Origin of the sequence: Glaciimonas soli, from assembly GCF_009497155.1 — a bacterium.
In the GTDB taxonomy this organism is placed as follows: domain Bacteria; phylum Pseudomonadota; class Gammaproteobacteria; order Burkholderiales; family Burkholderiaceae_D; genus Glaciimonas; species Glaciimonas soli.
The window spans coordinates 352,511-410,181 of sequence record NZ_WINI01000007.1 but is presented as its reverse complement, the minus strand read 5'-3'; the positions used below and the strand labels follow the sequence as shown (position 1 = coordinate 410,181).

General features: G+C 48.3%; 49 protein-coding genes and 1 tRNA gene (2 of these 50 running past the window's edge). 27 read left to right on the top strand and 23 right to left on the bottom strand.

The window, feature by feature from the left end:
- The 3 genes from GEV47_RS14080 to argA form a co-directional block, all read right to left on the bottom strand.
- Window positions 1-681: the beginning of a M16 family metallopeptidase gene (locus GEV47_RS14080; RefSeq protein WP_153235383.1), read on the bottom strand. The gene continues 2,118 nt to the left of window position 1, outside the view; 681 of the gene's 2,799 nt are visible here — the first part of the coding sequence; the start codon lies at window positions 679-681; the stop codon falls past the left edge of the window.
- A 157-nt stretch (window positions 682-838) separates the two neighbouring features.
- Complete coding sequence (locus GEV47_RS14075; protein WP_153235382.1) at window positions 839-1,111, bottom strand: oxidative damage protection protein; 273 nt, start codon at window positions 1,109-1,111, stop codon at window positions 839-841.
- Between the two features lie 146 nt (window positions 1,112-1,257).
- Window positions 1,258-2,571 (bottom strand): amino-acid N-acetyltransferase, encoded by a 1,314-nt coding sequence (gene argA, locus GEV47_RS14070; RefSeq protein WP_153235381.1) that lies wholly within the window; start codon window positions 2,569-2,571, stop codon window positions 1,258-1,260.
- Between the two features lie 756 nt (window positions 2,572-3,327).
- Here argA and GEV47_RS14065 point away from each other — a divergent pair.
- The 5 genes from GEV47_RS14065 to GEV47_RS14045 all read left to right on the top strand — a co-directional run bounded on the left by GEV47_RS14065 (window position 3,328) and on the right by GEV47_RS14045 (window position 9,968).
- Window positions 3,328-6,162: a xanthine dehydrogenase family protein molybdopterin-binding subunit gene (locus GEV47_RS14065; RefSeq protein WP_153235380.1), complete on the top strand. Its 2,835-nt coding sequence runs from the start codon at window positions 3,328-3,330 to the stop codon at window positions 6,160-6,162.
- 2 nt (window positions 6,163-6,164) lie between these two features.
- Window positions 6,165-6,716: a (2Fe-2S)-binding protein gene (locus GEV47_RS14060; RefSeq protein WP_153235379.1), complete on the top strand. Its 552-nt coding sequence runs from the start codon at window positions 6,165-6,167 to the stop codon at window positions 6,714-6,716.
- On the top strand, window positions 6,716-8,011 hold the full coding sequence (locus GEV47_RS14055) for a c-type cytochrome (protein ID WP_153235378.1): 1,296 nt from the start codon (window positions 6,716-6,718) through the stop codon (window positions 8,009-8,011). Before GEV47_RS14060 ends, GEV47_RS14055 begins: the two co-directional genes overlap by 1 nt.
- Before the next feature lie 323 nt (window positions 8,012-8,334).
- The gene (locus GEV47_RS14050) at window positions 8,335-8,967 is read left to right on the top strand and encodes a LysE family translocator (protein WP_153235377.1); all 633 of its coding nucleotides are present in this window, start codon (window positions 8,335-8,337) and stop codon (window positions 8,965-8,967) included.
- The gene (locus GEV47_RS14045; protein WP_153235376.1) at window positions 8,964-9,968 is read left to right on the top strand and encodes an XdhC family protein; all 1,005 of its coding nucleotides are present in this window, start codon (window positions 8,964-8,966) and stop codon (window positions 9,966-9,968) included. Before GEV47_RS14050 ends, GEV47_RS14045 begins: the two co-directional genes overlap by 4 nt.
- Here the strand turns inward: GEV47_RS14045 and GEV47_RS14040 are convergent.
- On the bottom strand, window positions 9,965-10,483 hold the full coding sequence (locus GEV47_RS14040; RefSeq protein WP_153235375.1) for a GNAT family N-acetyltransferase: 519 nt from the start codon (window positions 10,481-10,483) through the stop codon (window positions 9,965-9,967). The genes GEV47_RS14045 and GEV47_RS14040 overlap by 4 nt on opposite strands.
- A 269-nt stretch (window positions 10,484-10,752) precedes the next feature.
- Window positions 10,753-11,217: an RrF2 family transcriptional regulator gene (locus GEV47_RS14035; protein WP_153235374.1), complete on the bottom strand. Its 465-nt coding sequence runs from the start codon at window positions 11,215-11,217 to the stop codon at window positions 10,753-10,755.
- A gap of 160 nt (window positions 11,218-11,377) precedes the next feature.
- On the opposite strand from GEV47_RS14035, the gene GEV47_RS14030 reads away from it, so the two are divergent.
- Window positions 11,378-13,051 (top strand): SulP family inorganic anion transporter, encoded by a 1,674-nt coding sequence (locus GEV47_RS14030; RefSeq protein ID WP_153235373.1) that lies wholly within the window; start codon window positions 11,378-11,380, stop codon window positions 13,049-13,051.
- Between the two features lie 88 nt (window positions 13,052-13,139).
- Here the strand turns inward: GEV47_RS14030 and GEV47_RS14025 are convergent, their stop codons facing one another.
- Together GEV47_RS14025 and GEV47_RS14020 are read right to left on the bottom strand one after the other, a co-directional pair.
- Window positions 13,140-13,916: a hypothetical protein gene (locus GEV47_RS14025; protein WP_153235372.1), complete on the bottom strand. Its 777-nt coding sequence runs from the start codon at window positions 13,914-13,916 to the stop codon at window positions 13,140-13,142.
- A gap of 77 nt (window positions 13,917-13,993) precedes the next feature.
- On the bottom strand, window positions 13,994-14,422 hold the full coding sequence (locus GEV47_RS14020; protein WP_153235371.1) for a hypothetical protein: 429 nt from the start codon (window positions 14,420-14,422) through the stop codon (window positions 13,994-13,996).
- 916 nt (window positions 14,423-15,338) lie between these two features.
- On the opposite strand from GEV47_RS14020, the gene GEV47_RS14015 reads away from it, so the two are divergent.
- Window positions 15,339-15,518, top strand: coding sequence for a transposase (locus GEV47_RS14015; protein WP_153235370.1), 180 nt, complete (start codon window positions 15,339-15,341; stop codon window positions 15,516-15,518).
- A gap of 55 nt (window positions 15,519-15,573) precedes the next feature.
- Here the strand turns inward: GEV47_RS14015 and GEV47_RS14010 are convergent, their stop codons facing one another.
- The gene (locus tag GEV47_RS14010; RefSeq protein WP_153235369.1) at window positions 15,574-16,485 is read right to left on the bottom strand and encodes a hypothetical protein; all 912 of its coding nucleotides are present in this window, start codon (window positions 16,483-16,485) and stop codon (window positions 15,574-15,576) included.
- Window positions 16,486-17,217: 732 nt separating this feature from the next.
- Here GEV47_RS14010 and hrpA point away from each other — a divergent pair.
- From hrpA to GEV47_RS13985, 5 genes are all read left to right on the top strand, one after another.
- Complete coding sequence (hrpA, locus tag GEV47_RS14005; protein WP_153235368.1) at window positions 17,218-21,222, top strand: ATP-dependent RNA helicase HrpA; 4,005 nt, start codon at window positions 17,218-17,220, stop codon at window positions 21,220-21,222.
- 82 nt (window positions 21,223-21,304) lie between these two features.
- Entirely contained in the window at window positions 21,305-21,871 is a 567-nt protein-coding gene (dcd, locus tag GEV47_RS14000; RefSeq protein WP_153235367.1) for a dCTP deaminase, read from the top strand.
- A 96-nt stretch (window positions 21,872-21,967) separates the two neighbouring features.
- Window positions 21,968-22,543: a DUF2059 domain-containing protein gene (locus GEV47_RS13995; RefSeq protein ID WP_153235366.1), complete on the top strand. Its 576-nt coding sequence runs from the start codon at window positions 21,968-21,970 to the stop codon at window positions 22,541-22,543.
- A gap of 34 nt (window positions 22,544-22,577) precedes the next feature.
- A complete protein-coding gene (locus GEV47_RS13990; RefSeq protein ID WP_153235365.1) occupies window positions 22,578-23,159 on the top strand; it encodes a chromate transporter in 582 nt (193 codons plus the stop codon).
- Window positions 23,156-23,686 (top strand): chromate transporter, encoded by a 531-nt coding sequence (locus GEV47_RS13985; protein WP_153235364.1) that lies wholly within the window; start codon window positions 23,156-23,158, stop codon window positions 23,684-23,686. The genes GEV47_RS13990 and GEV47_RS13985 overlap by 4 nt, the downstream gene beginning before the upstream one ends.
- Before the next feature lie 87 nt (window positions 23,687-23,773).
- On the opposite strand, the gene GEV47_RS13980 is transcribed toward GEV47_RS13985, so the two are convergent.
- The 3 genes from GEV47_RS13980 to GEV47_RS13970 form a co-directional block, all read right to left on the bottom strand.
- On the bottom strand, window positions 23,774-24,112 hold the full coding sequence (locus GEV47_RS13980) for a zinc ribbon domain-containing protein YjdM (protein WP_153235363.1): 339 nt from the start codon (window positions 24,110-24,112) through the stop codon (window positions 23,774-23,776).
- A gap of 118 nt (window positions 24,113-24,230) precedes the next feature.
- Window positions 24,231-26,495 (bottom strand): arginine/lysine/ornithine decarboxylase, encoded by a 2,265-nt coding sequence (locus tag GEV47_RS13975; protein WP_153235362.1) that lies wholly within the window; start codon window positions 26,493-26,495, stop codon window positions 24,231-24,233.
- Between the two features lie 283 nt (window positions 26,496-26,778).
- Entirely contained in the window at window positions 26,779-27,288 is a 510-nt protein-coding gene (locus GEV47_RS13970; protein ID WP_153235663.1) for a dihydrofolate reductase, read from the bottom strand.
- A 416-nt stretch (window positions 27,289-27,704) separates the two neighbouring features.
- Between GEV47_RS13970 and GEV47_RS13965 the strand changes: the two genes are divergently transcribed.
- The 5 genes from GEV47_RS13965 (at window position 27,705) to GEV47_RS13945 (ending at window position 36,546) form a co-directional block, all read left to right on the top strand.
- Complete coding sequence (locus GEV47_RS13965; protein ID WP_153235361.1) at window positions 27,705-29,297, top strand: glucan biosynthesis protein G; 1,593 nt, start codon at window positions 27,705-27,707, stop codon at window positions 29,295-29,297.
- 11 nt (window positions 29,298-29,308) lie between these two features.
- Window positions 29,309-31,816: a glucans biosynthesis glucosyltransferase MdoH gene (gene mdoH, locus GEV47_RS13960; RefSeq protein WP_407646259.1), complete on the top strand. Its 2,508-nt coding sequence runs from the start codon at window positions 29,309-29,311 to the stop codon at window positions 31,814-31,816.
- Between the two features lie 201 nt (window positions 31,817-32,017).
- Window positions 32,018-33,613 carry a glucan biosynthesis protein gene (locus tag GEV47_RS13955; protein ID WP_153235359.1) on the top strand — a complete coding sequence of 532 codons (1,596 nt, stop codon included), beginning with the start codon at window positions 32,018-32,020 and terminating at the stop codon, window positions 33,611-33,613.
- A gap of 98 nt (window positions 33,614-33,711) precedes the next feature.
- Complete coding sequence (locus tag GEV47_RS13950; protein ID WP_153235358.1) at window positions 33,712-35,061, top strand: efflux RND transporter periplasmic adaptor subunit; 1,350 nt, start codon at window positions 33,712-33,714, stop codon at window positions 35,059-35,061.
- A gap of 9 nt (window positions 35,062-35,070) precedes the next feature.
- Window positions 35,071-36,546, top strand: a complete 1,476-nt coding sequence (locus tag GEV47_RS13945; protein WP_153235357.1) for an efflux transporter outer membrane subunit — start codon at window positions 35,071-35,073, stop codon at window positions 36,544-36,546.
- Window positions 36,547-36,587: 41 nt separating this feature from the next.
- Here GEV47_RS13945 and GEV47_RS13940 read toward each other — a convergent pair whose 3' ends face one another.
- Both GEV47_RS13940 and GEV47_RS13935 read right to left on the bottom strand, forming a co-directional pair.
- Window positions 36,588-37,325, bottom strand: a complete 738-nt coding sequence (locus tag GEV47_RS13940; protein WP_228124709.1) for a tyrosine-protein phosphatase — start codon at window positions 37,323-37,325, stop codon at window positions 36,588-36,590.
- Window positions 37,326-37,345: 20 nt separating this feature from the next.
- The gene (locus GEV47_RS13935; RefSeq protein WP_153235356.1) at window positions 37,346-38,140 is read right to left on the bottom strand and encodes a thymidylate synthase; all 795 of its coding nucleotides are present in this window, start codon (window positions 38,138-38,140) and stop codon (window positions 37,346-37,348) included.
- 229 nt (window positions 38,141-38,369) lie between these two features.
- On the opposite strand from GEV47_RS13935, the gene GEV47_RS13930 reads away from it, so the two are divergent.
- Both GEV47_RS13930 and lolD read left to right on the top strand, forming a co-directional pair.
- Window positions 38,370-39,635, top strand: a complete 1,266-nt coding sequence (locus tag GEV47_RS13930) for a lipoprotein-releasing ABC transporter permease subunit (RefSeq protein ID WP_153235355.1) — start codon at window positions 38,370-38,372, stop codon at window positions 39,633-39,635.
- A gap of 34 nt (window positions 39,636-39,669) precedes the next feature.
- Window positions 39,670-40,365: a lipoprotein-releasing ABC transporter ATP-binding protein LolD gene (gene lolD / locus GEV47_RS13925; RefSeq protein ID WP_153235661.1), complete on the top strand. Its 696-nt coding sequence runs from the start codon at window positions 39,670-39,672 to the stop codon at window positions 40,363-40,365.
- Here the strand turns inward: lolD and bamE are convergent.
- Window positions 40,362-40,859, bottom strand: a complete 498-nt coding sequence (gene bamE, locus GEV47_RS13920) for an outer membrane protein assembly factor BamE domain-containing protein (protein ID WP_153235354.1) — start codon at window positions 40,857-40,859, stop codon at window positions 40,362-40,364. The two genes, lolD and bamE, sit on opposite strands and share 4 nt — an antisense overlap.
- 206 nt (window positions 40,860-41,065) lie before the next feature.
- Between bamE and rpsO the strand changes: the two genes are divergently transcribed.
- The 3 genes from rpsO to GEV47_RS13905 all read left to right on the top strand — a co-directional run bounded on the left by rpsO (window position 41,066) and on the right by GEV47_RS13905 (window position 44,398).
- The gene (gene rpsO / locus GEV47_RS13915) at window positions 41,066-41,335 is read left to right on the top strand and encodes a 30S ribosomal protein S15 (RefSeq protein WP_153235353.1); all 270 of its coding nucleotides are present in this window, start codon (window positions 41,066-41,068) and stop codon (window positions 41,333-41,335) included.
- Between the two features lie 216 nt (window positions 41,336-41,551).
- Complete coding sequence (gene pnp / locus GEV47_RS13910) at window positions 41,552-43,699, top strand: polyribonucleotide nucleotidyltransferase (RefSeq protein ID WP_153235352.1); 2,148 nt, start codon at window positions 41,552-41,554, stop codon at window positions 43,697-43,699.
- A gap of 207 nt (window positions 43,700-43,906) precedes the next feature.
- The gene (locus tag GEV47_RS13905; protein ID WP_153235351.1) at window positions 43,907-44,398 is read left to right on the top strand and encodes a surface-adhesin E family protein; all 492 of its coding nucleotides are present in this window, start codon (window positions 43,907-43,909) and stop codon (window positions 44,396-44,398) included.
- Window positions 44,399-44,520: 122 nt separating this feature from the next.
- Here the strand turns inward: GEV47_RS13905 and GEV47_RS13900 are convergent.
- A tRNA-Arg gene (locus GEV47_RS13900) sits at window positions 44,521-44,595 on the bottom strand.
- A 278-nt stretch (window positions 44,596-44,873) separates the two neighbouring features.
- On the opposite strand from GEV47_RS13900, the gene GEV47_RS13895 reads away from it, so the two are divergent.
- A complete protein-coding gene (locus GEV47_RS13895; RefSeq protein ID WP_153235350.1) occupies window positions 44,874-46,766 on the top strand; it encodes an ATP-binding cassette domain-containing protein in 1,893 nt (630 codons plus the stop codon).
- A 78-nt stretch (window positions 46,767-46,844) separates the two neighbouring features.
- Here GEV47_RS13895 and murJ read toward each other — a convergent pair whose 3' ends face one another.
- On the bottom strand, window positions 46,845-48,404 hold the full coding sequence (murJ, locus tag GEV47_RS13890) for a murein biosynthesis integral membrane protein MurJ (protein WP_153235349.1): 1,560 nt from the start codon (window positions 48,402-48,404) through the stop codon (window positions 46,845-46,847).
- 339 nt (window positions 48,405-48,743) lie between these two features.
- Between murJ and rpsT the strand changes: the two genes are divergently transcribed.
- The gene (rpsT, locus tag GEV47_RS13885) at window positions 48,744-49,016 is read left to right on the top strand and encodes a 30S ribosomal protein S20 (RefSeq protein ID WP_153235348.1); all 273 of its coding nucleotides are present in this window, start codon (window positions 48,744-48,746) and stop codon (window positions 49,014-49,016) included.
- 129 nt (window positions 49,017-49,145) lie between these two features.
- Here rpsT and GEV47_RS13880 read toward each other — a convergent pair whose 3' ends face one another.
- The 3 genes from GEV47_RS13880 to GEV47_RS13870 all read right to left on the bottom strand — a co-directional run bounded on the left by GEV47_RS13880 (window position 49,146) and on the right by GEV47_RS13870 (window position 50,745).
- The gene (locus tag GEV47_RS13880) at window positions 49,146-49,616 is read right to left on the bottom strand and encodes a DUF192 domain-containing protein (RefSeq protein WP_153235347.1); all 471 of its coding nucleotides are present in this window, start codon (window positions 49,614-49,616) and stop codon (window positions 49,146-49,148) included.
- A gap of 149 nt (window positions 49,617-49,765) precedes the next feature.
- Entirely contained in the window at window positions 49,766-50,038 is a 273-nt protein-coding gene (locus GEV47_RS13875) for a hypothetical protein (RefSeq protein WP_153235346.1), read from the bottom strand.
- 143 nt (window positions 50,039-50,181) lie between these two features.
- Window positions 50,182-50,745 carry a pseudouridine synthase gene (locus GEV47_RS13870; RefSeq protein ID WP_153235345.1) on the bottom strand — a complete coding sequence of 188 codons (564 nt, stop codon included), beginning with the start codon at window positions 50,743-50,745 and terminating at the stop codon, window positions 50,182-50,184.
- Between the two features lie 295 nt (window positions 50,746-51,040).
- On the opposite strand from GEV47_RS13870, the gene icd reads away from it, so the two are divergent.
- Window positions 51,041-52,294, top strand: a complete 1,254-nt coding sequence (gene icd / locus GEV47_RS13865) for an NADP-dependent isocitrate dehydrogenase (protein WP_153235344.1) — start codon at window positions 51,041-51,043, stop codon at window positions 52,292-52,294.
- A gap of 132 nt (window positions 52,295-52,426) precedes the next feature.
- Here the strand turns inward: icd and GEV47_RS13860 are convergent, their stop codons facing one another.
- Window positions 52,427-52,630 (bottom strand): cold-shock protein, encoded by a 204-nt coding sequence (locus GEV47_RS13860; RefSeq protein WP_153235343.1) that lies wholly within the window; start codon window positions 52,628-52,630, stop codon window positions 52,427-52,429.
- A 559-nt stretch (window positions 52,631-53,189) separates the two neighbouring features.
- Between GEV47_RS13860 and clpS the strand changes: the two genes are divergently transcribed.
- Together clpS and clpA are read left to right on the top strand one after the other, a co-directional pair.
- Complete coding sequence (clpS, locus tag GEV47_RS13855) at window positions 53,190-53,498, top strand: ATP-dependent Clp protease adapter ClpS (RefSeq protein ID WP_153235342.1); 309 nt, start codon at window positions 53,190-53,192, stop codon at window positions 53,496-53,498.
- Window positions 53,495-55,795, top strand: coding sequence for an ATP-dependent Clp protease ATP-binding subunit ClpA (clpA, locus tag GEV47_RS13850; RefSeq protein ID WP_153235341.1), 2,301 nt, complete (start codon window positions 53,495-53,497; stop codon window positions 55,793-55,795). Before clpS ends, clpA begins: the two co-directional genes overlap by 4 nt.
- Window positions 55,796-55,912: 117 nt before the next feature.
- Here the strand turns inward: clpA and GEV47_RS13845 are convergent, their stop codons facing one another.
- The 3 genes in view from GEV47_RS13845 to coaBC are tightly spaced (at most 11 nt apart) and all read right to left on the bottom strand, a layout consistent with a single transcriptional unit that may run on beyond the window.
- The gene (locus tag GEV47_RS13845; RefSeq protein ID WP_153235340.1) at window positions 55,913-56,992 is read right to left on the bottom strand and encodes a M48 family metallopeptidase; all 1,080 of its coding nucleotides are present in this window, start codon (window positions 56,990-56,992) and stop codon (window positions 55,913-55,915) included.
- 11 nt (window positions 56,993-57,003) lie between these two features.
- Window positions 57,004-57,453, bottom strand: coding sequence for a dUTP diphosphatase (gene dut, locus GEV47_RS13840; RefSeq protein WP_153235339.1), 450 nt, complete (start codon window positions 57,451-57,453; stop codon window positions 57,004-57,006).
- An 11-nt stretch (window positions 57,454-57,464) separates the two neighbouring features.
- Window positions 57,465-57,671 carry the final stretch of a bifunctional phosphopantothenoylcysteine decarboxylase/phosphopantothenate--cysteine ligase CoaBC gene (gene coaBC / locus GEV47_RS13835; RefSeq protein ID WP_153235338.1) on the bottom strand. 1,011 nt of this gene lie beyond the right edge of the window, so only the last 207 of its 1,218 coding nucleotides appear in the window; the start codon falls outside the window, past its right edge — the gene reads right to left on this strand; its stop codon occupies window positions 57,465-57,467.

Here is a 57,671-nt window from a genome sequence, read left to right as displayed (position 1 = left end):
GACGTTTTCGATGTCGCTGCGATTGCCGATGGTTGGCTTGCCATAATTATGCCAATCATAGGCCACCCCTTGCATCCGCTTGATCAGAACACTGGTTGGCGAATTTTCGCCTTTTTCAAACTCATTACGCACCACTGTCATTTCGCTGTCCAGATCTTTTCTGGCGATATGCGAATTCAACATGCGATCGGCTTCCATGTCGATTGCCCATTTCAGATTCTCATCGGATGCTTGCGAGATTTCGTAGTAGTTGGTGCGATCAAGCGAAGTCGTGCCGTTGAAATCCATCCCGCGTTGACTGAAGTCTTGGGGAATCGATGGATGTTTGTCGCTGCCTTTAAACATCAAATGTTCCAGCAAATGCGCCATTCCGGTTTCGCCGTAATTCTCCATCCGCGATCCCACCAGATACGTGATGTTGACAGTGATGGTGGGCTTGGAATCATCCGGCAGCAGCAAGACTTTAAAGCCATTGGCAAAATTGTATTCAGTGATCCCTTCGGCTGATGGGCCTTGTGTAACACCCGGGGGAAGTGCAGTTCTGGCGGCAGTATCTGGCGCTTTTGCATCAGCAGTGTAGGGAACGAAAGCGAGGAAGCCGGCAAGACTGCTGGTCAGCACGCCTGAAATCAGCGTGGCAATCAACGAGGTGGAATGAGGATTTTTGCGAAACAGGTGCATGAATTTTCCGATCAGATGAAGATGTTGATGGAACCACTGTTACGAGGATAGCTGTCAGTTTTGGTGATCGGAAAACGTAACGCCTTCCGACATTGGCATCTCAATTGAAGCCGCTGTCAGAAGGCGCTACGTTTTTCTGATCTGCGCGATGAATGAATTATTCAGTCGGTGGTACGTAACCGGTAGCGGCGTCAGCACCGCTGCCGAAGAAATGATTTTCCATTTGCTGCGCCAGATATTTGCGCGCACGGACATCGGCCAAGTTCAAGCGATTTTCGTTGACCAGCATAGTTTGATGTTTCAACCAGGCAGCCCAGGCTTCTTTTGAAACTTCGTTATAAATACGTTGACCCAGCTCGCCCGGATACGGTGCGAAATCTAGTCCTTCAGCTTCTTTATTGAGTTTGATGCAATGAACCATGCGTGCCATAAATACTTTCGGAAATAGTGTAAGTAAGGTCAACCTATCATTTTGAAAATATCCTCGTCATTCCCGCGTTCGCGAGGATGGCGGAGGCATTTCTTTAATCGATTGCTTGATAATACTTATTGGTGAATTAAAAAATTAAAGCTGCTTTATAGTTGCTTAATAAGCACCAGCGACTTGCGCTGCCAGTTATACATATGCTGGCGATTCTTTGGTAAATCATCCACGGTCGCGTTGACAAAACCGCGCCGCAAAAACCAATGCGAAGTGCGCGTGGTAAGAACAAATAATTTAGTCAGCCCGGCAGCCCGCGCCCGTGCTTCCATATGTTTTAGAATTTTCTCACCATCGCCTTGTCCTTGCACATCAGGATTCACCGTCAGGCAAGCCATCTCTCCCATTTTTTCATCGGGGAACGGATACAGCGCAGCGCAGCCGAACAAGACGCCATCATGGTCGATGACAGAGAAATAATGGATTTCGCGTTCGATCAATTCGCGGCCACGCTTGACTAAGGTACCGTCGGCTTCCAATGGTTCAATCAATTTCAGAATGCCACCGACGTCTTCGATCGTTGCTTCGCGCAGGCTTTCCAGATTTTCGTAGGTGATCATGGTACCGACGCCATCATGCGTAAACACTTCCAGCAAGGCGGAGCCATCTTCTGAAAAAGGAACGATATGCGCGCGAGGCACACCAGCGTTGCAGGATTTGATCGCGTGTTGCAGGTAAAAAGCAGAATCTTGTGGCAGGCAACCACTGTCTAAAACAGCTTGCGCCTGATGTGACGACAGTTCACGGATTTCCGTGTCGCCAGCGTCTTTCATCAATGGTGTTTCGCTGATAAAGATCAGTTTTTCTGCTCGTAACGAAACGGCTGCAGAAACGGCGACATCTTCCATGGTCAGATTAAACGCTTCACCGGTTGGCGAAAATCCCAGAGGCGACAGCAATACCAGACTACCTGCATTCAAAATCGCGTGTATCGTTTCATAGGCAATCTTACGTACCACACCAGTCCATTTGAGATCCGCGCCATCAATCACACCTAACGGTCGCGCGGTGACGAAGTTTCCGGAAATAATACGGATGGCAGCATGTGCCATCGGCGTGTTGGGTAAGCCTTGACTGAACGCAGCTTCAATATCCAGACGAATTTCACCGGCAGCTTCTTTGGCGCATTCAATCGCAGCAGCATCTGTAATGCGTAAGCCGTTGGTGGTAAATCTCGCCTCGACATTACGCAGTGCCAGTTGTTCTTCTACTTGCGGTCGTGAACCATGCACGATGACCACTTTGATGCCAAGTGCATGTAATAGTGACAAATCTTGCGCCAGTACCGGCAGGGCACCGGCCATGACCAGTTCGCCCGGGAAGGCAATCACAAAAGTTTTGCCGCGGTAGGCGTGAATATAGGGCGCGACGGAACGCAGCCATTGGACGAATTCGGTAGGGTTTTCCATGCTGTGCATTATAACCATGACATGGCGACAGGAGTTAGCGACAAGCCGAATGGAAATGGATTTTATGTTTAATTTTTTGTAACTAACTATCTTCTGTCGCAATCAAGAGACGACGCCTTCAGCTACCTGCAGTCGTCAGACTTGATAACTTCTAACAGTACGCGCAACGCGCAGTGAGTAGCGATGATTTTGAGCGTGTGGGAAGCTTCGAAGTAATGGTGTTTCATATTATGTGTCTTTGAGCAATAATAAGAAATCCTTCAGCCCATTTCTCCGTTACGGATGGAATTCAGGGGCGCATGAGTAGGCCCCCAATAAGCAATAGCATTTTCATTATTTTAGTTGGTTTTAATGTAATAAAGTGATGGCGAAACCTATTTCTAGCCATTATTGCCATCGATACGCACGATTGTTTAAAATGGTGATTATATTAAAAATGGAATAATTATTATTTGAGGTCGGATATAGAATGCCGCCTTCAAGCGGCGCTTATTCCATTTCCATAGCTATCGTGCACTGTATTAACTGTTCAAGCTTTTACATTAATAAAGCCCGAGTCGACTCTGGCACATTCACGAATGATCTGAGAGGACTTACGCAAAAACGCCCCAGTGTCGCCCTGTCTATTTGCCTTACTATCGCACCGTCTGCGTACGGCAGGGTTTGCAAACGCTATGCTGAGGCAATTTTGTGTAAGCCCTAAAAAAAAATAGAATGACGTCCATCTAGTGAAAAAGCAGTCTTTGAGGAGAAATCATGGAGAAGCTGGGCCTTACCCGACGCAGTTTTTTGAAAGCGAGTGTCATAGCCGGCGTTTCGGTATATATAGCGCCTCTCGGTAGCAAAGCGTATGCCGCTTTGTTTGAGGAAAAAATACTGACGCCGATTCAATGGGATAGCGCAACTGGAAAGGTCAAGTTCCGGATTGATGGCATGGCCAAAGTGACGGGCGAAAAAGTATTTGCGCGTGACATTCGCGCCAAAGACATGCCGCATTGGCCGCAACAACAATCACACGCTTTTATTCTGCGTACTACGCAAGCCGATCGCACCTATGCCGGGTTTGATCTGACCTTATTGGGTGATGATCTGAAACCGGATCGCATCGTTACTGCAGAAGATTTGCAGCGCGATAATATTAAATTTCCGGCGTTTTATGGCGACGATATGTTGCTGCCGGTCGGTAAAACTCCCGCTTATCTCGGCCACGCTGTGGCGATTCTGATTTATCACGATTTTGCCAAGTATCGCTATGCCAAAGATAAATTGAAATTCCAAAAAGAAGTGATACGTTATGGCGCAGTGACTGGGCCGTTAGAGCGTGATCCTTGGGGAACTTTCCGTTTCGTCCGCGTCGGTGGCGCAACTGCATTTGACGATGATGTTTATTCCAGTTTGAAAGATGCTCCCATCTTTCCTAGCATGATGCGTAAGCATCAACCGGTATGGCCAGATGGAAAAGAGCACGGCAAGCTGGATCAGCAAGGAATGTTTTATGCCGAGGCGATCGCCCAGGACCTGAATAAACCATCCGCTGACTGGCTGGTGCTGGACCGCGAGTACAACACGCAATCGATCGACACTTCCGCGATGGAGCCGGACAATTCAAATTGCTGGTACGACGCTACCAATAAAACCATGCACATGGTGGTGCCGACGCAAGCACCGCAAGAAGTGGCGGAGAGCGCGGCAGAGATGGTCAAGAACGCGCATATCGAAGTTAAAACCATCGTTATGCATCCTTGCTACACCGTCGGCTATGGCTCCAAAGATCATTACAATTTCCCGTTTTACTCTCTGCTGACCGCTTTGTATGCAGACAGCAAACCGGTACGTTTGGCAAATGACAGATTTGAACAATTTCAAACCTCACTCAAACGCCATGCTTTCAAAATGCATTACCAAATTGCGGTCGATAAAAAGACCGGATTGCTGCAATCATTTAAAGGTGACTTTGAGGCCAACGGCGGCGGCCGTTGCAATTTCTCTCCGTCGGTAGCGATGGTTGGTGCAACCGCAGCACAGTCAATTTATTATTTCCCCAAGAATGATTTGGCGACGGTAGCGATTGCGACGCGCGCGATTGATGCCGGTTCGGCGCGTGGTTACGGCACTTTGCAAAGCATGCCGGCAACCGAAATGATCATGGATGAATTTGCCGAAAAATTAGGTCTGGATCCGATTGATTTCCGCCTGAAAAATGCGCTCAGATCTGGTATGAAAAATACCCAGGGTGCGATACCGGCTGGTGCGATTCGGGTAGATGAAGTACTGGAAAAAGCCAAAGTACATCCGTTGTGGACGAATCGTGCCGCAGCGAAAATCGAATTTGAAGCAAAGCATCCTGGCCAGCGTTATGGCGTCGGTTTTGCTTGCGTGCAAAAAGATTTTGGTACAGGTGCGGAGGCTTCATTCGCCAAGGTGGAAATCAGTGCTGACGGTCGTATCAGTTTGCATCACACCGGCGCAGAAATTGGCACCGGTATGTCAACATCACAGGCCATCGCTTGCGCTAAATGGCTAGGCAAGCCCGCTGATGAAGTACGCACTTCGATTACCGACTGGAGTGATTTACCGGTGGTAGTTAGCGGCGACCCCTACATCATGAGTCAGGCTGATCAAGATAAATTATCGAAAAATCCGCGCTGGTCACCCAGTTATGCTTCACCAGCCAGCGCGACTAATTCTGCCTATTACTTCACGCACAGCACACGTGAAGCCGCGCAGATTATTTTCCATCATGGCTTATGGCCGGCAGCGATGGCGATCTGGAGTAAAGGTTTGGGAGGCGGTCAGGCGGCACCATACGTGTTACGCGTTGAGGACGCTCGCTGGATCGATGGCAAGCTGACGGCGAATGGCATGGAAGCGCTACCGTTTGCGCAGTTGGTAAAGAAAGCACATGAACTCGGCTTAGTCACGGGCGCAACGGTGCACGTGTTTAACCGCTGGCAATGGACGGAAGCGGATTTCGAAGTCAACGGCAATGCGACGCGTGTAGCGATAGACGGTTTGTCCGTGCACTACGGCGATGGCGCTGATAAAGCGACGCAAGCCAAGATGACTACACCCGGCAAGTATCACGTGCTGGATCGCAAAAAAGTCTATATCCCGCCAACGCAACGTAATAACGCGGCTGTGACGTACTACAGTGCGGTAGGTACTTTGGTCGAATTGGCCGTGTATGAAGCCAGCGGAAAAGTTGAATTGTTGCGCCACCATACGATTATGGAATGCGGCAATATGTTGTCGCCAGAATTGGTATCCGGGCAGTTGCAAGGCGGTTTGGCGATGGGTATTGGTCATGCGTTGCACGAATATTTACCGCTATATGAAGATGGACCGGGCGACGGCACCTGGAACTTCAATCGTTATGCTGTGCCACGTGCCAAAGACGTCGCGGTATGGACGCAGACCGGCGAGGTGTTGCCACCATTAAGTGAAACTGATCCACCAAAAGGGATTGCCGAAGTGACGATGATTCCTGTCGTCGCCGCCATCGTCAACGGGATCGCTCATGCGACGGGACATCGTTTCACTGACTTGCCAATCACACCTGAAAAAATACAAGAGAAGATGGGGAGCATCTAATCATGACTATCACGACACAACCAATCACGCTACACATTAACGGGAAAACGACCGGCCCGACAGACGTGCCAGACAATTTGATGATGATCGATTTTCTGCATGAATATCTGGATCTGACCGGCTCACGCCTGGGCTGCGGTCAAGGACTCTGCCGCGCTTGCGTGGTGATTCTGGATAATCCTGATGGCAGCAGCGAAGAAGTGCGCTCTTGCATCACCGGCGCCCACTTTTTTAACGAAAAAAAAATCCGCACCATTGAAGGTCATGCCAAGCGCAATGACAAAGGCGAAGTGGTGGAACTGGCTCCAATTCAACAGAAATTCCTGGAGCATTTCAGTTTTCAGTGCGGCTATTGCACACCGGGTTTCGTCAATGCTTCCATCGTGTTGCTAGAAAAACTCAAGCGTCAACCTATCACCAAAGATCAAGTGGAAGCCACTATTACCGAAGGTCTGAATGATCATATATGTCGTTGTACCGGTTATGTCCGTTACTTCGAGGCCGTCAAAGAAGTGGTATTGACTACGCCAGGTTTGGTGAAGGATGCCAAATAATGAATACTAAAATCCTTCGTGTCGCTGCTCTGGGTTTGGGAGTGTCGGTATTAGCTGCCGGTTTATTCTTTATGCAAGGTGACAAGGCCGTCGCTGCCGATACCGCCGCAACTACACCTGTTACAACGCCGACTAAACAGCCGACCGATCAGATTGCTTTGGGGCGCTATTTGACCAAAGCTGCTGATTGCGCCGCTTGTCATACTGCCAAAGATGGTGCGCCGTTTGCCGGCGGCGTCAAACTTGCTTCGCCGTTCGGTAATTTCTATGGTTCCAACATCACGCCAGATAAAGACCATGGCATAGGCAAATGGAGTGCTGACGAATTTTACAAAGCACTACATGATGGCGTTGCACCGGACAAGCATCTGTATCCGTCTATGCCATATACCTCTTATCGCGGTATGACGCGTGCTGATAGTGATGCGATTTTTGCCTATTTGAAATCGATACCACCAGCGGCGGTTGAGAATCAAAAGAATGAACTGAAATTTCCCTACAACCTGCGCTTTGGCATGGTGTTCTGGAATATGTTGTTTTTGAAAGATAAGCTGCCTGATGCATCTGTCGGTCAGTCTGCTCAATGGTTGCGTGGCCAATATCTTGTCAACTCGCTGGGGCATTGCGCAGAATGTCATTCGCCGCGCAGCGCTTTGGGTCAGATGGATTTTTCTAAACCGCTCAGTGGCGGGGAGCTTGGTCGTGTGATTCCACCGAATATCACGCCGGCTGGTTTGGCTGCAGTGGGCTGGACCGCCACTGATTTGCAAACATTCTTCACTACCGGCATTGCACCTCAAGGTTCAGCCTACGGTGAAATGTTCCCCGTCGTGCATTTGAGTAGTCAGCATTTGACGAAAGAAGATGTGATTGCAGTGACGACCTATTTGATGGGCGATAAACCATTGCCAGCGCAACCGATGAAGAACATCTCGGAGATCAAGGTCGATGCGACCGAACTGAAGGCGGGTCAGAAGCTGTACATCGCAGTCTGCGCCGGATGCCACGGTGCAGAAGGTAAAGGTAAGCCTAACGTCACTGTGGCGATGGACGGCAACTCAACCGTGCGTAACAGCAACCCACACAATCTGATTGTTGCGATGCTCGATGGGATAGAAGCACAGAAATTCCCGGGCTTTGGTAGCATGCAAGACATGCCTGGTTTCGCTGGCAAGCTGGATGACAAACAGTTGGCGCAATTGTCTAATTATTTGCGCGCTAGTTGGGGCGGGCAAGCTGCGGATGTGACGCCAGATAATGTGAAAGCTTTGCGAGATGGCGCTGCAGCACATTAAATAGTTGTTTATAATTTCTTCACCAAGTGCTAACCCTCTCCGCTTCTGCAAGTGGAGAGGGTTTTGCATTATTAACGAATGTTGCGCACACTCATTCTAACCACCGTCATTCCCGCGAACGCGGGAATCCATTTTACGAAATACAAAGCACCGTTGATATCATGTCGAACAATACGCGAGACACGTTACGTACTTTATATAGCGGCGTCACTTCGATTGAGCTAAGTAACATGGATTCCCGCGTTCGCGGGAATGACGCTGGTTTGTGTAATATCAGTTATTAAGCGTTGAACTTTTAATAGAAAATCACGTAGGAAAAATATATGCCTAACCTTCATTTACTTGCTGGATTCGCTTTAGTCGCATTGGGTATGGCGCTGACCCCCGGTCCCAACATGATTTACCTGATTTCCAGATCGATTTGTCAGGGGCCAAAAGCCGGATTTGTTTCTCTCGCCGGTGTGGTGTTGGGCTTTGTTTTTTACATGCTATGCGCCGCATTTGGTATTACAGCATTGTTGTTCGCCGTGCCTTTTGCCTATGATGTGCTGCGTTTTGGCGGTGCGTTTTATCTGGCTTATCTGGCATGGCAAGCCATCAAACCGGGTGGGAGTTCACCGTTTGCCATCAGAGATTTACCTGAAGACAGCAATCGGAAATTATTCACGATGGGTTTTTTTACCAATCTGTTAAACCCTAAAATCGCCTTATTGTATTTGGCGTTATTGCCACAGTTTATTGATCCAAATGGTGCCAGCATATTGACCCAGTCATTGAGTTTGGGCGTGGTGCAAATTTGCATCAGCATCACTACCAATTCCCTGGTGACACTGGCTGCTGGTTCTATTGCCGGTTTTCTGGGATCGCGGCCAACCTGGTTGTTGTTGCAACGCTGGCTGATGGGGACAGTGTTGGCAGGATTGGCAGTGCGGATTGCATTGGAAGCGCGAAAATGAATGCAGTTGATTATCAAGTTTTAAAAAGCACGATTAATTGGTTGCAACAAGGAAAACGCGTTGCGCTGGTGACGGTGGTACGTAATTGGGGTTCCGCACCACGTCCTTTGGGTTCTTTATTTGCGATTTCCAGTGCAGGTGATTTCACTGGCTCGGTATCCGGCGGCTGCATAGAAGACGACTTATTGCAGCGCTTTTCTAGCGCTTTCCCTGACAAAATCGAAGTCGTCCGTTACGGCATTAGTGCCGAAGAGATGCTGCGTTTTGGTTTGCCTTGTGGTGGTACTTTGGAACTGGTGGTGGAGCCATTCACTGATGCCAGTACATTGACACCATTGTTAACCGCTGTCGCTGGACATCGTTTAGTCCAGCGGCACTTGAATTTGAAAACGGCCGAAGTGCAAATCACCGCAGCCAAGGCCGATTTCACACTCCGTTTTAATCATGATGAGCAGAAATCGGAGCTGATACAAGTATTCGGCCCGCACTGGCGTTTGTTGATTATCGGCGCTGGTCAAGTCTCAGAATATCTGGCGCAAATGGCACCGGCATTGGATTTCTCAGTTTATCTGAATGACCCACGCGAAGAGCAACGGCGTAATTGGCAAGGCGATGAAGTCGAATGGCTGGAAGGCATGCCAGACGATGCCGTCCTGGCGTTTGAGCCGGACCAGCGCACTGTGATCGTCGCTCTCAGCCATGATCCCAAAGTAGATGACATGGCGTTGATGGAAGCGCTTAAAACCGACGCTTTTTACGTCGGCGCGATTGGTTCTATCGCCAGTACCGAAGCGCGCAAAACGCGCTTGTTAATGCTGGATGTAACGCGGGAACAGGTTGATCGTCTGCATGCACCAATAGGTTTGCCGATTTTTAGCCGATCACCGGCGGAGATTGCCGTATCGGTGTTGGCTGAATTGGTGGCGTTGCGGAATCGGGATGTGGCGAAAAGTGCCGGAAATGCATTTGCATCAAGCTGTGTTTTAACGCCAAGAACTTAACGCAAACGCAGTATCATAAGTTGCTCGTCAAAGAACTGATCACCAACCCGAATTGCCCGCGGCACGACGAACATTCCTTCGAATCCGAACGACAGATAGAGTTGCAATGCCGCGGTGTTTTGCACATTCACATACAGTTGCAATTGCAGAATTTCCTGACGCGTGTGCGCATAGTCGAGAGCCGCATTGAGCAACTTGCGCGCAATACGTTTTCCCCGCCATTCAGGATCAACAAAGACACCCATGATGCTGGCTTTGTGCCAGACTTTTTCTCTGGGCTCACGCATTAATTTTGTAATGCCAATCAATTGATTGTTGATGAATGCACCGAATACAATTTGGAACTCCGTTGCGTCAATTTCTTGCGCGATTTGTTCCAACGATACGTTTGATTGCTCTTCAGGTGTCCAGGTAATGGCGGATGGTGCATCTGTGGCTGCACCTACGCGTAGTGCTCGGAAAGCAGCTGCATCAGCAACGGTGAGGTGGCGAATAAGTACGGCGTCAGAAGTCATAAATACGTTGAGTCGACCTGCGATTAAAGGGGCAGCAACGCGCATAAGCTAATCACATTTGCTGAGAGATATAGGTGTCGATCCAGGTACAGCGGAATCGGGATATGAGTGGTTCTTTTCCGGTTGTGTAGCTCACTAGGTAAACTCCTCTAAAAATCCCTTCTCACGCAAGCGGGAGAAGGGGAGGAAGCCCCAAGTCAACTAATGCGACAACTCTGGACTGAATACGTCACTGTAAAAAAGGCGTAATGACGAATTGCCAAAGCGAATTACGAGTCAGAAAGTTCAGGCTGGCCAAGAAAATCTCGATGCATACGCACTATTTGTTCACCGGTTGAGCCGGCGGAAACATCATGAAGGGTATAGGCATCCATCGCATTGTAAAAAGCCCGTAGTCCCAGTTTTAAAGCATAACGTAGCTGACAATCCTGACGTAGCGAGCAAGGTTGGCCATCGCAATCAGCGAGCTCTGCATCACCTTCCAATTCACGCAAGACGGTGCCAATTTTCAGAGTCGAAGCATCAACACAAAGACGCACACCACCATTGCGCCCTCGCGTCGCTAGTATCCATCCACTGCGTGCCAGATGGCCGACCACTTTGACCAAATGATTGACAGGGATGTCAAACTGCGCAGCGATTTCCGCCACTGTTACGGGTACAGGTCTTTCACCCGCACGAGAGAGATACATCAAAACACGGAGTCCAATATCTGAGAAACGAGTTAAGCGCATAGTTAGATCTCTTTAAGAGGGGGGCAAGCTCAGGGTATGAATTGTGTATATAAAATACACTTTTAAATTAAATTCTAATATTCCTTTGTTTAGTAGCGTAAAGTTGCTCTATGGATTCTACTGTTATTTTCTTTAAATCTCACATTTTTACTTTATTTTTATGGCAAGTCTTCCTGCTCGGAAACAGAACATCAATATCAGCTGGCCGGATCTGATCGCGGGCTTATCTATCGCTGGCTTGTTACTCCCCGAGGCTGTCGCTTATTCCAGTATCGCCAATCTGCCACCGCAAACCGGCGTTATCGCCTTGTTTGCCGGCTTGCTTTGCTATGGTCTGTTTGGCAGCAGCCGCTTTGCGATTGTATCGGCAACCTCATCGTCGGCGGCTGTCATGGCGGCGGCGATTACCGCCATGACAGCCGCCATGGCCAATGGCGATCCGCAATTGCGTATGACTTTGGCGATTGGTCTGGTGATGGTGACCGGTTTGTTTTTCTTACTGGCGGGATTATTACGTTTAGGCGGCATCACTGCATTCATTGCTAAACCGGTGTTACGCGGTTTTGCTTTTGGGCTGGCACTGGTGATCATCGTCAAACAGTTCGCCAGCATGGTCAACGTCCATCCTGTACACAATGACATGCTGCGTTATGTCGGTGCTTTGCTAGAGCAGAGTGAACACTGGAACTGGATCGCCGTAGCAGTCGGAGCATTGGCTTTAGCATTGCTATTTCTATTTTCACGCATCAGCTATTGTCGTTATCTGCCCGGTGGTCTGATCGTCATTGTGCTGGGCGTAGCGGCAGAAAAATGGCTGAATTTATCGCAGCATGGCGTTCAATTGGTTGGCACCATTCCCCTGCAATTGGTGATGCCATCGCTACCATTATTGTCGTATTCAGACTGGATGAATCTGGGAGAATTGGCGATTGCAATGGTGATGATTTTGTATGCCGAATCCTACGGATCTATCCGCAGTTTTGCGATGAAACATGGCGATACGGTCGATCCCGATCGGGATCTGCTAGCCATAGGTGCGGCCAATCTGCTATCGGGAATGTTTCATGGCATGCCGGTGGGCGCAGGGTATTCTGCCACTTCCGCGAATGAAGCCGCAGGCGCCACCTCGCGCTTAGCCGGCTGGGTCGCGGCGCTGGTGGTGTTGCTCATCGTATTGACGCTGTTGCCCTTCATCGCGCTGACACCGCAACCGGTACTCGCTGCAGTGGTGATTCATGCGGTTAGCCATACGTTAAATCCGGCGATATTTCGCCCTTACTTCACATGGCGTCGTGATCGCTTGTTAGTTGTGACCGCAGTGATTGCCGTATTAGCGTTGGGCGTGCTGAATGGCTTGCTGGTCGCCATCGGAATGAGCTTGCTATTGATGTTGCGCCAACTCTCAGCATCATCCATCATGATCTTGGGACGACTGGGAGATAGTCACGATTTCGTCAATCTTAAAACACATCCCACTGCTAAAGCGCTACCGGGAATTCTTATACTACGCCCTAATGAGCCGCTATTCTTTGCCAACGCCGAGCGTATTTTGAGTCAGGCGCGGCAAGAAATTAATGCCGCCGTGCCGCCGGTACAAAATATTATTATCAGCCTGGAAGAATCTCCTGATCTTGATAGTTCCAGCATTGAAGCTTTAACGGATTTTTGCCATGCGATAGGCAGCAATAAGCGCATCGTATTAACGCGCTTAAAAGACCCGGTTCTGGAAATATTGCAAAAGGTAGATCCCCCCATTTTGCCGCAGGAGAGCTTAAGTGGGTTGAGTGTGGATGAGGCGGTGAGGGTGATGTTGCGCGGCCAAAGCGTTTGTTAGTCCGTTCAGGAAAAAATGAGACGCAACATTTTCTATAATATTTGCTATGCATGTGGCGCATTACGCCAGTCGAATGCACCTTGCCGCGTTATTGACACACTGGATTGCCGATACTTGTCTTACAAAATAACGAGGTAAGTCGCCGATCAATTTTAGGTTCTGGAGTAGGTGAATCAGGATTGCACGCGGACAGCGCCGGATATTTTTTACAATAATTTTTATATTGATTTCCTAATCCGCTTTTGACAGCGCAGCGGGCAGCCAGAGCAAACTCATTGTCACTTAAATCAACCCGCTGGCTTGGAACCTTATCTGTTACTTTGTCTTTAAAGCCGTATGAAACATAGCCACGACCAGCATACGGTGTTGCAAATCCACATTCCAGTAATTTTTTTTGCTGCGTAATCTCATCATGAGGTGAGTCACTATCTTCTTTATCCTCCTGGTCTATCAGGCAAACACGGGAAAAAGGAAAATTTGAGCAAAATTGACTATCTAATCTCGTTTGAATATTTCGTAACCGATGCGGTGCGTCACTTTGGCAAGCAGCGAGTGTCTTATTCGTTTGACATAGTTCGCGCCAGTACGCGTCTTTTTTCGAAAAGCCATCGCTCTCCATGCATTTTTCTTTCGCAACAATTTCATTGTCTGTTGCACGCACATGAGTACTTCCATAGCCCAACGTATCTTGATAACCACATTCTAGTAAAGCAATTTGCACATCAACTGGCGTAACTCCTTGTTTTTTCCAGGCCTCAAATTCGTATGGGGCAGGTTGAAAGGGCTTGAAACCAAAACATCCAGACAGTAGTGTCATGACACACGAGATCACAAAAATGCATTTTAAAAAAGAAGGTTTAAGCATTTATTTTTCTTTGAAAATGGAGGCGTCCGATGGATGCGTTATGCGCCATCGGCTGAATTATTTCGAACAATTTTGAGCTACTTAGATTGTTGTTTCTCATTTTGCGGAATCCACCCGGATTTTTTTCTTTCTGCGACTAGCGCATTTGTCCGCTTCTCAAACTCCTGAACAGGGGAGATCGGGTAGTCTGTTACATCACATGATTTTTTTTTCGCCACGATCAGATTGTCTTGATAATCTTGTTCCGCGCCATTAATTTGTCGTGCGAAATCTCCCGGTGCTTTCCGCTGGATGACATGCAGTTGCACTATCGCTGGGGTTGGGTCTTCTAAATTGGCATAGTCTCCAACGAAAGCATGAGCCGAAAAAATATTTAAACTAAGGGCAATCACATCGTGCTGCTCACATGTCATATCCGCAAATTTCTTCTGATTTGAATTTGTTGCGCAACTTGATAACACTGCCATAACAAAGACAGAGAAAAATATTTTTTTGAGTATGCGCATTTTCTAACTCTTCATTTACAGTCAAAACGCACGTCTTTAACAACCTGATATTTTCGGCATGAGAAATTACAAATCCTTGCAATCTCTGCTTGATCTTCACTAACGGGTAACCATCTGCCGGTAATGCTTACCGTTTTTTCACCTTGCTTAGAAAGTGGAAACTCGATTGTAGGACTATTTGGAATCGTATGAACAAGAAATATGTTTTCGATAAAACCATCAGTTAAAGAAAAAATGCATACTTTGCCCGCTGTTAGCGTGTAAGCATCATGCTGGAAATTTACCTCTGGTGTTAAACACGTTTGGATTGCAGTGTGTTCAATTTTTGTTTGGCTTGAGGAAGGCTAGTTTCGTCATAATTTATTTGCGTTTTTTCTGCAACGAACATCATTGATATTTGCATTGCGAATAGTTGATGAAATCTTGGAAATCCAGGCCTATTTGATCGGCAAGAAGCGGCCGAGCACAGCCAAAATAAGGATTACCCCGCCTGCAAGAATAGTTATCCAATTCAAAGCACTAAAACGATCATTTTTTTCATGCCCCGGCGCGATGACGCTATTGATGTGATTCACTTGAATTTGTACCGGCACGAATAAAATTTATGCGAGGATTGAAATAGGCAATAATCAATTCTCAAACTTATATATATCGATGATCCAACAATCCAGGCGATGGTTAGCAAACCTGCGGAGAATTTACTTGGAATCGCATTTGGTACTTTGAAATCACGAACCTTTTTGACCATCTGATAGCAATAAAAAAAGGAAAAGAAAGCGCGTGCAAGACGCAAGATGTCGCTGTTTTCCCGTACTTTGACAATCTGCCAGTGTCGATAGAGTCAGTACATTGCGCTTGCCCTGAAATTTAGTCTCCCTTAGCTAACGTAAAATCGACGTTGAATAGGAAAGACAAAATGAAGATACCAAGACGTTCATACACAGAAGAATTCAAAGAACTGGCAGTCAAACGCGTAGCCGATGATCAATCGATTTCAACGGTGGCGAAAGAACTCGGTTTGGGCGATCAAACCTTACGTAATTGGATTGCAGCATCTCCTCAGGCAAGCTCCAAGACGCCAGTAGCAAAGCTGTGACGATTGAAGATATGGCGCTATCGAAACTACGCTCAGAGAATGCGCGGTTAAAACGTCAGGTGAATTTCCTGTGTCGAAACAAAAGCCATAGGCTTCCCATAAGGACGGGGATAGCGAGGACTGACATGGCCGCTTGAAATCCCAACGCCGCTGAGAGGGGAAATTCAGAAGAAAATCTCAGCAGGTCGGTAATACGGGCACTATAGAAGTGCGTGACGAGGTACCACGCTGAACGAGTTGCGCAGCAACTGAATGCGAGCGCGAAAACGCTGGCGAGAAGCAGCCGGAAATGACGTGGTCGCGTGATCAGCTTTGGCAGCGATACTCTGGCGGCCAGATAGGCCAACAAAGAAAATAGCCCCGATGTAGCCAACACACACCACGGTAATGCAACATTGTCCACCGAAACGACGCCTTTTGACGTCCAGGAAGGAACGGCTATTTGGGCGATCATGTTTAGGCAGAAAATGATCCATGCAAGCTCAAGGCTTGCAGTGCTATTCACGTTAGTAGCGTGAGCTTTGATCTCTCCGCGACCGAGAAAAAGAATGGCAGCGAACTTCCAGGATGCGGCGATGGAGATGGCTAAGACGGGATAGAAGACAATGACCTGAAATGCACTGATGACCTCGGGATAGGGTATGGCTGCGGAGCGAAGTTGTAGGAACGATAGCAGGTCTTTAACCAGAGATACGCATAGATTCATGGCGATCAGCGAAACTATTGCGCATGCCGCGAAAAAAGCCATTTGAAAGCGCAGCGGGCGATAATCTTTTACGCCGCTGGCAATCTGCTTTTGCGCCGCTATAAAGGCTATGCAGCTAAAGAGAGATGACTGGAAGATGCTGTCAACGATCTTCCAGTCTTGGTCGGCCCATCTGTCACGGAAGACTGCGGAAACCACCAGTCCGGCCGCGATCGCAGCAATCGCACTGTGCCAGGGTAAATTGCGAATATCTTTATTCATGAGTCCTCGTTCCTGATTTAGAGGTACCGCCTTCCGGCATCGTCGATGGCAGTGGGATTGGTATAAGAGGTGGTAGCAAAAGCCATAGGGCGAGTCCGATGGACATCCGTAATTGTGATTTTTCGTGCACAATTTCGCGTTCATAGAAAATTAACTTCGAAATGGGGAAGCAACCCTGAGCAAGGGCCACGCCCATTTGACCGATCGTATTCTATGCTCGCGCTCAACGCGTATATATGGGACAAATCTGAATTTGTACGCACCACTAAACAGCTCTGCCTTCTCACACTCGGCGCAGGCACAATGATAGTCAGGCTGAGGCATAGGGCTTCGTTGCATAAATCAAAAGCTATCCGCAATTGCGCTTCCCTCGCTTTTTAGTTCTCCATAGAGCGAGTTTTGCGCGACCATTTTCACCTGTTGCTGCTCACTAATCCCGTGTCCGAGAAGTTCGATTGGTGATTGATAACTGAGGCCAGAATTTTCAGTATGAAAATACTTATATTTTGAATAATAAAAGCAATAAAAACGACAAAAAATGATAAGAAAATCACCACTAATAATCTATTCACGGCTTTTAGGTGTCAATTCGGAAACATAAAAAATCTTTGGGCAAGAGTGATGACCGGAAAGTTAATTTTTGAGGAATGCACACTGAAAGTCCATGCTTCAGTCGAGGAAGTGCGAACCGTAGTAGTGTCGCCTTAGCGTGCTCTGTATAATTCCTCCCCTATGCCAGAATCAAAACTCAATAAACCGTCTAGTTCGGCCCAGCCACGGTCTGATCGTGCGCCGCAAACACCACGTGATAAACCGCCACGCGAAGCGCAAGCTCGTCCTGCGCCAGAGCGCAATCCGCTGCCAGTGATCGTCTTTCCAGAGGAACTGCCGGTTTCCGGTAAGCGTGCTGATATTTCTGCCGCGTTGCAGGCGCATCAGGTCATCATTGTTTGCGGTGAAACCGGCTCAGGTAAAACTACCCAGTTGCCGAAAATATGTCTGGAATTAGGACGTGGTAAAGCCGGTTTAATCGGTCATACCCAACCGCGCCGGATTGCGGCATCGTCTACCGCCAAGCGCATCGCGCAAGAACTGGGCTCGCCGCTAGGCGAGCATGTCGGTTTTAAAGTGCGGTTTAACGACACCCTGACCAAAGGCGCGTGGATTAAGTTGATGACGGACGGTATTTTGCTGGCTGAAACGCAGACCGATCCGCTGTTGCGACAATATGACACCATCATTATTGATGAAGCGCATGAACGCAGCCTGAATATTGATTTCTTGCTCGGTTATTTAAAGCAGTTATTACCGAAGCGCCCAGATCTGAAAGTGATTATTACTTCGGCAACGATTGATGCTGATCGCTTCGCGCGGCATTTTGGCTCGCCTGAGCAACCTGCGCCGGTGATTGAAGTATCCGGGCGTTTGTACGAAGTCGAAGTGCGTTATCGACCGATTGATAATGCTGATCGCAGTGGTGTAACGCCAGCCACCGCAAACAGCGCAGCCAAGCCCAATAACGCCCAGCGTGACCGCGATCAACGTGATTTGATGGATGCGGTGGTGGACGCGGTGGATGAGTTGGCGCGCATCGGTTCTGGTGATGTTTTAGTATTTTTGCCCGGTGAGCGCGAGATTCGTGACGCCGCCGAAGCGTTGCGCAAACATCATCCGCCACACGTAGAAATTTTGCCGTTGTTTGCGCGATTGTCAGCACAAGAGCAAGAACGTGTCTTCAAAGTGTCGAATGCACGCCGTATCGTGTTGGCGACCAACGTGGCTGAAACTTCACTGACAGTGCCGGGCATTCGATATGTGGTCGATGCGGGTTTGGCACGGGTTAAACGCTACAGCTATCGCAATAAGGTCGAACAGTTACAGGTAGAGTCGATTGCGCAATCGGCAGCCAATCAGAGGGCCGGTCGTTGCGGCCGGGTTGCGGCAGGTGTGTGTATCCGCTTGTATGAAGAGCAGGATTACTTACAGCGGCCGAAATTTACTGAACCAGAAATTCTGCGCTCATCATTGGCCTCCGTCATTTTGCGTATGAAATCGTTACATTTGACGGACGTTGAAACTTTCCCATTTATCGAGCCGCCTCCAGGACGCGCCATCGCCGACGGTTACCAATTGCTGCAAGAATTGGGAGCGGTTGACGACAGCAATCAATTGACCAAACTGGGACGTCAGTTGGCCAAATTGCCGTTGGATCCTCGCGTTGGCCGGATGATACTGGCGGGATTGGATAATGTCTGCTTGACCGAAATGTTAATCATCGCTGCAGCGGTATCGGTGCAAGATCCGCGTGACCGACCTATGGATGCGCAAGGTGCAGCAGATCTGGCGCATAAAAAATTCGGTGATGAAAAATCAGAATTTAATAGTTATCTGAAAATCTGGAAATGGTTTGAAGACGCTATTGAACACAAAAAAACCAATCGTCAATTGCAAGATAACTGTCGCGCCAATTTTCTTTCGCAATTGCGTTTGCGTGAATGGCGCGATGTCCATTCACAGTTGTTGACCATCGTACGCGAGCAGGGCTGGCGTTTGAATGAGGCACCAGCGACGTACGAAAATCTGCATATGGCGTTGCTGACGGGGCTGCTCGGTAATGTTGGCTTTAAAGCCGATGACGAGCCGCATTATCTGGGTGCGCGCGGGATCAAATTTTTTCTGTGGCCCGGTTCGCATTTATCGAAAAAAGCCGGTAAATGGGTGATGGCGGCAGAGCTGGTCGATACCACGCGTTTGTATGCACGCTGTATCGCTAATATTCAGCCGGAATGGTTGGAAAAAGTCGGTTCTCATTTACTCAAAAAATCGTATGGCGAACCGCGTTGGGAAAAGCGCACTGCGCAAGTTTCAGCATCTGAACGTGCCACCTTGTATGGTTTGGTCGTGTACAGCCAGCGCCGCATTAATTTTGGTTTGATCAATCCGGTCGAGGCACGCGAAATTTTTATCCGCGATGCATTGGTCGGAGGGGAATTCGATACCCGTGCACCGTTCTTCGCGCACAATCAAAAATTGATACGAGAGATCGAAAATCTGGAGCATAAATCACGTCGTCTGGATGTGTTGGTGGATGATGATTTGATTGCGGCGTTTTACGATAAGTTGATTCCGGCAGATATTTGCAACGGTATTACTTTCGAAAAATGGCACAAAGATACTGTCGTTAAAAATCCGAAATTGCTGTATTTGAATCGCGACGATTTAATGCGCCATGAAGCTGCTGGCGTGACGACCGAGCTTTTCCCCAAAGTGACGCGCGTGGCCGGTATCGAAATGAGCTTGAGCTATCACTTTGAACCTGGCACGCCGCGCGATGGCGTGACCTTGACGGTGCCGCTGTATGCGTTGAATCAAGTCAATGTTGATCGTTGTGATTGGCTGGTGGTCGGCATGCTGAAAGAAAAGGTGCATCTGCTGCTGAAATCACTGCCGCAAAAGATCCGTCGTCATTGCGTACCGATACCTGAGTATGCAGCTAAGTTTTGCGAGCGCATCGAGGAAAAGCATATTTTTGGTCATGGTAATCTGATCGATGCGTTGATCGCCGATATTCGCACCGAACTGACCATTGTCGTGCGTCATGCCGACTTCAAATTGGAGACGTTACCAGCGCATCACTTCATGAATTTCAAAGTGATAGATGAGCATGGCCGTCAGCTAGATATGGGACGTAATCTGGCTGCGTTGCAAACCGAGCTGGGTGGAAAAGCCAGAGAGCAATTTCAGAAGCTTGCAGAACAGACGGTGATCGGAGATGAGGGCAAACCGAAGTCGGCTGATCAACAGAAAAATGTACAAGCTGGAAAAATTGGTGGCAATGCGGCAGAAACGAAAACAACGAACACTAGCAATAGTGTTGCTGCTTACTCCAACCTCACTAGCTGGACTTTTGGTGAGTTACCCGAACTGCTCGAAATTGAGCGTGGCAAGCAAACCTTGATTGGCTTTCCGGCTTTGGTAGATAAAGCCTCACATTGCGATTTGGAAGTCTTTGACGATCCTAACGAAGCGGCGCGTATCCACCGTTTGGGCATGCAACGCTTATTTGCCTTGCAGCTCAAAGAGCAGTTGAAATTTTTAGAAAAAAATATTCCCGGTCTACAGCAAATGGGCATGCAGTTTATGACCTTGGGATCGCAAGAAGAATTACGCGATCAGATTATTTCGGCAGGTTTGGAGCGCGCTTGTTTGTCTGCGCCATTGCCAAAAAATGCTGAAGAATTTACCAAGCGCAAGGATGAGGGGAAGTCACGTCTGGGTTTGTTATGTAATGAAATCGCCAGACTGACAGCGCTGATACTGGCCGAGTACTATGTCTTGCCGAAGAAACTGCAAGGCATCAAAGCGCATGCCGCCGCAGTGGCCGATATACAGAGCCAGATGCAAGGCTTGGTCAGTAAACGCTTTGTGATAGAGAATGAGTACAGCAACTTAAGTCATTTTCCGCGTTATCTGAAAGCGATTAACGTCCGTTTGGACAAGCTGCGTACCGATCCTAGTCGTGACACGCGTTTAATGGCTGAGTGGGCATTAGTGGCAACACCGTGGCAGCGCGCATTAAAAGAGCGGCATGGTGGTAAAAACAGTGATCCGAAAATACTGGAATTTCGCTGGTTACTGGAAGAATTACGCGTGTCTTTGTTTGCGCAAGAGTTGAAAACGCCGATGCCAGTGTCGGTGAAGCGGTTGCAGAAAATTTGGGAAACGATGCAGCGTTGATGTCGGGATGATAGCGGAGTCCTGCTTACACCCGATTCGCGTAAAATGACAACAATCTGTTTTATAGAAAGAAGTAAACATTATGACTATTAAATCCGATAAGTGGATACGCCGGATGGCGCAAGAAACCGGCATGATCGAACCATTTTCACCGAATCAAGTGCGTGAAGAGAATGGTCATAAAATCGTTTCTTATGGCACTTCGTCGTATGGTTACGATATCCGTTGCGCTGATGAATTCAAGATTTTCACCAATATCAACTCAACCATCGTCGACCCTAAAAATTTCGACGAAAAATCGTTTGTTGATTTCAAAGGTGACGTTTGTATCATTCCACCGAATTCGTTTGCATTGGCACGCACCATGGAATATTTCCGTATTCCACGCAGCGTGTTGACCATCTGCCTTGGCAAATCCACGTATGCCCGCTGCGGCATTATCGTTAACGTGACGCCGTTTGAGCCTGAGTGGGAAGGTTACGTGACGTTGGAGTTTTCTAATACGACACCGTTGCCAGCCAAGATTTATGCGGGTGAAGGTTGTGCGCAAGTGTTGTTCTTCGAAAGCGATGAAATTTGTGAAACTTCGTACAAAGATCGTGGCGGCAAGTATCAAGGGCAGCATGGCGTGACTTTGCCCAAGGCTTAAAGTGTTTTAGCGCTTAGGGTCTATCGCGTACACCTTAAGGCAGTACTGACGCGACATGCAATTTGTATTCTCCATAAAAATTTTAATGAGATATCAATGAAAAAAATAGCAATAAGTATTGTCACTACCTTCGCCTTGATCCTAAGTGTCCCAGGCTTCGCGCAAACGCCTGCAACAACAAGCGTCACTTCAGCGGCCGCACCAATCGACCCGGCCACGGCACAAGCAGTAAGGAATTTGTTGGAGGTGATGAAGTTTAAGCAACTGATGGCTAACACCTTCAGCCAGGCGATCAAGACTATGCCGGAAACGATGCGTAAGATGTCGATTGAGCAGATCAATGGAAATGCCAAGTTAACGCTGACGCAAAAGCAGGCGGAGCTGGCTAAGGCGGAAAAAACCATTCCTGAGGTGACAGACAAATTGAACGCGTTATTCAACGATCCGGCAATGTATGATGAAATGGCGCAAGCGATGATTCCTTTATATGCGCGTCATTTCAGTGCAGACGAAATTGATCAAATCACCGCGTTTTACAAAACAGGTGTTGGCGCCAAGATGTTGACCATCATGCCGCAGTTGACGAGTGAGTCGATGCAAATAAGCCAGCAAATTATGATGCCTCGAATTAACAAACTAATCGCTTCATACGCGCAAAGTACCGGGAAGTAGTTGAAGGCAGTAGATAGCAAGCGGGAATGACGAAATGAGTGACAGCGCTGTCGATATACAAATAGAAGAGGCCGTGATCCCCACCTCGAAACAGTTGTTCATGGGGTTTTTCGGCCTCGGCATGACGGCTTTTGGTGGCGCATTGCCACTGGCACACCGCATGGTGGTGGACAAGCGACGCTGGCTGAGTGAGGCCGAGTTTGTCGAATTGCTTGGTCTATGTCAGTTTCTGCCTGGCGGTAATATCATCAATTTGTCGGTTGCGATCGGCATGCGTTTTCGCGGTGTCAAAGGGGCATTCGCCGCCATCATGGGGCTGATCGCCGTACCGTCTTTAGTGGTCATCATGCTGGGAGTGCTTTACGAGCATTTTCAGAATGATCCACAAATCAAACATTTGTTCGCTGGTCTGGCTGCAGCAGCGGCCGGATTGCTGGTCTCTATGGCGATTAAGATTGCCTTACCGTTACGAAAACATGTATCGCTGGCCTTGCTTGCTACCGTTTGTTTTGTAGCGATCGCATGGCTGCGTTATCCATTGATATGGGTGATGCTGGTGATGACACCGGTTAGCGTCCTCGTGACTATCTTCGTGAATTCGCGGGGTAAAAAATGACGCAGACGTTGATTGCTCTGGCGCTTATTTTTGCCGAATTGTCAGTGCTGGCATTCGGTGGTGGAAATACGATCTTGCCGGAGATGCAGCGTCAGGTCGTGGAGGTTCATCATTGGATGACGGCAGAAGAATTCAGCGCATTGTTTGCGCTGAGTCAGGCTGCGCCGGGGCCGAACCTGATGGTGGTCACGCTGGTAGGCTGGCATGTCGCCGGGTGGATGGGAATGCTGGTAACGTCAATTGCCAAGTTCGGGCCGTCGTCGGTGTTGACGGTGTTGGCCCTGCATGCGTGGGAGCGCTTCAAAGATCGACCTTGGCGACGTCATATTCAGATCGGCTTGCTACCGGTGACGGGCGGTTTGGTGGCTGCGTCCGCCGCGCTGATTGCACATGCTTCTGATACGAATTGGTTGCTGGGTGCGATTACGGCGTTTACCGCGCTGGTCGCCTGGAAAACCCGCATACATCCGCTGTGGTTGTTATTTGCTGGCGCGATGATTGGTTTGGTAGGGATGCGCTACGTTTAAGGATGACGAAGAAGGCGATAGAAAAACACAGAAAAGCAGGATGGTTATCGCTGCGCTTCCCATCCTACGATTTGCGCTGGTCTTAATTTATGCCTTTCGCAAATAGCAGGCTTTAAGCATAAAACTGCCGCTATCTATTTTGCAATCGACTTCATGATCGCCACCGACCAGACGGATACTCTTGATCTTGGTTCCCATTTTCAAGGTAATGGACGATCCTTTCACTTTCAGATCCTTGATCAGCACCACGGCATCGCCGTCGGCTAACACATTGCCATTGGCGTCTTTGACGACTGCATCGCTATCCTCGGCCGACGCCGCAGCGACCATAGGCCATTCATGACCGCAGTCAGCGCACACATAGTTAGCGCCGTCCGGATACGTGTTTTCCATGGCACATTGTGGGCAAATCGGGATGGTAGGCATAGTTCTCTCTCTTGAATGGTTAAGCCCTTCTCGCGCAAGCGGGAGAAGGGCTGGGATGAGGACGTTTAGCAGTGAACTTGATTAAGAAATGGCCAGGCATTTCCACGTTTTACATGGATTACTGGCGCACACAATCCACGAAATAATCGCGCTTGCCATCGACTTCACGTTTCACTAAACCATGGACGTCAGTTTCAAAACCCGGGAATTTCTCATTGAAATCACGCGCGAATTTCAGATAGTCCACGATGGTTTTATTGAAGCGTTCGCCCGGAATCAACAAAGGAATACCCGGTGGATACGGTGTCAACAATATCGATGTGACGCGGCCTTCCAATTCGTCGATAGGTACCCGATCAATTTCGCGATGCGCCATTTTGGCGAACGCATCTGATGGTTTCATCGCTGGTTGCATGCTGGACAAATACATTTCTGTAGTCAAGCGGGCGATGTCGTAAGCCTTGTACGTTTCATGAATTTGCTGACACAGATCACGTAAGCCCAGACGTTCATAGCGTGAATTCTTGCCGTTATTTGCTTTCGCGAATTCGGGCAGGATGCGCCAGATCGGTTGGTTTTTGTCATAGTCATCTTTGAATTGCTGCAAAGCTGTCAGCAAGGTATTCCAGCGGCCTTTGGTAATGCCGATGGTGAACATGATGAAGAACGAATACAGTCCGCATTTTTCGACAATAACACCGTGTTCCGCCAGATATTTGGTGACGATAGAGGCGGGAATGCCGCTGTCGCCGAACTGACCGTTCAGTGATAATCCGGGCGTGACGATGGTGGCTTTGATCGGGTCGAGCATGTTGAAGTTCGGCGCCAGATTGCCGAAACCATGCCAGTCGTCTTCTGCTTTAATGACCCAGTCTTCACGTGTACCAATACCGTCATCGGCAAAGGTGTCTGGTCCCCACACTTGAAACCACCAGTCTTGTCCCCACTCTTCGTCGATCTTGCGCATGGCGCGACGGAAATCGAGCGCTTCTACAATGCTTTCTTCTACCAATGCAGTACCACCCGGCGCCTCCATCATGGCCGCAGCCACATCGCACGAGGCGATGATGGAATATTGGGGCGAAGTTGACGTGTGCATCAGATACGCTTCATTAAACGCATCCCGATCCAGTTTGACGGTCTCTGATTCGCGTACCAGCACTTGCGATGCTTGTGACAAACCGGCGAGCAGTTTATGCGTCGATTGTGTCGAAAAAATCATCGATTTTTTGGCGCGTGGGCGATCTTTGCCGATGGCGTGCATGTCTTTGTAAAAGTCATGGAAGGTCGCGTGCGGTAACCATGCTTCGTCAAAATGCAGCGTCTCGATTTCGCCATCGAGCATTTTTTTCAGTGTTTCCACGTTGTACAGCACGCCATCGTAAGTCGATTGCGTAATGGTCAGAATCCGCGGTTTTTTGTTGAGCGCTTCGCGTGCGAACGGATTGGCCTCGATTTTTTTCTGAATACTTTCGAGCGTGAATTCTTCCAAAGGAATCGGGCCAATGATGCCGAGATGATTGCGAGTCGGCATCAGGAACACCGGAATCGCGCCAGTCATGATGATGGAGTGCAGAATCGACTTATGGCAATTGCGATCCACTACCACGATGTCGCCAGGTGCAACGGTGGAGTGCCAAACCATCTTATTGGAAGTCGATGTTCCGTTGGTGACGAAGTAACAATGATCGGCATTGTAGATGCGCGCTGCATTGACTTCTGATTCAGCAATCGGACCAGTGTGATCTAGTAGTTGCCCGAGTTCTTCCACTGCATTACAGACGTCGGCGCGCAGCATGTTTTCACCAAAAAACTGGTGGAACATCTGACCGATAGGGGATTTCAGGAACGCCACACCACCTGAATGTCCTGGGCAATGCCATGAGTACGAACCGTCATTGGCGTATTGCACCAAGGCGCGGAAAAACGGTGGCGATAAGCCATTCAGATACGATTTTGCTTCACGGATGATGTGACGGGCGACGAATTCCGGTGTGTCTTCAAACATATGAATGAAGCCGTGCAATTCGCGCAGGATATCGTTGGGGATATGGCGTGAAGTGCGGGTTTCACCGTACAGATAAATCGGGATGTCCGCATTTTTATAGCGAATTTCTTCGACAAATGCGCGCAACGATTTGAGCGCGTTGTCGGTTTCTTCAAATGAACCGGCGCCGAATTCTTCATCGTCGATCGACAAGATAAATGCTGAGGCGCGTGATTGTTGTTGTGCAAACTGCGACAGATCGCCATAACTGGTGACGCCCAGTACTTCCATACCTTCCTTTTCCATCGCATCCGCGAGTGCGCGTATGCCGAGGCCAGAAGTGTTTTCAGAAAGGAAATCTTCATCAATGATGACGATGGGGAAGCGAAATTTCATTGAGGTCTCCAAGAGACGGGAGTGGATAACAGGAGCAGCGTTTTGATCGGGTAAGGATCGGACGATGTTCGCTTATTTGTTAAAAAAACTAGCAAACAATTAAGTAATATCAAACAATCAATTTAAAAACTATTGCAGTCATCCTCACGTACGTGGGGATGATGCGGTCATTTTCAAAATGATAGGTTGACCTGACTTACGAATAGCCGGATTTTCGCAGATATGCGACAAAAGGGGCGAAGATAATCTAAAACACGAATAAATAAAAGTGCTGACTGCATTCTTACGTTGTTGATCTTTCATAAACGACAAAAGCATAGTCAAAATCTTGCTCTTCTGAGTGATGTGAAGTGCGGCTAACTTCCTGCCATTGTTGTTTGTCACTTGCCGGACGCACCGGGAAAAAGGCGTCGCAGTCGAAGGTTTTGTTGATTTCGGTGACGATCAGGCGATTACATAATGTTAATGAAGCCGCGTAAATTTCCGCGCCGCCAATGATGAACGCTTCTTCATTCGTGGTGTCATTCAGTAATGCCAACGCTGCCGGGATGGATGTCACCGCCTCGACACCTTGATGTTCCCAGTCCGAATTGCGGGTGATCACGATATTGCGACGATTGGGCAAAGGCCGACCTATGGATTCGAAGGTTTTCCGCCCCATGATAATGGCATGCCCCGATGTGGTGCGTTTGAAATGCGCCAGATCCTCTGGTAAATGCCATGGCAGGGTATTTGCTATCCCTATGCCGTTATTGGCATCAGTAGCAACGATGATCGTGAGATGAGCTGGCATAGGATGAGGAATGAAAAGTGGAATAAAGAAACGGCGAAAAACCGACAATTTTACACCATTAGAATTTCCGTAAAGGCATACCCGGAATCAATGCATTATCGGCAATTCCCCCGGACATAAAATCAGATCAATTTGTTGCACGAATAGCATTAATAATAATTTTGTTTTTGATAATAATTAGCAATTAGATAGGTAAAAAAGTGTTTCTTTGTTCGAAAAAGTAGTGAAAAACTGTAACAATGCGGCCTTCAGTAATGTCGCCTAACCGTTTATGCGTCGTCGCTTCCGCCTTGCGGTACTACGGTACTGTCTGCGTCGGGAAGTCTGGTCTAAACAGTTATGCAGGATTACTTAGCCTGAAAATGAGACGAATTTCGGAATCTCAATTGCCCACCGTTGTGTCGGATAGGAATTCAATGTTAGGAAAAATGATTCAGCGCGGTGCTCATCATCGTCGCGCACATAGACGTTTAGCGGTGCCAATTGCAATGCTCTTGGCAGTTGTCTTGTTTGGTACGTGTGCGGTTAAGAGTGCATCGGCTTTTGATTTTGATGATGTTGCGTTGCGTGCGAAAACGTTGGCAGCAAAGGACTATGTTAAACCGGCGAGCAATCTGCCTAAGGATTTGGCGAGTTTGAATGGTGATCAGTACGAAGGTATTCAATTTCGAGCAGAAAAATCGCCGTGGGCTAAACCGAAATTGCCGTTTGATATAGGTTTCTATCACGAAGGATATTTATTTGATCAGCAGGTAAAGATCAATGAAATCAATGGTTCTGCTGTAAAAGCAATGCGCTTTGATCCCAGTGATTTTAATTATGGGGATAACAAACTTGATGTGCGTCAGTTACGCGCACTCGGCTTTGCCGGGTTTCGTTTGAATTACCCAATTAATACTGCTCGCTACAAGGATGAGGTAGTGTCGTTTCTCGGTGCCAGTTATTTCCGGGCACTTGGTAAGGATCAGCAATATGGCCTGTCTGCACGCGGATTAGCGATTGATACTGGCTTGAACTCTGGCGAAGAATTTCCGCAATTTGTTGAATTCTGGGTCGAGAAGCCAAAAGCGACGGACAAACAATTGACGGTGTATGCATTGCTCAATTCACGTCGTGTGACTGGGGCATATCGCTTTATCGTCAAACCGGGTGTAGAGACTGTGATGGATGTAAAAGCGCAGCTGTATCTTCGGGAAAGTGTCAGCAAATTAGGTATTGCGCCATTAACGAGCATGTTTTTCTTCGGTGAAAATCAGCGCTCGCAGGTGGAGGATTATCGACCAGAAGTCCACGATTCCGATGGCTTGCTGGTGGCGTCTAAAAATGGCGAATGGATCTGGCGACCTTTGGTGAATCCCAAACGATTGCTGGTGACTTCATATGCACTCAATAATCCGGTTGGATTTGGTTTGATGCAGCGTGATCGTGACTTTAAAGATTATCAGGATTTGCAAGCGCACTATGAAGATAGGCCTAGTGTCTGGGTGCAGCCAAAAGGCAACTGGGGTGCTGGTCGCGTTGAGCTGGTACAAATTCCCACTCCGGATGAAACCAACGATAACATCGTTGCCTATTGGGTTCCGAATGTTATGCCTAAAGTCGGTCAGGCGATGAACGTTGAGTATTCCTTGTCGTGGCAAAAAAATGCCGAGCCGCGCCCGCCTTTGGCGTGGGTGACGCAGACCCGGCGTGGCAATAACAATGCCTCCAATACTACGCAGCGCAAAGTCGAGAGCAGCAATGTCGCCATTACTTTAATGGTGGATTTTGATGGCCCTTCATTGAAAAAACTCCCCGCAAGCGTAGCGCCGGAAGCGGTTGTCAGCGTCGATGATAACGGCAAACTTTTGAGCGTCAACATGGTGAAAAATGATGCTGCGGGTGGCTGGCGCATGGAAGTGAAAGTGCGCCGTAATGAAGAAAATAAACCAGTCGAATTGCGTGGATTTTTGCGTGATCACGGCACAACCTTGTCGGAAACATGGAGCTACATACTTCCACCGAATTGATCCCTGATGAGATGTCCGCATCAGTAGAGGAAGTCGTCGATCCGTCGCAGCTTCAGTCGTCTCTTGTCGAACGTTATATTGCGCGGCTGGAGCAGTTCCAACCCCGACCATCGGAAACATTAGTGCGCCCGCAAGCGGTGCTTGATGTGCATCTTGCATTGGCGGGTAGCGAGGCAAATGTTGATATGGCGAATCCCGCCTATGCTTCGGTAGCTGCACGCTTGCACCTGGCTTATGGATTGCCAACGGAGTCGTCGACGATCCCGAATGCAGCGCCGGAAATTATCACCGATGTCACTGGTCGTACCCGGATAGCGGTTGCGCCTCCTTTGCATCGTACGTCTATGGTGGCGCACGCATGGGGAACCCTGAATCCGCTGGTGCGCTGGGTTGAAAATGCGACACACAAATTTGATCAGCGACCCAACGCTGACGCAAGGCGCGAAGCAGAACAGGCTGCAGCGCAAGCCAAGGCCAGCAAAACCAGGCATCCGAAAGGGCATTTACGTCGCTTCGTATTGCTCTCTTTGATGCTGTTGCAAACCGTGTTGGCAACGTATTTCATGAGCACGGTTTTGCCGTATCACGGGACCAAGCCGGTAGAAATGTTGACTCTGGCTTTTTTCGCGGTTTTGTTTTGCTGGGTTTCGGCTGGATTCTGGACTGCGATGATGGGTTTTTTGGTGCTGCTGCGCGGTACCGATCGTTACGTTATTTCACGCGAAGAAGCTGCTCCCGGACCGATTCCGGCGCATGCCAGAACCGCGATTGTCATGCCGATCTGTAATGAAGATGTGACGCGTGTTTTTGCCGGTTTGCGGGCGACCTATGAATCGGTCGCGAACACAGGAGAGTTGGGCAGGTTCGATTTCTTTGTGTTGAGTGATAGTGGCGACGCTGACATTTGTACTGCGGAACTTGATGCGTGGGTTGATATTTGTCAGACGCTAGGCGCTTTCGGGCGGATTTTTTATCGTCATCGTCGTCGCCGTGTTAAACGCAAGAGCGGCAATATCGACGATTTTTGCCGTCGCTGGGGCGCTAATTACGACTACATGATCGTACTCGATGCCGATAGCGTGATGAGCGGTACTTGCCTGACGACGCTGGTACGTTTGATGGAAGCCAATCCAGACGCCGGTATTATTCAGACTGCGCCACGTGCCGCGGGACGCGATACTTTATATGCGCGCATACAGCAATTTTCAACGCGAGTGTATGGTCCATTGTTTACCGCCGGTCTGCATTACTGGCAGTTGAGCGAGTCGCACTATTGGGGACACAACGCGATTATTCGTGTCGCACCTTTCATCGAGCATTGCGCCTTGGCGCCATTGCCTGGCGAGGGGGCGCTGACGGGCGAAATTTTGTCGCACGATTTCGTCGAAGCAGCGTTGATGCGGCGCGCGGGCTGGGGTGTCTGGATTGCTTATGATCTGGCTGGCAGCTTTGAAGAAATGCCACCGAATCTGTTGGATGAACTTAAACGCGATCGTCGCTGGTGCCAGGGGAATTTGATGAACTTCCGCTTGTTCCTGGCGCGCGGTATGCATGGTGTCCACAGAGCGGTATTTGTGACAGGTGTAATGGCCTATATATCTGCACCGTTGTGGTTTGCGTTCCTGGTGTTGTCGACGGGATTGCTGGCGATGCATACCTTGGTGGAGCCAGAATATTTCACGACCCCCGGACAGTTATTTCCAGTGTGGCCGGAATGGCATCCGGAAAAAGCGCTGGCGTTGTTTACTGCTACGGCGACCTTGTTATTTTTGCCTAAGATACTGAGTGTGGTTCTGATTTGTATCAAAGGTGCACGTGAATTTGGCGGCGCATTCCGACTGACAATCAGCATGATATTGGAGTTGTTATTTTCCATGTTGCTGGCCCCGGTGAGGATGCTGTTTCATACGCGTTTCGTGGTGGCCGCTTTTCTGGGTTGGGCGATTAGCTGGAAATCGCCACCGCGCGAAGATAGCGAAACCAGTTGGGGCGAAGCATGCCGCCGTCATGGCGGGCATACCTTGTTGGGGTTGGTATGGGGCGCTGGTGTCTATTGGCTGGATCCTTCTTATCTGTGGTGGTTATTGCCGATCGTCGGTTCATTGATATTGTCGATTCCGTTATCCGTATTTTCCAGTCGGGTTTCGTTGGGGCGCAGTTTTCGTCATGCAAAATTATTTGTCATTCCAGAGGAAGTCGATCTGCCGCCGGAATTAGCCGCGACTACTGTGTACAACGATGCTGGCAAGCCGTTGGCGGGATTTGTGGATGCTGTTGTCGATCCGATTATTAATGCATTGGCGTGTGCTGCAGTGACGGCGCGTCCTCATATTCCGGTTGCCAGCTTGCAAGCACGGAGAGCATTGGTCGATATGGCTTTGAGGCAAGGACCGGATGGATTGTCAGCACGGCAGAAAAATACATTGTTAGATGACCCGTTGGCATTATCGTCATTGCATTTAGCAGTGTGGAGTTCATCGCGAGCACATGATGGCTGGTTGAAAACTGCATCAAGATAGCCAGAGATGGGAAGTTGGTTCGTACAACGCCAGAATCAAGGAATCCGTCATCCTCGCGAACGCGGGGATCCAAGTTACGATCTCAACATGGATGCCCGCGTTCGCGGGAACGACGAATTGAACGAATTCAATTTGATTTAATTAGAGCATTGGACAGTCGGACTCCGAGTGCATCGTCTAAATTTTGAACAAGGAATATTCATGCAACGACGTGATTTTTTAAAAGCGTCGGCGGCGCTTGCAGCTGCCGGCTTTCCGGCGTCATCATTGTTTGCCGCAGCATCGTCTGCGAGCCCATTACAATTTTTTGGTGCCAAGCAGGCGTTTGATTATGCATGGTTGAAAGGTCAGGCCAGACACATGGCTGGGCAGTCGTATCAAGTGCCGGCCAGTCACGTCCCTGATGAAGTCAAGCATCTCAACTGGGATCAATATCAAGCTTTGCAATATCGCGCCGATCACGCGTTGTGGGCGCAAGATCAATTGGATTTTCAGGTGAAATTTTTTCACCTGGGCTTGTTCTATAAAACACCGGTGTCTGTTTTTGAAGTTAAGGATGGTGTTGCGCAAGCATTGGCGTATGACCACGGTATGTTCGATTATGGCAAAAGCGGTGTGCATGGCGACAAAATGCCGAAAGATCTCGGATTCGCTGGCTTTCGCGTCAATTTTCATACTGATCTTGAGCGTGATGTCATCGCGTTTTTGGGAGCGAGTTATTTCCGGGCTGTTGGTACCGATTGGCAGTATGGTTTGTCTGCGCGTGGTTTGGCAATTGACTGTGGCATGGACAGGCCGGAAGAATTTCCGAATTTCACCAGTTTTTGGTTAGAACGCCCGCACAAAAATTCAGACAAACTGGTGGTCTACGCATTGCTCGACTCACCAAGTATCACTGGTGCTTATCGCTTTGAAATACAACCTGGCGCAACTTTAGTGATGGACGTGGATGTCGCACTGTATCCGCGCAAAGCGATAGAGCGAATCGGGATTGCGCCGTTGACGAGCATGTTTCAGTACGCAGAAAATGATAGGCGGCCAGCAGTCAGTAACGATTGGCGGCCAGAGATTCATGATTCTGACGGCCTGGCACTGTGGCGTGGAAACGGTGAATGGGTATGGCGGCCATTGACCAATCCCGAACATCTGCGATTTAACGCCTATCAAGATGAAAATCCGCGCGGCTTTGGCTTGCTACAGCGCGATCGTAATTTTGATCATTATCAGGATGATGGTGTGTTTTATGAACGTCGTCCTAGTTTGTGGGTTGAGCCGAAATCGGGTTGGGGCAAGGGTGCGGTTGATTTAGTGGAAATTCCTACTGTCGATGAAACTTTTGATAATATCGTCGCCTTTTGGAACCCCGCCGAAAAACCGCAAGCCGGAGAAGAGCTTTTATTTGGTTATCGTCTGTATTGGGGCAACAAAATGCCATTCACGCCACCGTTGGCAATTGTCGTGGCGACGCGCACCGGCATGGGCGGAGTGATTGGCGTGAAACGGACTTATTACTCCTGGCGTTTCGTGATTGATTTTGCCGGTGATAATATGCAAACCTTAGGTAAAGATGTCAAGGTGGTACCGATGATTAGCGCTACGCGAGGCAAGGTCGAGATTACGTCAGCGCGTCCGTTGGAGGCGATCCATGGTTATCGTGTCATGTTTGATATCAAGCCGACCGACGATAGTGTCGCTCCGATAGACCTGCGCGTTTATCTGGTGGCCGATGGGCAAGCTCTCAGTGAAACCTGGTTATATCAGTGGAGCCCCCCACCATTGCCACAACGCAGTTTTTAAGTGTTTACATTGCTCTTTCCTTAAGCAAGCAAGGGAGAGCAATCTTAATTCGTCTAAAATACGTTCTGCATTCTACTTATTCCCTCAATGTGGTACCAATGACAACTCCTAAGATTGAAACTGAAACCGCTTTGCCCTCTGGATTTCCTACCGGTATTGTCGATAAACCTAGCCGTATTGTAAAACGTCGCGGTTTGGTTTTTGCGCTTTCGCTAGTCACTATTTTAAGTGCTGGTGTGGTTTTGTCGCAGGTATTGCAACCACCATCGGCGGCGAAGCCGCTACCACTGTTAACGCCAGCGACAACTCCGCCAACACCAGCGCCGCCAGTCAAGTTGGACACGCTAATGATCAAGACCGGCGACATCGAACAAACCGTAGAAGCTGCCGGAAAATTGCAATTATATAAATATGCCGATGTCAACGCGCAGCTTTCCGGGCAGATCAAAGATGTGCTGGTCGGGGTTGGTGATGACGTCAAAGTGGGCAAGATGGTGGTTGATATTACGCCGACACAGCAACCTGCCAAGGTAGAAAGCAATCGTGCGCAGATGGCACGTATGCAAGCAGAATTGGCTGATCAAAAGGCGCAAATGGATTTTGCCCAATTGCAGTTCCAGCGGCAAACACAGTTGAAAGCGCAGAACGCTACGCGCGAAGAATCGTATGAGTCGAGCCGCATGAGTTTGTCTTCGGCTAGTGCGCGAGTGGAAGCAATCAATGCACAGATCCACCAGCTTGAAGCGAGCATGAAACAGGATGAAGAAAACAATCAGCACACGCAAGTGCTGGCGCCTATTTCTGGCACGGTGGTGACACTCAATGCGCGTCCCGGGCAAATGGTCAATGCAGCACAGCAAACGACACCGTTGATGCGAATTGCTGATTTATCGAAAATGACGGTGCAGGCGCGGGTTGCGGAAGTAGATGTCACGCGCTTACGTAAAGGTATGCCGGCGACATTTACGACGCCGGGTTATCCCGGCAAGCACTGGTCGGGAAAATTGCGTCAGGTAATCCCTGTGCCTGCGGAAGGCACTGGCGAACAAGGTAAACAGACTTTTTATAACGTGTTGTTTGAAGTCGATAATCCGGATCAGCAACTGATGAGCGGCATGAGCACACAAGTGCAATTTATCGTTGCGGACGTGCCAGAAGCGGTATTGCTACCGACTAAATTATTAGGTAAGCCGGGCGCAGATGGTTTGTACAGCGTCAACGTCGTAGAGCAGGGACAGCAAGTGAGTCCGCGCAAGTTGCAGATAGGTTTGCGCAATCAACAGCATGTGCAAGTGCTGTCAGGATTAGCGGCTGGCGAGCAAGTATTGGTAGGCCCTGTTCCGACCACGTTACTGAAACAGAAACCGCCGGGTGCAGCGGCCGCCGCATCTGCTTCTGTCCCCACGTCTGGGGCACAGGCTTTACAAACTTTGACCACGCATCAATGAAGTAACTCAATGAAGCAACTTAAGTTCACAACACTACTGATGATCGGCGTGGCCTTGGCTGGCTGCGCCAGCAAAATTCCCTTGTCTGAGCCGCCACCACAAGTCGATCTGCCATCAGCGTGGAGTCTAAGTGCGCAATCACGTCAAGAAGAATGGCCAGACAGTGATTGGTGGAAGCGTTTTGGCAGCCATGAATTAACGCAGCTAGTGGATCAGGGACAGAAAAGTAACCTTGAAATTGCCGCTGCGTTATCGCGCTTGAAACAAGCAGAAGCGCAGGCGCGGATTGCCGGCGTACCTTTGTTGCCAAGCGTTGATTTCTCCGCCGGAGCAAATCGTGATCTGCCGTTGGGTAATGGCAGCGCGAATACATCGACCAGTGGTTTGCTACAGATTAATTACGAAATTGATTTTTGGGGTAAAAACAAAGCCAGTTTAGCGGCGGCTCAAGCTGAATTAAAAGCGAATCAGTATGATCGCCAAACCGTTGCATTAACCGTCACCAGCGGGATAGTCTCAACTTATTTGCAAGTGTTGTCACTGCATGACAGGTTAGCTATCGCACGTAAAAATGTCAGCAATGCCGAGCGCGTATTGACCTTGGTGCAAGCGCAGTACAAAGCTGGTGCCGCATCTACCCTGGATTTGGCACGTCAGCGTTCTGCTGTCGCAGGGCAAAAGGCGGCGATTCCCGATCTGATGCAGCAGCAACGTGAAGCGCAATCGGCATTGGCGATCTTGTTGGGGCGTCCACCGCAAACCTTCAAAATTGCGGCGCAAGGACTGGATACTATCTCCTTGCCGGAAGTGACGCCGGGTTTGCCGTCTGAGTTGTTGTCGCGTCGCCCGGATATTCGCCATGCTGAAGCAGAATTGGCTGCTGCCAATGCCAATGTCGCTGTGGCGCGAGCTTCATTATTTCCAAGTATTAGCCTGACTGGCTCCACAGGTGGGCAAAGTAATGCCTTGCTGTCCTTATTTAATGGGCCGAATCTGTTGGCCAATCTAGGTACCAACTTAGTAGCGCCAATTTTTGATGGCGGACGTCTGAAAAGTCAGCGCGATTTAGCGATCGCGCAAAAAGAAGAGCTGGTTCAGACTTACCGATCGACGGTATTGGGAGCATTGTCTGAAGTCGATACTGCGCTGGGCCAAATTCGTAGTCTGGATGAACAGCGTGAATTGAAAACCAGTGAAATGGAGCAGGCTAGTCAGGCGTTTAACCTCTCCGAAATTCGTTATAAAGTTGGCGCGGAAGATTTGATGACGGTGTTGGATACGCAGCGCACGTTATCAGATGTGCAAAATGATCTAGGCAAACTCAAGCTGCAGCGTTTGCAAGCAACCGTGTCGTTGTACAAGGCGTTGGGTGGCGGTTGGCAGGACGACGTGGCAAACGCTGATAAGGTAACTTCGGGCCAGATTGGTCAGAAAAATGTTGCGCTTCCAGATGGTCAGCCCACAGCGGTTGAATTGACTAAGTAAGCCCGTATAAGTATTTGTACGGACTTACTTACTAACGCTGATCAACATAAATAATTTGCGCGTATCAATGCCGTATTAATCCCTAATACGCGCTCAAGATATTCCTTCATGCCACCGTACGTTTTGTTGATGACTTCTATTGCGGCATCCAGATAAGCTGCCTCAACCAGTAGCAGTGGCGCCATCACCGCAGGCGGCAAGCCGTATTTCTCAACTTGGGCCAACACCTGCCTGTTATTGGCGGTATTAGATCGATTGGATTCAAGATAGTCAGCGACGATAGTGGCGTGATCAACGCCAAGTGCGGACAATAACAAGAGGCTGGCAAAACCGGTGCGATCTTTGCCAGCGGTGCAGTGGTACATCATGTTTTGATTTTGTTCTGCACGCCGTAAAAAGCGTTGGTATTGTGTTTGATAATGCACCGGGAAATCGCGATAGACATCCATCATAAAACTGTGGCTGTGATCAACAGAGCCAGTTTTTAACATAGGTAATACCGTGTCTTGCGATAAATTTCCAACCTGAATCGGGTCGGCTATCCAGTTGAATACTTCGCCAAATGGCTGTTCTGAACTTTGCTTTTCGCTATTGGAACGGAAGTCTATTACGGCATCAAATTGATACCGTCTTAACCGCGTCACATCGGCTACGCTAGCAAGGCCAGGGTTGGCGCTGCGGATCAGCCGGCCAGCCGCAATTTTTCGACCATCTTGCGTCGCCATGCCACCCAGATCGCGAATATTGTGGATGTTTTCGTAGCTTGTTGCGCTTGTCAAAACTAACCCTGTCTGGTGTATTAAACAGCCACCGGCGCTTTGATGTGCGCTTGCGGTTGATAATCAGTGATCTCGAAATCGTCGAACTGATAGTCGAAAATAGATGCCGGCTTACGCTTGATCACCAACTTGGGCAGTGCTTCTGGCTGACGTAACAGTTGCTCTTCGACCTGCTCGCTATGATTGGCATATAGATGGCAATCACCACCGGTCCACACAAAATCACCCACTTCAAGATCACATTGTTGCGCCACCATATGCGTCAGTAGTGCATACGACGCAATATTGAAAGGTACGCCGAGGAAAATATCGGCACTGCGCTGATATAGCTGGCATGACAACTTGCCATCGGCGACATAGAACTGAAAAAAAGCATGGCACGGCGGTAGCTTCATTTGCGGAATATCGGCAACATTCCACGCAGAGACAATCAGGCGACGTGAATCAGGTGTGCTTTTGATTTGTTCGATTACTTGAGCGATCTGATCAATATGTTGACCATTTGGCGCCGGCCATGAACGCCATTGATAACCGTAAATCGGCCCCAGATTACCCTTCGCATCGGCCCATTCATCCCAAATTTTAACGCCATTTTCTTTCAGGTAAGCGATGTTGGTAGAGCCAGCCAGAAACCATATCAACTCGTGAATGATCGATTTGATATGAAGTTTTTTGGTGGTGAGGAGCGGAAAGCCATCTTGCAGATTAAAACGCATTTGATAGCCGAACACCGAGCGAGTGCCGGTGCCAGTGCGATCAGTTTTGATCGCGCCATGCTGATGAACATGGCGCATGAAGTCGAGATATTGGCGCATAAGAAATGAATGAAGAGTGATTGCAATTTGCTGAATGATGAGATTGTAACGTATGCGCAATGAAAGCTATTGAGCAATGCCATTGTGCGTTTGAAGTTATGCGCGATTTTCCATGCGAAAAAATGCAAAAAAGATATCGAACTCATTAGCAAGCATGTAATCAAATGCATCAATTGGTTTAATTTTCACAATTTATGGCAAACTGCGGGCTGATTTTAGGAGCGATGCATTGAGCATTTTAAAAAAACTACCCTTTGAGTGGCTGGTTGGTATTCGTTATACCCGCGCTGGTAAACGCAGCGGCCGCAATAGCTTCATTTCCTTTATTTCGTTGATTTCCATGGCCGGTATCGCGTTAGGCGTGGCGGCGCTGATTGTGGTGTTGTCGGTGATGAATGGCTTCCAGAAAGAAGTCCGTGACAGGATGTTATCGGTCGTGGCGCACATTGAAGTGTTTGATGCTTCAGGCGAAATGCAGGATTGGGAAGAGGTTGCCAGGCAGGCTTTTAAAAATAAAGAAGTGATTGGCGCGGCACCGTATGTCGAAGGGCAGGCGGTGCTCATGGATGGCGGTGATGCGCGCGGTATCTCAGTGCGTGGCGTCTTGCCATCGGAAGAACCGGCTGTGTCCGATGTCGCCAAGCAGGTTAAACAAGGTAATTTTAATGATTTGAAGCCTGGCGAATTCAATATCGTTCTGGGTAGCGAATTGGCGCGTGGTTTGCGTGTCGGAATCGGTGATCGTGTAACGATGTTGGTGCCGAATGGTCAAGTGACGCCAGCAGGTGTGATACCGCGGACCCGACAATTTACCGTGACGGGGATTTTTGAGGCCGGACATTTTGAATATGATTCGTCATTGGCGTTTATTCAGATTGAAGATGCAGAAAAACTATTCCGCTTAAACGCGCCATCTGGCTTGCGTTTGAAACTCAAAGATATGTTGCAGGCGCCGGAAATTGCACAGCAACTGGCGCAAACAATGCCACCAAATTTATATCTGCGCGATTGGTCGCAGCAAAACGCCAACTGGTTTGCCGCCGTCAAGACGGAAAAGCGGATGATGTTCATTATTTTGACGTTGATCATCGCGGTCGCGGCATTTAATCTGGTGTCGACCTTGGTGATGACAGTGACGGAAAAGCAGGCGGATATTGCGATTTTGCGTACTTTAGGTGCGTCGCCCGCCTCGATCATGAAGATATTTCTGATACAGGGTGCGCTGGTAGGATTGGTAGGCACCGCGCTTGGCGTGGGATTTGGGGTGCTGATTGCACTCAATATTGAGACCATTGTGCCAGCCATTGAACATCTGCTGCACGTGCAGTTTTTGCCTAAGAGTGTGTATGTGATTAGTGAATTGCCGTCCGATTTACATTGGTCCGATGTCTGGACTATCGGCGTTGTTGCGGTGATTTTGGCTTTCCTTGCGACACTCTATCCGAGTTGGTGGGCTGCGCGAGTCAAGCCTGCGGAGGCATTGCGTTATGAGTAACTTGCCCAATAACACGCCAGCTAACAATAAAAGTATGAATGAAATTATCTTATCTAGCCGCAATTTGGGCAAAACATTTACGCAAGGCAGTTACTCGGTCAAGGTTTTGCAAGGAATTGATCTGGATGTAGTGAAGGGCGAGCAAGTGGCCATCGTCGGTGCTTCCGGCTCTGGTAAATCGACTTTGCTGCATTTGTTAGGCGGTTTGGATACGCCAACCACTGGCAAGGTGAGTTTGCTCGATAAAGATTTCACAAGCTTAGGCGAAAAAGCGCGGGGTGATTTGCGTAATGTCGCATTGGGATTTGTCTACCAGTTTCATCATCTGCTGCCAGAATTTTCGGCGTTGGATAACGTTGCGATGCCGCTGATGATACGTCGTATGAAGCGTAGCGATGCGCAAGAACAAGCTCATGCAATTTTGTCGAGAGTGGGATTGGCTAAGCGCGTAATTCACGTGCCAGGCGAGTTGTCTGGCGGTGAGCGTCAGCGGGTGGCGCTGGCACGCGCTTTGGTCACCCAGCCGGCATGCGTGTTGGCAGATGAACCGACCGGTAATCTGGATAGGGCGACCGCGCAAATGACATTTGACTTGATGCTGGAATTATCACAAACGCTGGGAACCGCGTTTGTGATTGTGACGCATGATATTCATTTGGCACGACGTTGCGGTCGCGTGTTGCATTTGTCGGATGACGGTTTGCGACCTTATGATGAAAGCGCCGATTAAAAACGGCCAAAACGTTCATGATCAAACCGTGGGTCTGGGCCATTTTCTAATTTGCGAACGATGCCCTGAGGGTCGAAATACACCGTCATTTGTGAATTCCAGACGCCGTTTTCCTTATAGCTGTAATTCCACCCCTCCAGGTTGACGCGGCTATAAGTGATGGTGTCAGTCGGATGGCCGATAGTGCGTAATACATCATCTTTATTGAATTCGCCGACTTTGATTTTGGCAAATGTATTTGTGGTCAACACTTGCTCATAAGACATAAGATTGCCATCTGGCGCAATAAACGCCATATAAGTTTCCTGACCGAAAGGGCCGCGGTTGTATTCCAGTATGCGTTGATTGCCTTTTTGGTATGTGGCAGTTGGGAGTCCCAAGCGGTCGATGACTTGGGCTTCAGATTCGCCAGGGTGCACAGGGGGAGCCATCAGTGAGGCGCAGCCGCCAAGAGCGATTGTTAATATTGCAATGCTTAAGATAGAGCGTTTCATCGTGAGATCTTCTATAAAGTCTTAGTTGTAGTTCACCATGATAGCCAAATAAGCGAAATGTGTGGAATTAGCTAAGTCATTGAGTTAGCAGGATTTTTGCTATATACTGCGCGTCTGGTCATTCGGCCAGTTTTATTTAATAGTAGTTCACGGTGTTTGGGGTATCAATAAACTACTCTATTCATCGCTTGTGAAAAGGTAAAGTCATGACTCTCGAAAAAACAGCAAAAGCCGCTATTGTCACAGACAATGCGCGCGCTCAAAACGATACTGGTTCGCCGGAAGTGCAAGTCGCTTTGTTGACAGCACGTATCAACGACCTGAACGGTCACTTCAAAGCTCACGCTAAAGATCACCACTCACGTCGTGGTTTGATCATGATGGTTAACCGTCGTAAGAGCTTGTTGTCTTACCTGAAAGGTAAAGATCTGAATCGTTATCGCGCACTGATCGAAAAACTCGGCTTGCGTAAATAATATTCTTGTCGTCGCCTATTTTGTTCAGACAATCCGTCACGACCTTCATAGTCGAACGATAGAAGAAATGCCTGTATCAGTTACTGATGCGGGCATTTTTGCTTTGGGCATTAAGAAACTGCAGTGAATAAACGTTGTAAGTTAGTAGTAAATGCTTTTGTAATGAGGTGGACGACAGCACCTGAAAATCTGCCGGCAAAATAGAAAGGAAACATCATGTTCAATAAAGTTACTAAGACCTTCCAGTACGGCCAACATCAAGTCACATTGGAAACTGGCGAAATCGCTCGTCAGGCATCCGGCGCTGTTATGGTATCGATTGAAGATACCGTTGTATTGGCAACTGTTGTGGCACGTAAAGATGCCAAGCCAGGTCAAGATTTTTTCCCTTTGACTGTTGATTACCTTGAAAAAACTTATGCAGCTGGTCGTATCCCAGGTGGTTTTTTCAAGCGCGAAGGTCGTCCTTCGGAAAAAGAAACACTCACATCACGTTTGATCGATCGTCCGATTCGTCCATTGTTCCCTGAAGGTTACATGAACGAAGTGCAGGTTGTTGTTCATGTTCTGTCGGTTAATCCTGAAATCGATCCGGATATCGCTGCGATGATTGGTGCTTCTGCAGCATTGGCTGTTTCTGGTGTGCCATTCGCTGGTCCTGTTGGTGCCGCACGCGTTGGTTATATCGACGGTCAATATGTATTGAACCCAACCACGACACAATTGCAAACTTCGTCACTTGATTTGGTTGTTGCCGGTACGGAAGCTGCTGTGTTGATGGTTGAATCTGAAGCGCAGCAATTGTCAGAAGAAGTGATGCTAGGCGCCGTAGTTTACGGTCATGAGCAAATGAAAACGGTTATCGACGCGATCCACGAATTGGTGCGTGATGGTGGCAAACCAGAAATCGAATGGAGCCCGGCACCGAAGAATGAAGCACTGATCGCGCGTGTTGCGCATTTCGGCGAAGCAAAATTCCGCGATGCTTATCAGACTAAAGACAAGCAAGCCCGCACTGCCAAACTCAAAGCTGCAAGTGCAGAAGTGAATGCAGATCTGGCCGCAGAAGCAACTGCCCATGGCGCTGCGGCACCGGATGGTACTGAAGTTGGTAACATCTTGTTTGATCTGGAAGCGAAAATCGTTCGTTCACAAATTTTGGATGGCGAGCCACGTATTGACGGTCGCGATACTCGCACTGTACGTCCGATCTCGATTCGCACTGGCGTACTGCCACGCACGCACGGTTCAGCATTGTTCACGCGCGGCGAAACGCAAGCATTGGTTATCGCCACGTTGGGTACTGCTCGTGACGAGCAAAAAATCGATGCATTGATGGGCGAGTACTCAGATCGCTTCATGCTGCATTACAACATGCCTCCGTTTGCCACTGGTGAAACTGGCCGCGTTGGTACGCCTAAGCGTCGTGAAATCGGTCATGGTCGTTTGGCCAAGCGCGCTTTAGAAGCAGCATTGCCTAAGCCAGAAGATTTCAGCTATTCAGTACGTCTGGTATCGGAAATCACTGAATCTAACGGTTCTTCTTCAATGGCATCTGTCTGCGGTGGCTGCCTGGCATTGTTGGACGCGGGTGTGCCGATGCAGGCGCATGTTGCTGGTATTGCGATGGGTCTGATCAAAGACGGCGGCAAGTTTGCCGTGTTGACCGACATCTTGGGCGATGAAGATCATTTGGGCGATATGGACTTTAAAGTTGCTGGTACTGCCAACGGCATTACCGCGCTGCAAATGGACATCAAAATCCAAGGTATCACTAAAGAAATCATGCAAGTCGCTTTGGCGCAAGCTAAAGAAGGCCGTATCCATATCCTCGGCGAAATGGAAAAAGCTGTTCCTAGCGGCAGCAAATCTGAATTGTCTGATTTCGCACCACGCTTGATCACAATCAAGATCAATCCAGAAAAAATCCGTGACGTTATCGGTAAAGGCGGCGCGGTGATTCGTGCGTTGACTGAAGAAACCGGTACACAAATCGACATCAGCGATGAAGGTGTTGTTACCATCGCTTCTGTCGATGCAGCAGCTGGTCAAGAAGCTAAACGCCGTATCGAAGAGCTAACCGCTTCTGTTGAAGTTGGCAAAATCTACGAAGGTACGGTCTTGAAGTTATTGGACTTCGGCGCGATTGTGCAAGTCTTGCCAGGTAAAGATGGTCTGCTACACATCAGCCAAATTGCCAACGAACGTGTTAACGCCGTTGCTGATTACCTGAAAGAAGGCCAGATCGTTAAAGTAAAAGTACTGGAAACTGATGACCGTGGTCGTTTGAAGTTGTCGATGAAAGCGGCTCAAGAAGTAAGTGAAGCAGCTCCAGCGACTCCTGCAGAGCCTGCAGCGCAGTAATAAAGTAGATGGTGTTAAAACCGCCGGCGATGCTGTTTGCATCCCTGGCGGTTTTTTTATGTGAGACGCGACGGGACTGTATTAATCAATATTTTTGTTTTTTTTTGTAAAATTAGGTGTTTAGTAACGAAATTACTATACGCTTGTATGGTCAAAAACTGGCATAGGTAATTTGTCATCAAGCATCATTTGTTTAAGGAAAACGATATGAAAAAAATAGCACTTATTCTAGGGTTGAGTATTGTTTGTCTGGGCGCACAAGCTGCTGAAGATTGGCATACGGTGACTACGATCACCAATCCGCAGGACAAAACGCAGCAGGTCGTTGTCTCGGTTGATAAAAATTCGATTAAAGATGTCAAAGGTGCCAAAGGTATCCGTCAAGCAGTGACTATGTGGGATTTCAGTTATCCACGCGACAATGCGGGCGATGCTTCTTTTCCGACATTTAAATCCTATAAAGACGTAACCCAATACAATTGCTCAGACAAAGAAATCAAACAAGGCGGCGACGTAATTCCACCTAAAAGTGCGCGTTTAGCTGGCGAAATTTTGTTTGCCGGTAATAATGGTACTGGTGACAAGCGTGACCATACTGATGCTTTGAAGAATAGCAAATTTGCTGCGCCAGCCCCAAACACGCTGGGCGAGAAGTTGATGAGCGACTTTATCTGTGCTGATGCACTTTCTGTTAAATAAATAGCGTTCTAAGTATGTGAGAATCCATGGCATTCGTAGCGATGTCGTGGATAAAAAAAGACACCGCAATAGCAAGTCATTTGTTATTGCGGTGTCTTTTTTCGAATTTGATATGAATTAACTGGTCCCGCCAACAGGAATCGAACCTGTATCTAGCACTTAGGAGGCACTCGTTCTATCCGTTGAACTATGGCGAGACGCGGGATTTCGATAAATACGTATCGTTTTCCGTCCGAGATTATAGCCGAGCATGGATGCCCTATCTATGGCCATACTGGATAATTGTGATGAAATAGGCAAAATAGCCTACAACTATCCCTGTCAAGTACACAACAATTAGCGATATCACCGCCGCTATCGGTACAATGCGCACTTCACGCATTTTTTCGTCTAACTTTGACTGCATGAGAGCATCACGCGATAGATAATTTGCGCTGGTGTGTTTTTTGCGGCTCTATTTTTTCTGGTTTCTACTATGGCAGTTCTTTCTATCTCCAATGCACAACTTGCATTCGGCCACGTCGCGTTGCTTGATCACGCGGAATTCTCTTTGGATGCCGGCGAGCGGGTTGGCTTGATCGGGCGTAACGGCACCGGCAAATCGTCGTTACTGAAAACAATCGCGGGTGTTTCCAAGTTAGACGATGGCGTGATGGTGATGCAACAAAACATCAAAATCGCTTATGTTGATCAAGAACCGCATTTTGAACCTGATATGTCAGTGTTCGATGCGGTTGCATCTGGTATGGGCGAAATGCAAGCTTTGCTGAATGAATACGATGCGCTCACCGGCCAATTTGGTGGCGATGATGACGATGCCATCATGGAACGCATGCATGAAATTCAAAGCAAGCTCGACGCAGCTGACGCCTGGAGTTTGGCGAATAAAGTGGAGACAACTTTAGATCGCTTGAATCTGAACAAAGATGCGTTGATGGGGACTTTATCGGGCGGGATGCAAAAACGCGTGGCACTGGCTTGCGGACTGGTGAGTGCGCCGGATGTATTGCTGTTGGATGAGCCGACCAACCATTTGGATTTCACCTCCATCATGTGGCTGGAAGGTTTGTTGCGTGATTTCAAAGGCAGCGTACTGTTCATCACCCATGATCGTAGTTTCCTGGATAACGTTGCGACCCGCATTATTGAGCTTGATCGCGGCAAGATCACTTCTTTCCCAGGCAACTTCACCACTTATCAAGTGCGCAAAGCCGAACAGCTTGAAATTGAAGAAATCGAGAATGCTAAGTTCGATAAATTTTTAGCGCAAGAAGAAGTCTGGATACGTAAAGGCGTACAAGCACGACGCACGCGCGATGAAGGCCGGGTACGTCGTTTGGAAGCATTGCGATTGAGCCGCAGCGCGCGCCGTGATCAGCAAGGACAAGTCAAGCTCGATGTGTCATCTGGCGAACGCTCAGGCAAGATCGTGGCAGAGTTGACTAATGTTGGCCGCGTGTTTGGCGATCGCGTGATTGTGAGGGATTTCACGGCAACCATTATGCGTGGCGACAAAGTAGGTTTGATCGGGCATAACGGTGCCGGTAAAACGACTTTGCTGAAATTGATTTTGGGCGTGGATCAGCCGGACAGCGGCACAGTCAAGCAAGGTACTAAATTGCAAGTGGCGTATTTCGACCAGATGCGTGCGCAATTGAATGACGAGGCCAGTCTTGCTGAGACAATTGCACCGGGTAGTGATTGGGTGGAAATCAACGGTCAGCGTAAACATGTCATGAGTTATCTGAGTGACTTTTTGTTTGCGCCAGAACGTGCTCGTTCGCCAGTGAAATCATTGTCTGGCGGTGAGCGTAATCGTTTGTTGTTGGCGCGTCTGTTTGCCAAACCAGCCAACGTTTTGGTGCTCGATGAGCCGACCAACGATCTCGATATCGACACCTTGGAATTGCTGGAGGAGTTATTGGAAGATTATGAAGGCACAGTATTTTTGGTCAGCCACGATAGAACCTTCCTGGACAATGTGGTTACACAAGTGATTGCTGCTGAAGGCGATGGCATGTGGAAGGAATACGTAGGTGGTTACAGCGATTGGGAGCGTGTGCGCCCAAGTCCAGCGGCTGCTGCTAAAGTGAAGGTGGAAGCTAAAGCGGAAGCTGTTGTTGCAACACCTGCCGTTAAACCAAAAAAACTCAGCTATAAAGAGCAGCGCGAATTGGACGAATTGCCGTTGTTAATTGCAAAATTGGAAGCGGAGCAAAAAACAGTTGCTGATCAACTGGCCGACCCGGAACTGTATAAAAAAGCCGATGAGGCCAAGCGTTTGAATGCGCGCGCAGCAGAACTGGATGATCTGCTGCTGGAAGCGCTAGAAAAATGGGAAGAGATTGAGGCGCGCACGAAAGGCTAAAGAAGCAGCATCTGCACAAAGCTAAAACGCCCGGCATTGCCGGGCGTTTTACGTAAACTCTCTATCAACTTTATGTCATTAACGTGCAATGCGTTTGAAGTCGCGAAAGCGGAAGCCCATGGCTAACAATGCACCGAAATACACCACGCCGCAGGCCGCCATCACGGCAGCCAACGCGAGTACGCGTTGTAGTGGATGTGCATGCATAGCCACCCAGTCAAATTGCGAAGAGCTCCACAAGGCGACGGCGGCAAGTAAGGCGAGGGCGCCTGACAGACGAATCAGATAAATTCCCCAGCCTTTTTCGGGTTTGTAAATCCCGCGACGCAGCAAGCTCCATAGCAAAAAGCCAGCGTTTAAACAGGCGCCGATACTGATAGACAAAGCCAGGCCGGCGACGGCGAAAATAGGCACAAAAATATAGTTCATGGTTTGTGTGGCAATTAGTACACCGATGGCAATTTTGACCGGAGTGCGGATATCTTGTTTTGCATAAAAACCCGGTGCCAGAATTTTGACCACAATCAAGCCTATCAAGCCAACACCGTAACAAATCAAGATTTTGCTGGTCATGGCGACCGACGTTGCATCGAATTTTCCGTTTTGGAATAAGGTCGCTGTCAATGGTGTGGACAAGGTCGCTAATCCCACTGCAGAGGGCAAGGCCAGCAGAAAAGTTAAACGTAGGCCCCAATCGAGTAAGGATGAGTATTCCTCTTTGTCACCGTCGGTATTGGCTTTGGATAAGCTCGGCAGCAATATGGTGCCTAGTGCGACGCCGAGCAGAGCGGTAGGGAACTCCATCAAGCGGTCCGCATAGGCTAGCCAGGAGACGCTACCCTGTGTCAGGCGCGAGGCGATATTCATATTCACCATCAAACTAATCTGGGCGGCGGAGACGGCAAATACCGCAGGTCCCATTTTCTTCAGGATGCGGCGCACGCCAAGATCGCTAAAGCTCATCGCTGGATTCAGGGCAATACGTGGCAGCATGCCGATTTTGATCAGAGCAGGAATCTGCAGCGCGACTTGCATGACACCGCCGACAAACACCGCACATGCCATTGCATACATCGCATACATAGGCTGTTTTATAAACGGCACAACGCAGAGTGAAGTAGTGATGAAGGCGACATTGAGCAGAACAGACGTGAACGCGGGAATTTTAAATTCGCGCCAGGTATTCAAGATACCACCTGCTAACGCCACAAACGACATGAAGCCAATATATGGAAACATAATCCGCGTCATCACCACGGAAGCATGGAAGGCCTCAGGATTGTTTTTGAAGCCTGTAGCGATGAAATAGATCAGTATTGGCGTGCCTAATATACCCACCAGGCAGGTGACTAGCATGGCCCATGTCATGACCGTGGCAACATGGTCAACCAGTTCTTTCGTTGCGACATCGCCTTTCTGGTTCTTGTATTCGGCCAAAATGGGCACAAAGGCTTGAGAGAAGGCCCCTTCCGCGAATAATCGACGCAGCAGATTGGGGATGCGGAAAGCGATATTGAAGGCGTCGGTATAGGCAGAAGCGCCAAAGGCACGTGCGAATAAGATTTCGCGGGCAAGGCCCGCTATGCGCGACAACATGGTCATGCCAGAGACGGTGGCAAGCGTTTTATGCAAGTTCATGGAGCGGGATTATAGCTGTTAGTATGCTGCTTACCGTTGATGTTCGTCTGATAGAAACAGTTGCTTACAAACAGTTGTTAAAAACAAGTTTCTATGCGTACAAAAATAGCATTACGACTACATGTTTCTGTTTTTATATTGCAATTGGGTAAAATGTTGCTGAGAAACTGCAAGAAAACAGCAGGAATTATGTTGAAAGCAAGATTGATTTGCTCAATGTGCGGAAAGTCGTTATAATCCGTGGCTTTACAGAATTCTCAATGCTATTTGATGCGGTCTGATGTTTTTGCCGCGTAAGCTTAGAAAATATTCACGATCTCGTTATTAGGAAATAATTACATGGCAAATACCGCACAAGCACGTAAGCGCGCACGTCAAGCAGTCGTTCAAAACCTGCACAACTCCAGTCAACGTTCGACTTTGCGTACAGCGATCAAAGCTGCTCGTAAAGCAATCGCTGGTGGTGACAAAGCCGCTGCTGCTATCGTTTTACAAAACTCCGTATCGACTATCGATCGCATCGCGGACAAGAAAATCATTCACAAGAACAAAGCTGCTCGTCATAAGAGCCGTTTAGCTGCTGCCTTGAAATCATTGTCATTAGCTGCTTAATTCTTGTTCATCGCTAGATCACTTGGCTGTATTGCCTGGTTGAGCTAGCGCTGTTGTAGGATAAAAAAAGCCTGCATAACTTCGGTTATGCAGGCTTTTTTGTTTTGGGTCTCAGATTTGTTAAGGCAATTATTTGGGTATGCCTTCAATGACGGTATTGGCCTTTACATTATTCTTCTTGAACCAGCCCTCATTCATTTCCAGTGCATATAGTGCAGCCCCTTGCGCGCAATGTGAATCCAGGGTTTGCGCTTTCATTTCTTCAATGTTGAGTATCTTCCCATTGGCATCAATGAAGGCTACCGAGAGTGGGATCAAGGTATTTTTCATCCACATGCAATAACCATTCGGCTGATCGAAAATAAACACCATCCCTTCGTTAGCGCCCATTTTTTTGCGAAACATCAATCCTTGTTCGCGTTGCGCATCCGATTTGGCCACTTCGGCTTGAATTACGCGGATACCAATATTTAACGGCGTAGTCGGGAGTTTTTGCACTTCCTGCGCAGATGCAAAGTTCGGCGCAAAGGCGAGGGCGGAAACAATGGTGGCAGTTGCTACTGCGATCGTTGTACTGGCAAATGGTCGTTGTATATTCATGTTGAGGGCATCCTTAAGAAAAAAAGATGATAGCAGAGGTGTTGGTGCCGGAGGGAGTTGGTGCTGTTCAGATACAACTTAGATACAAAATTGCAGGCGATAAAAAAGGCAGGACGCGCCTGCCTTTTTTATCAAACAATAATACAGAATTACTTAGCAGCAGGAGCGGCTGGAGCAGCTGCATCAGTTGCGGCTGGAGCAGCGTCTGCCTTAGGAGCAGCTTTTTTAGCCGCTTTTTTGTGGTGATGTTTTTTTGCAGGAGCTTTTTTAGCAGCAGGAGCAGCTGCAGCTGGGGCTTCAGCAGCAGGAGCAGTAACCGCAGCAGCTGGAGCTGCAGCAGGAGCGGCAGGAGCAGCGGCGCCAGCAGCGAAAACTGAAGTTGCGAACAAAGTAGCGACCAAAGCAGCGATTAATTTTGACATGATAAATTCCTTGAATGAGTTGTATGAATTCAGTAATGATTCATTTGAATCACTGTCATTAACGATGGGATAAACAATGCGTTGACACGTTTTTTAAATTTTCTATTCAATATAAATATTTATTTATCCGTGAAAATTCAAGGCTACATATTCATCAACTCTGACGGCGCAATTTCACGCGACTCACCAGGCCATAACGGATGAGTGGCTAATGAAATTTTTCCGATCGAAATTCTGATCAAGCGCAGAGTTGGCAGGCCAACGGCTGCCGTCATTCTGCGCACCTGACGATTTTTCCCTTCAATTATTGTGATTGCCAGCCAACTAGTCGGCTGGGACAGGCGTTCGCGTATAGGCGGTGTGCGTGGCCATAGCCAATCGGGCTCCTGAACTTGGTGCACTTCACAAGGGAGAGTAGTGAAGTCCCCTAAATCAAGGCCGTTGCGCAATTGCATCAACATAGCTTTATTGGGGACGCCGTCGACTTGCGCTAAATAAGTTTTTGGTTGTTTGAGTGTCGGATGACTAATGTTGTGCTGCAACTTCCCGTCATCGGTCAGTAATAATAGGCCCTCGCTATCGGCATCCAACCGTCCCGCAGGATAAATGTCGGGAATTGTTATGTAATCGGCCAAAGTTTCGCGTGTGGCGTGCGAAGAAAATTGGCACATGACCTGAAAGGGCTTATTGAATAGGATAAGAGGCATAAGTATTCTCAAAAAACTGTTTCTACGTTGCTACGCCCGCCTTGTCGTACAAATCGTACTGCCTGTGTCGGGACGCCTAGTCTAAACAGTTTTTTGAGGAACGCTTGCCGTAGTGTCGCAAAAACATAGCGTCTAGTAAAATACTAGTGCATAATACGAAATCACTGTCTTATGTCTTATATAAGACTAGCCATGTGACCTTATACACGCAATAGCGATTGCCTTATACGGGAGGCGCAGATTAAGCGCCTGACATGTAAGGCTATCTTCTCGCTTTAACTCCGGAGATACATCAATGTCCCAACACATCAAAGTGCCTGCAGAAGGCAAAAAAATCACAGTCAATGCTGATTATTCGATCAATGTTCCAGACAACCCAATTATTCCTTACATCGAAGGTGACGGTACTGGTGTAGACATCAGCCCAGTCATGATCAAGGTAGTTGATGCAGCCGTTGCTAAAGCGTATGGCGGCAAGAAAAAAATTAGCTGGATGGAAGTGTATGCCGGTGAAAAATCGACTAACGTTTACGGTCCAGACGTTTGGTTGCCTGCAGAAACTTTGGCAGCGATCAAAGATTATGTAGTCTCAATCAAAGGCCCATTGACTACACCGGTTGGCGGCGGGATTCGTTCGTTGAACGTGGCACTGCGTCAAGAATTGGATTTGTATGTCTGCCTGCGCCCAGTACGTTATTTCAAAGGCGTTCCTTCGCCAGTGCGTGAGCCAGAAAAAACTGATATGGTGATTTTCCGTGAAAACTCGGAAGACATCTATGCGGGTATCGAGTGGCAAGAAGGTACTGATGGCGCTAAAAAACTGATCAAATTCCTGATCGAAGAAATGGGCGTTAAAAAGATCCGTTTCCCAGAAACTTCAGGTATTGGTGTTAAGCCAGTATCGCGCGAAGGTACTGAGCGTCTGGTGCGTAAAGCGATTCAATACGCGATCGACAATGACAAGCCTTCAGTGACCATCGTGCACAAAGGCAACATCATGAAATTCACCGAAGGTGGTTTCCGTGATTGGGCTTATGCATTGGCACAAAAAGAATTTGGTGCCGAATTGATTGACGGTGGTCCATGGATGAAATTTAAGAATCCAAAAACTGGCCGCGAAATTATCGTTAAAGATTCAATCGCTGATGCATTTTTACAACAAATCTTGTTGCGTCCAAATGAATATAGCGTAATTGCAACACTCAATTTGAACGGCGACTACATTTCTGACGCCTTGGCAGCGCAAGTTGGCGGTATCGGTATTGCTCCGGGCGCAAACTTATCTGATTCTGTTGCCATGTTCGAAGCAACGCACGGCACTGCACCAAAATATGCTGGTAAAGACTATGTGAACCCAGGTTCACTGATTTTGTCAGCTGAAATGATGTTGCGTCATATGGGCTGGTTGGAAGCGGCTGATTTGATCATTGAATCTATGCAGAAGTCGATTTCATCGAAAAAAGTTACTTACGATTTCGCCCGTCTGATGGAAGGTGCAACGCAGGTTTCTTGCTCTGGCTTTGGCGACGTATTGATAGAAAATATGTAATATTTGCAGGCAATAGCCCGCAAGCAAAAAAGCCAGAACTTAGTTCTGGCTTTTTTTATGTGCGTCCAATAAAAAAGTCCCAAGAGACGGGACTTTTTGCAAACGCAACCTAATTAGTGTGATGACAAATAATTAAGGAGCTTTGATGCCAGAAGCTTGCTTGCCTTTAGGGCCTTGCGTGACTTCGAACTGTACTTTTTGACCTTCTTTAAGCGTCTTGAAGCCGTTCATTTCGATTGCTGAAAAGTGTGCAAACAAATCTTCACCACCATCATCTGGAGTGATAAAGCCGAAGCCTTTAGAATCGTTGAACCACTTGACTGTACCTGTTGCCATAAAATGCGTCTTTCCAATAATGACTAATCACACGAGCTGTAAAAGCCAGAAGCTTCTCGTAATGCTGCCTCCACCTCAACTTGCCCACTTCTATTGATCTGAACATCCCCCATCAATAGATACTTACCATTCTTCTCGTTCAAAAAAGAAATGTCAAGTAATTTCCAAGTGGAAATTAAGATATCTAATTTGATCATGCATTTCTTGATTGGATGGCCCTTGAATTATGTCGTTATATCGTCATCTGTGTCATCAGAGCATTACAACAAGAAAACGCGTACTATTAAATACATTGGATTTAAGTATTCAGAAAACTGTTTATACGTTGTTGCTCTTCTTGGTTATCCTTACAGGTGGGACTTAGTGCCCGTAAGCACAATCAGTTACGCAGGCGAAGTGCATGCAGTTAATTTACCTGCTACAGCAGCCGTGCTGCCTGCGTCGGAGCGCCTGGTCTAAACAGTTTTTTGTAAGCACCAATTAAAAAAATAATTTAGCAGTACGCATTTATTTAACAGTATTTAACAGTACATCAGTTTGAACGTTCTAAAATAACCGTATGGGAACTAAGCACGAAGAAGGAACGGTGGTGACGCGACAGGAGCAAAAGCTCAAGCCGCCGCCTATGTATATGGTGCTTTTGTTGAATGATGATTTCACACCGATGGAGTTTGTTGTTGCGGTGATACAAGAGTACTTCAACAAAGATCGAGAAACTGCAACACAAATTATGTTGAAGGTGCATCGTGATGGAAAAGGGCTGTGTGGTGTGTTTTCGAAAGATATCGCATCAACAAAGGTCGAATTGGTATTAACGCACGCGCGAAAAGCAGGGCATCCCCTGCAATGCGTGATGGAGGAAGCATGATTGCGCAGGAACTAGAAGTAAGTTTGCACATGGCTTTTGTCGAAGCGCGGCAAGCGCGACACGAGTTTATTACGGTTGAGCATTTGCTCTTGGCGCTGCTGGATAATCCATCGGCGGCAGAGGTTTTGCGTGCATGTGCAGCCAATATTGATGATATGCGCAAGACGCTAACAATTTTCATCGGCGACAACACGCCCACTGTGCCGGGCACCAATGAGGTTGATACGCAGCCGACACTGGGTTTTCAGCGCGTGATTCAACGCGCCATTATGCACGTACAGTCAGCATCGAATGGCAAAAAAGAAGTGACTGGCGCCAATGTGCTGGTCGCCATTTTCGGCGAAAAAGATTCGCATGCGGTGTATTACCTGCATCAGCAGGGTGTAACACGTCTGGATGTCGTTAATTACATCTCGCATGGCGTGCGTAAAGATCAGGTTAGCGAAACACAGAAATCGTCGGATGGCGGTGAAGATGCGCCGATGGACGGACAGCAAAAAGAAAGTCCACTCGATCAATTCACGCAAAATCTGAACAAATTAGCGATTGAAGGAAAGATCGATCCGCTGATTGGTCGTGAGTTTGAAGTAGAGCGCGTGATTCAAACTTTATGCCGCCGCCGTAAAAATAACCCATTATTGGTGGGTGAGGCTGGTGTCGGTAAAACGGCCATTGCTGAAGGTTTGGCATGGCGGATTACCCAAGGCGAAGTGCCGGAAATTTTGCAAAATGCGGTGGTGTATTCGCTTGACATGGGCGCGTTATTGGCTGGTACCAAATACCGTGGCGATTTTGAACAGCGTCTGAAAGCGGTGCTTAAGCAGTTGAAAGATAACGTCAACGGTGTTTTGTTCATCGATGAAATTCACACCATCATCGGCGCTGGCTCTGCTTCCGGTGGCACTTTGGATGCGTCGAATTTGCTGAAACCGGCATTATCAAGTGGTCAGCTGAAATGTATCGGCGCCACCACTTATACGGAATTCCGCGGTGTGTTCGAGAAAGATCACGCGCTGTCACGTCGCTTCCAAAAGATCGATGTCAACGAGCCGACAGTGGAACAAACTGTGCAGATTTTGCGCGGTTTGAAGTCACGCTTTGAAGAGCATCATGGTATTAAATATTCTGCCATCGCGCTGACTACAGCGGCTGAGTTGGCTGCACGTTTTATCAATGACAGGCATTTGCCAGATAAGGCAATCGATGTGATTGATGAGGCCGGTGCTGCGCAACGCATTTTGCCCAAATCCAAGCAAAAGAAAACCATCGGTAAAACTGAAATCGAAGACATTATTGCCAAGATCGCGCGGATTCCACCGCAGTCCGTTAATCAGGACGATCGCAGCAAATTGCAAACCATCGACAGGGATTTGCGAAATGTGGTGTTTGGTCAAGATCCGGCGATCGATGCTTTGGCATCGGCCATCAAAATGGCGCGCGCCGGATTAGGGAAAACGGATAAGCCTATCGGTTCTTTCCTGTTCTCTGGTCCTACTGGAGTAGGTAAAACAGAAGTCGCAAAGCAACTGGCTTTTATTCTTGGCATTGATTTGATTCGTTTCGATATGTCGGAATACATGGAGCGTCACGCGGTCAGTCGTTTGATCGGTGCGCCGCCGGGTTATGTCGGTTTTGATCAAGGTGGATTGTTGACCGAGGCGATTACCAAAAAACCACATGCGGTATTGTTGCTAGATGAAATTGAAAAAGCGCATCCGGATATTTTCAATATTTTGCTGCAGGTTATGGATCACGGTACGCTGACAGACAACAATGGGCGTAAGGCGGATTTCCGAAATGTGATCATCATCATGACCACTAATGCGGGTGCAGAAAGTCTGCAAAAACGCACCATCGGCTTCACTGAGAAAAAAGAAGCCGGCGATGAGATGGCCGATATTAAACGGATGTTTACACCAGAGTTCCGTAACCGGATTGACTCCATCATCAGTTTCCGTGCTTTGGATGAAGACGTCATCTTGCGTGTGGTGGATAAATTCCTGATGCAATTGGAAGAACAATTGCATGAGAAAAAAGTTGAAGCAGTTTTCACTGAGAATTTACGTAAATTCCTGGCGAAAAAAGGCTTTGATCCACTGATGGGTGCGCGACCAATGGCGCGTTTGATTCAAGACATGATACGCAAAGCGTTGGCCGACGAACTGTTGTTTGGAAAGCTGGTAAGTGGTGGTCGTGTCACGGTTGATCTGGATGAACAGGATCAGGTCAAGCTGGAATTTCCACCTAAAGATTCTGCCAAACCTGCCGCATCACCAGAAACGGTTGAAGTTGAATAATTTGTTGTAAACGATATTATCAACATTTCAAGTTAAAAAGCCCGAGTCACGCAAGTGACTCGGGCTTTTGTTTGGCAGGTTCGGAAGGTATTGCGCTTTTCCGAATCAACACTAGCATTACGGGGTTAAAGTAACCCCGGCGGCTTGTTTTGCATTAATTTCAGCGACAGTCTTTTGTATCATGTCGATCCTCGCTGCAACCGCTGGGTGAATCGCGGTATGGCCATTCGGTATGGTGGCAGGGTATTGCGTTGCCAGGCGTTGCCAAAATATTGCTGCGGTGTCGACGCTGTAACCAGCGCGTGCCACCATATACAGCGACAACTTGTCGGCAGCCACGTCCAGTTGTGCCGGATAAGGTTTTACACCAGCACTACCGGCCAATGCATCGGTATCAGGGTGCACACGAATCAGATTATCGATGATGCCGCTCATGGTTCCTGTCATGCGTTGTTTGACAGGATGCGTGAGGGTGTTATGCGCCATTTCACGAGCAATGACCAAGGCCAGTTCGTCGTCATTCTGAATAAAATTCATCATGCCAGCAGTCACCAGGACGCGTCGGCCATCAGCAAAGGAATTGACGTTCTTGGTATTGCCAAGTTCTATGCCAAACGCACAAGCGCGCGTCAATGGCACATCGATGGTGAGATTTTGACCTTTACGAATCAATCCAAGTTTGATGAGTTCATGGCGATTGACCAGAGGCCCCAGCATCATTGCAGCTTGTCGCTCGGCATTCTCGCCTTGTGGCACAGGCTTACCTTGAATCGTTGCTAACAAATCGCCTGATTTGATTCCAGCTTGCTCAGCGCCGCTCCCGGCCAAGACACCGGTCACTTGCAACTGATCGCTCAAGCCTAGTGCAGATGCCGCATCAACCAATTCCGGTGAAAAAGAATATTTTGTTTTGGCCGTGAAGCCCAATAGATTGCGTGCATTGTTGCGGCACAACTCAGCATTGTTAACTAACAGCGGCGCTGCCACGGTATATAAACGATTTTGCTGCGCGATGAGAGCCTTCAGCTCAGCCTGTTGCGGATTGATAGGGGCGCTTTGGCGCGGGACTAGTCTAGTGACTGCGGGACCGGTGATATTTTTACCTGGTTCTTGCGTAGCACATGCGGCTAAAAATATCAGCGGCAAAACAATGGCGCAACGCTTGAAACCTAGTTTGACGTTCAATTTTTGAGTCATTGAGATCCCCATTAATGCTTCCCAGTACTGCCAAAACCGCCAGCACCGCGTTCGCTGCTACCGAATTCTGACACCACATTAAAGCCGACACGCATGACGGGGACGACGATCAGTTGTGCTAACCGCTCCATTGGATTGAGTACGAATTCAGTCTCGCCACGGTTCCAGGTCGATACCATCAGCTGTCCTTGATAATCCGAATCAATCAGGCCCACTAAATTACCTAAAACGATGCCGTGCTTATGACCGAGACCACTGCGTGGCAAAATCATCGCTGCGTAAGCTGGATCGCCGATGTGGATGGAAAGGCCAGTCGGAATTAAATGTGTTTCACCTGGTTTGATCGTCAGTGGCGCATCAAGGCAAGCGCGTAAATCCAGTCCGGCACTACCTTCTGTGGCATAAGCTGGTAATTGATCTTGCATACGTGGATCGAGAATTTTGACGTCTATGGTTTTCATGAATGGTTAGCTTAGTGTGATGTTTTTGTAATGCGCTTGGCAATTTCAGCAACTAATTGGCGTGCCAATTGCAATTTGCCAGCGCGAGGAAAACTGGTATGTCCTTCGACGTCGAACAGAACAAATTGGTTCTCATCGTTACCAAAAGTTTCATGTCCAATATTGCCAACTAATAAAGGGACATTTTTCTTTAGCCGTTTTGCTTCAGCGTATTGCAA

Excerpts from the sequence above, each read along its gene's own strand:
- GEV47_RS13955 (WP_153235359.1), top strand. The coding sequence starts at position 32,018 with ATGCAACGACGTGATTTTTTAAAAGCGTCGGCGGCGCTTGCAGCTGCC.
- GEV47_RS13935 (WP_153235356.1), bottom strand. The coding sequence starts at position 38,140 with ATGCGCCAATATCTCGACTTCATGCGCCATGTTCATCAGCATGGCGCG.
- GEV47_RS14040 (WP_153235375.1), bottom strand. The coding sequence starts at position 10,483 with ATGACTTCTGACGCCGTACTTATTCGCCACCTCACCGTTGCTGATGCA.
- GEV47_RS13875 (WP_153235346.1), bottom strand. The coding sequence starts at position 50,038 with ATGTCAAAATTAATCGCTGCTTTGGTCGCTACTTTGTTCGCAACTTCA.
- GEV47_RS13985 (WP_153235364.1), top strand. The coding sequence starts at position 23,156 with ATGACGCAGACGTTGATTGCTCTGGCGCTTATTTTTGCCGAATTGTCA.
- GEV47_RS13970 (WP_153235663.1), bottom strand. The coding sequence starts at position 27,288 with ATGCCAGCTCATCTCACGATCATCGTTGCTACTGATGCCAATAACGGC.
- pnp (WP_153235352.1), top strand. The coding sequence starts at position 41,552 with ATGTTCAATAAAGTTACTAAGACCTTCCAGTACGGCCAACATCAAGTC.
- rpsO (WP_153235353.1), top strand. The coding sequence starts at position 41,066 with ATGACTCTCGAAAAAACAGCAAAAGCCGCTATTGTCACAGACAATGCG.
- hrpA (WP_153235368.1), top strand. The coding sequence starts at position 17,218 with ATGCCAGAATCAAAACTCAATAAACCGTCTAGTTCGGCCCAGCCACGG.
- GEV47_RS13845 (WP_153235340.1), bottom strand. The coding sequence starts at position 56,992 with ATGACTCAAAAATTGAACGTCAAACTAGGTTTCAAGCGTTGCGCCATT.
- GEV47_RS13995 (WP_153235366.1), top strand. The coding sequence starts at position 21,968 with ATGAAAAAAATAGCAATAAGTATTGTCACTACCTTCGCCTTGATCCTA.
- rpsT (WP_153235348.1), top strand. The coding sequence starts at position 48,744 with ATGGCAAATACCGCACAAGCACGTAAGCGCGCACGTCAAGCAGTCGTT.
- GEV47_RS14075 (WP_153235382.1), bottom strand. The coding sequence starts at position 1,111 with ATGGCACGCATGGTTCATTGCATCAAACTCAATAAAGAAGCTGAAGGA.
- GEV47_RS13860 (WP_153235343.1), bottom strand. The coding sequence starts at position 52,630 with ATGGCAACAGGTACAGTCAAGTGGTTCAACGATTCTAAAGGCTTCGGC.
- GEV47_RS13880 (WP_153235347.1), bottom strand. The coding sequence starts at position 49,616 with ATGAATATACAACGACCATTTGCCAGTACAACGATCGCAGTAGCAACT.
- GEV47_RS13950 (WP_153235358.1), top strand. The coding sequence starts at position 33,712 with ATGACAACTCCTAAGATTGAAACTGAAACCGCTTTGCCCTCTGGATTT.
- murJ (WP_153235349.1), bottom strand. The coding sequence starts at position 48,404 with ATGAACTTGCATAAAACGCTTGCCACCGTCTCTGGCATGACCATGTTG.
- GEV47_RS14025 (WP_153235372.1), bottom strand. The coding sequence starts at position 13,916 with ATGCTTAAACCTTCTTTTTTAAAATGCATTTTTGTGATCTCGTGTGTC.
- GEV47_RS13990 (WP_153235365.1), top strand. The coding sequence starts at position 22,578 with ATGAGTGACAGCGCTGTCGATATACAAATAGAAGAGGCCGTGATCCCC.
- GEV47_RS14045 (WP_153235376.1), top strand. The coding sequence starts at position 8,964 with ATGAATGCAGTTGATTATCAAGTTTTAAAAAGCACGATTAATTGGTTG.
- GEV47_RS13965 (WP_153235361.1), top strand. The coding sequence starts at position 27,705 with ATGTTAGGAAAAATGATTCAGCGCGGTGCTCATCATCGTCGCGCACAT.
- icd (WP_153235344.1), top strand. The coding sequence starts at position 51,041 with ATGTCCCAACACATCAAAGTGCCTGCAGAAGGCAAAAAAATCACAGTC.
- clpS (WP_153235342.1), top strand. The coding sequence starts at position 53,190 with ATGGGAACTAAGCACGAAGAAGGAACGGTGGTGACGCGACAGGAGCAA.
- GEV47_RS13895 (WP_153235350.1), top strand. The coding sequence starts at position 44,874 with ATGGCAGTTCTTTCTATCTCCAATGCACAACTTGCATTCGGCCACGTC.
- GEV47_RS14055 (WP_153235378.1), top strand. The coding sequence starts at position 6,716 with ATGAATACTAAAATCCTTCGTGTCGCTGCTCTGGGTTTGGGAGTGTCG.
- GEV47_RS14030 (WP_153235373.1), top strand. The coding sequence starts at position 11,378 with ATGGCAAGTCTTCCTGCTCGGAAACAGAACATCAATATCAGCTGGCCG.
- GEV47_RS14015 (WP_153235370.1), top strand. The coding sequence starts at position 15,339 with ATGAAGATACCAAGACGTTCATACACAGAAGAATTCAAAGAACTGGCA.
- GEV47_RS14060 (WP_153235379.1), top strand. The coding sequence starts at position 6,165 with ATGACTATCACGACACAACCAATCACGCTACACATTAACGGGAAAACG.
- GEV47_RS14020 (WP_153235371.1), bottom strand. The coding sequence starts at position 14,422 with ATGCGCATACTCAAAAAAATATTTTTCTCTGTCTTTGTTATGGCAGTG.
- GEV47_RS13945 (WP_153235357.1), top strand. The coding sequence starts at position 35,071 with ATGAAGCAACTTAAGTTCACAACACTACTGATGATCGGCGTGGCCTTG.
- GEV47_RS13975 (WP_153235362.1), bottom strand. The coding sequence starts at position 26,495 with ATGAAATTTCGCTTCCCCATCGTCATCATTGATGAAGATTTCCTTTCT.
- mdoH (WP_407646259.1), top strand. The coding sequence starts at position 29,309 with ATGTCCGCATCAGTAGAGGAAGTCGTCGATCCGTCGCAGCTTCAGTCG.
- dut (WP_153235339.1), bottom strand. The coding sequence starts at position 57,453 with ATGAAAACCATAGACGTCAAAATTCTCGATCCACGTATGCAAGATCAA.
- GEV47_RS13905 (WP_153235351.1), top strand. The coding sequence starts at position 43,907 with ATGAAAAAAATAGCACTTATTCTAGGGTTGAGTATTGTTTGTCTGGGC.
- GEV47_RS14065 (WP_153235380.1), top strand. The coding sequence starts at position 3,328 with ATGGAGAAGCTGGGCCTTACCCGACGCAGTTTTTTGAAAGCGAGTGTC.
- clpA (WP_153235341.1), top strand. The coding sequence starts at position 53,495 with ATGATTGCGCAGGAACTAGAAGTAAGTTTGCACATGGCTTTTGTCGAA.
- bamE (WP_153235354.1), bottom strand. The coding sequence starts at position 40,859 with ATGAAACGCTCTATCTTAAGCATTGCAATATTAACAATCGCTCTTGGC.
- lolD (WP_153235661.1), top strand. The coding sequence starts at position 39,670 with ATGAATGAAATTATCTTATCTAGCCGCAATTTGGGCAAAACATTTACG.
- GEV47_RS14035 (WP_153235374.1), bottom strand. The coding sequence starts at position 11,217 with ATGCGCTTAACTCGTTTCTCAGATATTGGACTCCGTGTTTTGATGTAT.
- dcd (WP_153235367.1), top strand. The coding sequence starts at position 21,305 with ATGACTATTAAATCCGATAAGTGGATACGCCGGATGGCGCAAGAAACC.
- GEV47_RS14010 (WP_153235369.1), bottom strand. The coding sequence starts at position 16,485 with ATGAATAAAGATATTCGCAATTTACCCTGGCACAGTGCGATTGCTGCG.
- argA (WP_153235381.1), bottom strand. The coding sequence starts at position 2,571 with ATGGAAAACCCTACCGAATTCGTCCAATGGCTGCGTTCCGTCGCGCCC.
- GEV47_RS14050 (WP_153235377.1), top strand. The coding sequence starts at position 8,335 with ATGCCTAACCTTCATTTACTTGCTGGATTCGCTTTAGTCGCATTGGGT.
- GEV47_RS13870 (WP_153235345.1), bottom strand. The coding sequence starts at position 50,745 with ATGCCTCTTATCCTATTCAATAAGCCCTTTCAGGTCATGTGCCAATTT.
- GEV47_RS13980 (WP_153235363.1), bottom strand. The coding sequence starts at position 24,112 with ATGCCTACCATCCCGATTTGCCCACAATGTGCCATGGAAAACACGTAT.